The sequence below is a fragment of the Pseudomonas entomophila genome (assembly GCF_029193575.1).
Classification (GTDB): Bacteria; Pseudomonadota; Gammaproteobacteria; order Pseudomonadales; family Pseudomonadaceae; genus Aquipseudomonas; species Aquipseudomonas entomophila_G.
In genome coordinates this window covers 57,672-111,931 of sequence record NZ_JARGCS010000007.1, presented here as the reverse complement: position 1 = coordinate 111,931, position 54,260 = coordinate 57,672, and the positions used below count along the sequence as shown (strand labels likewise).

Below are 54,260 nucleotides of genomic sequence, written 5' to 3'. Positions count from 1 at the left end.
TGGTGCTGTGCACCGCGCGGGCGATGGGAGAGTTCGGCGCGGTGTCGGTGGTGTCCGGGCACATCCGTGGCGTCACCAACACCTTGCCGCTGCACGTGGAGATCCTCTACAACGAGTACAACCACGTCGCGGCCTTCAGCGTGGCCAGCCTGCTGCTGATCCTGGCGCTCTTCATCCTGCTGCTCAAGCAGTGGAGCGAGAACCGTATCAACCGTCTGCGCCATGGCGCGGCCGAGGAATAATTCATGTCGATCGAAGTTCGTAACGTCAGCAAGCGTTTCAACGCCTTCCAGGCACTGGACAACATCAACCTGGATATCCACAGCGGCGAACTGGTGGCCCTGCTCGGCCCGTCCGGCTGCGGCAAGACCACCCTGCTGCGCATCATCGCCGGCCTGGAAACCCCGGACGACGGCACTATCGTGTTCCACGGCGAAGACGTTTCCGGCCACGATGTGCGTGACCGCAACGTCGGTTTCGTGTTCCAGCACTACGCGCTGTTCCGCCACATGAGCGTGTTCGACAACGTCGCTTTCGGCCTGCGCATGAAGCCCAAGGGCGAGCGCCCGAGCGAAAGCAAGATCGCCGAGAAGGTCCATGAACTGCTGAACATGGTCCAGCTCGACTGGCTCTCCGACCGCTACCCCGAGCAGCTCTCCGGTGGCCAGCGCCAGCGTATCGCCCTGGCCCGCGCCCTGGCGGTGGAGCCCAAGGTGCTGCTGCTCGACGAGCCGTTCGGCGCCCTCGACGCCAAGGTGCGCAAGGAGCTGCGCCGCTGGCTGGCGCGCCTGCACGAGGATATCAACCTGACGTCGGTGTTCGTGACCCACGACCAGGAAGAAGCCATGGAAGTGGCCGACCGTATCGTGGTGATGAACAAGGGCGTGATCGAGCAGATCGGCTCACCGGGCGAGGTGTACGAGAAGCCGGCCAACGACTTCGTCTACCACTTCCTCGGCGACTCCAACCGCCTGAGCCTGAGCGAGGGCCACCACGTGCTGTTCCGCCCGCACGAGGTGTCGCTGTCGCGCCATGAAACCGAAGGCCACCATGCCGCCGAAGTCCGCGACATCCGCCCGCTGGGCGCGACCACGCGGGTGACACTGAAGGTGGAAGGGCAGAGCGAGCTGATCGAGGCCGAGGTGGTCAAGGACCACGACAGCCTGAGCGGGCTGGCGCGCGGGGAGACGTTGTTCTTCCGGCCGAAGGTGTGGCAGAAGGTGGCGGATATCTAAGCTGCCGTGTGCATGAAGAACCCGGGTTCGCCGCCCGGGTTTTTTATTGCCTGGGCGACGCTGTGCGGCTCGTCGCGGTCTGAGCGGGCTCGCTCCGCGATCGGGGGCGCAGCCCTCGCCGAATTTTGATGCCTTTCACGAATATTTTGCATGCCGGCCATGCATGACTTTCCGCCCCTACCGCTACAGCCCTTGCCCCACGGGGCTTTGCGGTAATCTCCAAAATCCGATATTCGATAAAGATATAGCTTTAATTTTAAACATTACTTTCAGAGATAAGCGTCTGGCACCGATGATTCAGCCACAGACCTGAATCAACACCCCAGGAGTTTCAATCAATGGGTAATGTCCAGACGGCCGTCAGGGCCTACGACCAGCCATGGCGCCCGGCCTCGGGCGACCTGGTCGAGCTTGGACGGACGCTTCGCCTGCCCCTGGCGCAACTGCGCCTGCAACGCACCCCGGTCAGCGGCCTGAAGCGCCGCGACAAACTGCTGCTGGGTTTGCTGGTGCTGGTGCTGCACGGTGCCGCCGCCTACTGGGTCAGCCAGAAGCCGACGCCTGAGCTGCCGGTGATCCCGCCGAAGATCCCACCCATGACCATCGAATTCGCCGCACCGGCCCCACCCGTAGTGGAGCCGCCGCCCCCGGTGCCCGTGGTCGAGCCACCGCCGCCACCGCCTCCGGTGGTCGACGAGCTGGCCGCCAAGCCCGCACCCAAGCCCGTGCCGAAACCCAAGCCAGTGCCCAAGCCCGTGGCCAAGCCGCAGCCCAAGCCCGTCGAAGCGCCGCCGCCCCAACCTGTGGCTGCCCCCGCGCCACCCGCGCCACCGCCACCTGCGCCGGCGCCAGTGACGCCGGCATCGGCCAACGCCGCCTACCTGAAGAACCCGGCGCCGGAGTACCCGCAACTGGCCCAACGCCGGGGTTGGGAAGGCACCGTGCTGTTGCGGGTCGAGGTGCTGCCCAGCGGCAAGCCGGGGCAGATCCAGATCCAGACGAGCAGTGGTCGCCAGGCCTTGGACGACGCCGCGCTGGCCGCAGTGAAGCGCTGGAGCTTCGTGCCGGCCAAGCAGGGCGACGTGGCCCAGACCGGCTGGGTCAGCGTACCCATCGATTTCAAGCTGCGTTGATGCGCGCCTTCGACTGAACAGAACCGAACAGAACATAGGAAGACTTCATCATGAGCCTGTTGGCATCCCCCCTCGAATCCGTTGAAAGCGCGGTCATCTGGCTGCTGGTTGGTTTCTCCGTGGTCACCTGGGCGCTGGCCCTGGCCAAGGTCGTGCAGTTCGTGCGCCTGAAGAACCAGGACAAACGCTTCCACGCCCAGTTCTGGGCCGCTTCGAGCCTCGACTCGGCCGCGCAGATCAGCCACGAGCAACCCGGCCCTGCCGCTCGCGTCGCCCAAGCCGGCTACGCCGCCATCGCCGTCGGCGAGCCGGGCCAGGCCAGCGACCTGAGCCACGCGATCAACCACCAGGACCGCCTCGAACGCGCCCTGCGCCAGCAGATCGTGCGTGAGCGCCGTTCGCTGGAGACCGGCCTGGCGGTGGTCGCCAGTATCGGCAGCACCTCACCGTTCATCGGCCTGTTCGGCACCGTGTGGGGCATCATGGAAGCGCTCAAGGGCATCAGCGCGGCGGGCTCGGCGAGCCTTGAAACCGTGGCCGGCCCGATCGGCGCGGCGCTGGTCGCCACCGGCGTGGGTATCGCCGTCGCGGTGCCAGCGGTGCTGGTCTACAACTACTTCCTGCGCCGCCTCAAGCTCACCGCCGCCGACCTCGACGACTTCGCCCACGACTTCTACAGCCTGGCGCAGAAGAGTGCCTTCCGCGTGCTGGTGCACCCCGCCGTGCACAAGCAGCAGGCCGGTTTCACCCAGCCGGTGAAGGAGGCGTCCTGAAATGGCTTTCTCGACCCAGGACAGCGACGAAGTCCTTAGCGAAATCAACGTCACGCCGTTGGTGGACGTCATGCTGGTGCTGCTGGTGGTGTTCATCGTCACCGCGCCGCTGCTGACCAACGCTATTCCGATCAACCTGCCCAAGACCGAGGCCGTGGCCCCGGTGGAGCAGAAGGACCCGCTGGTGGTGAGCATCGATGGCGGCGGCAAGCTGTTCATCAACAAGGACGAGATCCAGCCGGATTTGCTGGAGACCAACCTCAAGGCCGCGAAGGACAAGGACGCCGAGCTGCGCGTGCAGTTGCAGGCCGACGATGGCGTGAACTACGGCGAAGTGGCGCGGGCGATGGCCGCCATCGAACGCGCCGGCATCACCAAGCTGGCGGTGATCACCGCCCGCTGACTGGCTACATCCTCTTCAGGCAAGTGCTTCAGGGCCATTTTCCTTGGCAGGGGATGGCCCTTTTTTTATGGGCATCAGCCACGATACGCCCCCTTGCAGGAGCGAAGCGGGCTTGCCCCGCGATGGCGTCCGTCTGGACAACATGGTGGTCTGCGCGGACGCCATCGCGGGGCAAGCCGCTCCTATTAAGGGGGCGTGCAATCAGCTTAAATACGGTTATTAATAAATAGCTTCTTATTCCTTTACGAATATAACCGCCTCCCTATACTTGGACCCCAAGCACGCAAACTTCCAAGGAGGCGTCCCCATGCGCAATGAGTCGATTCGTTACCTGATTGTGCCGGGCTGGCAAGGATCGCCAGACAACCATTGGCAAAGCCACTGGCAGCGCAGCCTGCCCAACAGCGCCCGGGTCGAGCAGCACGACTGGCTCACCCCGCAGCGGCGCGACTGGGTGCAGGCGCTGGAGCAGGCGGTCGCCGCCGAGTCTTCGCCGGTGATCCTCATCGCCCACAGCCTGGGTTGCATCACCATCGCCCACTGGGCCGCGCAGGCCAGCCCGGCCTTGCTGCGCCGGGTGCGTGGCGCATTGCTGGTGGCGCCGGCCGACGTCGAGCGCCCCACCTGCGCGCCAGCCCTGCGCAACTTCGCGCCGATCCCGCAGCAGGTGTTGCCGTTCCCCAGCCAGGTGGTCAGCTCCGACAACGACCCCGCCGTGAGCGTGCCGCGCGCGCTGTCCCTGGCCAAGGCCTGGGGCGCGGAGGCCGGCTTGCTGGCCAATGCCGGGCACATCAACGTCAAGTCCGGGCACGAACGCTGGGAACAGGGTTTCGCCTACCTGTACCGCCTGCAAGGTCGGATCGAACAGCGCGCCCTGCGTCGCGCCTGATCCGGCGGCCTTTCATCGAGTTACCTGGATCCTCGGCCGGCAGCGGTCGGGGCGGGAGTTTTCCATGACCTTTCACACCCCCTTCGGCCAGCCGCTGCTGACCTTCCCTGAACTGGACAAGAGCCCGCTGAGCATCCGCGCCAAGGCGCTGGTGTTCGTCGACCCGCGTTCGCAGCAACTGCGCCAGGCCCTCGAGCGCCTCGCGCCGCAACCGCTGCCGGTGCTGATCCGTGGCGCGACCGGCACCGGCAAGGAGCTGCTGGCCCGGCAAATCCACCGCGCCAGTGACCGTGGCGGGCTGTTCGTCTCGGTCAACTGCGCGGCCATCAGCCCCACCTACGCCGACGCCGAGCTGTTCGGCTACAGCGCCGGCAGCCATGGCGGCACCGCGAGCAGCCGCGCTGGCTGGTTTGGCTCGGCCAACGGCGGCACGTTGTACCTGGACGAGATCGCCGACCTGCCGCTGGCGATCCAGGGCAAGTTGCTGGCGGCGCTGGAGAACCGCGAGGTCACCCGGGTTGGTGCCCAGCACCCGCAGGCGGTGGACGTGCGCCTGGTCGCTGCGTCCAGCATCGACCTGGCCCAGGCGGTGCGCGCCGGGCGGTTCAACGAGCGGCTTTATCACTACCTGCACGAGGGTGAGCTGGAGTTGCCGGCGCTGCGCGAGCGGGTCGGCGACATTCTGCCGCTGGCCGAATACTTCGTCGGCATCTACAGCGTGCGCCTGGACCGCCCTGTGCCGTTGATCAGCGAAGCGGCGCAGCAGGCTCTGGAGGCTCATGCCTGGCCGGGTAATACGCGCGAGCTGGAGAACGTCATCCACTTCGCCCTGCTGTTGGCCGAGGGCGAGCAGATCCTGCCTGAACACCTCGACCTGCCAGACCCCTCGCCCCTGGCCAGCATCGCCGCGCAACTGGCGCAGTTGGCCGGCAGCCGCGAGCCGGAAACCCTCACTGCGTTGCGCGAGGTGTTGCAGGCCACACTGGCGCAACTGGATGGAACGGGCGTACTAGAGCGCTCATAAGCAAATGCCCTGATGGCGATTTGTTTTTGGAATAAGAACTGAAGCAAAAGATATTGTTACGGAATAAAAAATCTCGGTATCGTCCGTTTCACGCCCACCGGCCTCTGCCGGTCGGCACCTGACTTTGCCATCGCCGATGGCCCCAGCTTGATAACAAGGATTGCCATGAAAAAAACGCTGCTGACCACTGCCCTGGCTGCCGCCCTGTCGCTGTCCGGCCTGGCCCACGCCGCCGAGAAACTGGTGGTGGCCGCCACCCCGGTGCCGCACGCCGAGATTCTCGAGTTGATCAAACCGACCCTGGCCAAGGAAGGTGTGGACCTGCAGATCAAGGTGTTCACCGACTACGTCCAGCCCAACGTGCAGGTTGACCAGAAGCGTCTGGATGCCAACTACTTCCAGACCCTGCCGTACCTGAAGAACTTCAACGAAGGCAAGGGCACCCACCTGGAAACCGTGATCGGCGTGCATGTCGAGCCGTTCGGTGGCTACTCGAAGAAGGTCAAGAGCCTGAGCGAGCTGAAGGAAGGCGCCACCGTTGCCATCCCTAACGAGGGCAGCAACAGCGGCCGCGCCCTGCTGCTGTTGCAGAAGGCTGGCCTGATCACCCTGAAGGACCCGAAGAACGCCTTGGCCACGCCGAAGGACATCGCCGAGAACCCGAAGAAGCTGAAGTTCAAGGAGCTTGAGTCGGCCATGCTGCCGCGTGTGCTGGACCAGGTCGACCTGGACCTGATCAACACCAACTACGCCCTGGAAGCCGGCCTGAACCCGGCCAAGGATGCGCTGGTGATCGAAGGCAGCGACTCGCCTTACGTGAACTTCCTGGTCGCCCGCCCGGACAACAAGGACAGCGACGCCATCCAGAAGCTGGCCAAGGCGCTGACCAGCCCCGAGGTGAAGGCCTTCATCGAGAAGAAGTACGAAGGCGCGGTGCTGCCGGCGTTCTGATTCGCGGCTGAGACGAAAAACGCCGACGCATTTGCGTCGGCGTTTTTGTTTGTGGGTGTCTGTGCCGGCCCTATCACAGGGCCTTCCGCCTTCAACGCTGCCCGGCCAGCGCCTTGCGCAAGGCGAGCAACCACTGAAGCTGTTCGTTCGAAGCCGGTGAGGGGCTGTACATCGTTGTTGTCCTTGTGGGGTGTGATGGAACGGCAGTCACTTTCTGCAGGGTTTGAGGCTTTTCATGTAGGAAAGATCCCGACGCAAGCAGGGAAATCTCCGCGTCAGCTGTCAGGTGATATCAATATGCAATAAAGGTATTTAGAGAAAATTTCTTATGCCTTTAGAGTCTACTCATCGTGCTTACCCGCACTGCCGCACATCTTCGAGACCGACGCCGAGCCACCCTCGCGCCGCCCTGAGAGCCTTGCCATGCCGTACCCCCGCATTTGCACGTCGTGGAGCCGTCCATGACCTTCGACAGCGCTTTCATGCTCAGCACCTTGCCCGCCTTCTTCAAGGCCGTGGGTGTGACCCTGCAGGTGGGCCTGCTCGCCATCGCCACCTCGCTGCTGGTCGCCGTGATCAACGCCACCGTGCTGGTGCTGCGTACCCCCTACCTGTGGCGCGCGGTGAAAGGCTACGTGGAACTGGCCCGCAACACCCCGCTGCTGATCCAGCTGTTCTTCGTCTACTTCGCCCTGCCGACCCTTGGCATCAAGGTCTCCGGCTTCGCCGCCGCGATCATCACCATGACCTTCATGGGCGGCGCCTACCTCACCGAGGTGCTGCGCGCTGGGGTCGAGGCGGTGCCGCGCGCGCAGCTCGAGTCCGGCCGCTCCATCGGCTTGTCCGAAGGCCAGTTGCTGCGCCATGTGATCCTGCCCCAGGCCGGCATCCTCAGCCTGCCGGCGCTGTTCGCCAACTTCATCTTCCTGCTCAAGGAGACCACTGTGGTCTCCGCCGTGGCGGTGCCGGAAATCCTCTACACCACCAAGAACTACATCGCCCTGTACTACAAGACCTACGAGATGCTGGCCGTGCTGACGCTGCTGTGCGTGCTGCTGTTCCTGCCACTCTCCTTGCTGCTGCGCTACCTGGAAAGGAGGCTGCAACATGGCCAGTTCGGCAATTGAGCTGCTGCTGATCTCGCTGCCGCAACTGGCCAAGGGCGCCGGGCAGACCCTGGCCATCTCGGCGCTGGGCATCGTCTTCGCCACCCTCGGCGGGGTGCTCTACGGGGTGCTGGCAAGCCTCGGCAAGCGCGCGTTGAACCTGGCGCTGCTGGTGTACCTGGAGCTGTTTCGCGCGATCCCGGTGTTGGTGTGGCTGTACCTGGTGTTCTTCGGCCTGCCGATCTTCTTCTCGCTGAGCATCCCCAGCTTCTGGTGCGCGGTGCTGGTGCTGAGCCTGTGGGGCGCCAGCGAAGTGGGCGAGGTGGTGCGCGGTGCGCTGCGTTCGCTGCCGCGCGGGCAGCGCGAGGCGGGGCTGTCGATCGGGCTGTCGGGCTGGCAACTGTATGTGCATGTGCTGCTGCCCCAGGCGCTCAAGCGCATGACCCCGCCGACCATCAACCTCTACACGCGAATCATCAAGACCAGCTCGCTGGCGGTGCTGATCGGCGTGGTCGAGGTGATCAAGGCCGGCCAGCAGATCATCGAGCGCACCTACGAATCGGTGCTGATCTACGGCGCGCTGTTCCTGTTCTTCTTCTTCGTCTGCTACCCGCTTTCCGCCGCCTCGCGCGCGCTGGAACGCCGCTGGGCCCACTCATGAGCGCACTGATCGAATTCCAGGGTTTCAACAAATGCTTCGGCGAGCACCCGGTGCTCAAGGACATCGACCTGCACGTGCAGGCCGGCGAGGTGGTGGTGATCCTCGGCCCCAGCGGCTGTGGCAAAAGCACCCTGCTGCGTTGCCTGAACGGCCTTGAGGAGGCGCACAGCGGCCATCTGCGTCTCGAGGGCCAGGAGCTGTTGAGCGCGGCCACCGACTGGCGCCAGGTGCGTCAGCGGGTGGGCATGGTGTTCCAGAGCTACCACCTGTTCGGCCACATGACCGTGCTCGACAACGTGCTGCTCGGCCCGCTCAAGGTGCAGAAGCGCCAGCGCGCCGAAGCCCAGGCGCAGGCCGAGGCGCTGCTGGCGCGGGTGGGCCTGGCGGACAAGCGCGACGCTTACCCGCGGCAGTTGTCCGGTGGCCAGCAGCAGCGCATCGCCATCGTCCGCTCGCTGTGCATGAACCCCCAGGTGATGCTGTTCGACGAAGTCACCGCGGCCCTGGACCCGGAGATGGTCAAGGAAGTGCTGCAGGTGATCCAGGGCCTGGCCCGCGACGGCATGACCCTGCTCATCGTCACCCACGAAATGGCCTTCGCCCGCGCGGTGGCCGACCGCATCGTGTTCATGGAGGCCGGCAGGATCCTTGAACAAAACGACCCCGAGAGTTTCTTCACCCAACCGCGGACCGCACGCGCGCAGCAGTTCCTGGAGAAATTCTCCTACGTCGAAAGCCTGCCGAAGACATTGATAAAGGAACTGTCATGAAAACTGCCCACTTCACCAAACTGCTGGCGCCGCTGCTCGGCCTGGCCTTGCTGGCTGGTTGCGACAAGCCCCAGGACGCGGCCAAGCCGTCCTCGACCAGCCCCGCCACCAGCTACCTGGAAACCATCAAGGCGCGCGACAAGCTGATCGTCGGCGTGTTCACCGACAAGCCGCCGTTTGGCTTCGTCGATGCCAGCGGCCGCTATGTCGGCTTCGACACCGACATCGGCCGACGCTTCGCCAAGGACCTGCTGGGCGATGAGAACAAGGTCGAGTTCGTCGCCGTGGAGCCGGCCAGCCGCATTCCGTTCCTGCAAAGCGACAAGGTCGACCTGATCCTCGCCAACATGACCGTGACCCCCGAGCGCAAGGAAGCGGTGGACTTCACCAACCCCAACCTGCGCGTGGCAGTGCAGGCGATCGTCGCCGAGGGCAGCGCGGTGCAGAAGCTCGACGACCTGGCCGACAAGACCATCATCGTCACCACCGGCACCACCGCCGACATCTGGCTGACCAAGAACCACCCGGACTGGAAGCTGCTGAAGTTCGAGAAGAACAGCGAATCGTTGCAGGCGCTGGCCAATGGCCGGGGCGATGCCTATGCCCAGGACAACCTGATCCTGTTCAGCTGGGCCAAGCAGAACCCGGGCTACCGCGTGCTGCCGGAGTTGCTGGGGGATGAAGCGCCGATCGCGCCGGCGGTGAAGAAGGGCAATACCGAGCTGCGTGACTGGGTGAATGCCGAGCTGGCCAAGCTGGGCGAGGAGAAGTTCCTGCTCAAGCTGTACGACCAGTACGTGCGCAAGGAGCTGAGCGACGAGACCAAGCCGGAGAGCGTGATCGTCGAAGGCGGCAAGTGGCAGGGTTGAGCTGAGGGCCCATCGCGCGGCGAGCCCGCTCCGGCAAGGGTCGCGCGATCCTTGCAGGAGCGGGCTTGCCCCGCGATAGGGCCATCAGCCGTTACGCGGCAACCAGTTCAACAGGAACTCGTTCACCACCTTGGGGTTCTCCAGGCTGGAGATATGCCCTGCGTAGGGAATCTGCGCCGCCAGGCAGCCGATGATCCGCGCCATCTCATTCGCCTCGCTCGGCGGTCGCGGAATGTCCTGGTCGCCACACACCACGATGGTCCGCTCCGCCGCCAGGTCGCCCAGGCGCGCCAGCAGGTCGGGCCGGCCGAAGATCACCCGGCCCATCGGGGCGAGGCTTTCGCGGATGGTTTCGGCGCTGCTGGCCTTGAGTTGTGCGCGGAAGCGCTCGCGTACCTGCGGCACGGTCTGGCCTTCGGCATGGAAGAAGATCGGCACCACGATGTCCAGCAACGGGTCGGGGAAGAACCCCGCCGCCTTGGCCGCGTCCAGCAGGCCGAAGTACTTCAGGCGGGTGGCGTCGGGCTCGGCGCCGAGGTAGGTGTCCATCAGCACCAGGCGATCGACCCGCTCCGGGTGCTCCACCGCCAGCTGCGCGCCCCACATGCCGCCGACCGACAGGCCGACCAGGTGGCAGCGCGGGATGTCCAGGGCATCGAGGAACGCCAGGTGTTGGCGCGCCAAAGCGCTCATGTCGGTGGTGCTCGCCGGTGGCGCGTCGGAGTCGCCGTGGCCCCAGAGCTCGGGCACCAGCACACGGAAGTGTCGCGACAGGGCATCGATCTGCGGTTGCCACATGGCCGCGTCCCACAGGTAGCTATGGCCCAGCAGCACAGGGAAACCCTGGCCTTGGTCGACATAGCTCATCCGTGCGCCGTCGATCTCGATGAAATGCTTTTGCATGAGAGGGCCTCATGGAAAAAAGAGGGGGCGTCAGGGTAACCGGATTGGCTGTGAAAGGTTGTGAAACCTATCGCGGGGCAAGCCTGCTCCTTGGTGCCTCGCCGTCCTCAGGGGCAGCGGGGTAACTGGAGCGGGCTTGCCCCGCGATAGGCCCTCATTGCGTCACGGCACCAAGCGCAGCGTGCTTTGCGCCGGAATCACTCCCATCTGCGCCTTTTGGTAGCGCCCTTCGATGTAGTCCCGCGCTTGGTCGGCATAGTGCTTGTCGAACGGCACGCCGCTCTGCCCGACCGGGTTGATGCTCAGCGCCTGCCCGGCATCGGCGAAGTCGATCAGGCGCCGGGTCGACGGCCCGTAGTTGACCGCCCACGGCGCCGGGCCGATCGGCGCGGACAGGTTGTTCGGCACCTCATGGGTGCCCGGCGCCGGGAACGGGCCGACGTTGAAGATCAGGTTCAGCGGCTTCTGCTGCCCCAGCGGGTGGTTGTGGGTCAGGGTGTGGGCCTTGCCCCACTGCCAGCTGGCCGGGTCGTCGCCGAAGGCCTCGCGCAGGTTCGCCAGGGTCCGCTGCCAGGCCAGGCGCACGACGCTGGTGCGGTCGGTGCGTTCGTGGCTGCCGCGCACGTTCCACCATGGCGAGTCGGGGTCGGCGGTCAGGCGCGGCAGGGCGGCGTCGATCACCCGCGTGCTGGTCAGCACCGGGAACCAGGTGTCGCCCAGCTCGTCGTGCAACGCGGCGAAGGTCAACTCGTCGACGAACTGGTTGAACAGCGTGGCGCTGGTCGAGTCCAGCGGGTAGTCGCCGCGCCAGGCCGCGAGTTGCTCGACCAGCTCCTTCTGTTGGTCGCCCTCGGCCACCTCGCGCAGCGTCGCCAGCAGCGGCGCCAGGGTGCGTGGGCCGTAGTCGGTGCTGGTGTCCAGTTGCAGCGCCTGGCTGTTGTGCACGTCCCACTTCACCTGCGGGTCGGCGAGCTGGCGGTCGAGCTGGCGGCCACGGTCGGGCAGGTTGTAGTAGCCGGGGATGGGCATCGCCGCTGGCGGCTGGTAGTTGGCCGAGACGATGTAGCCGCTGGGCGGGTTCTCCTGCTGCGGGTTGGCGCTGAACGGGTAGAAGCCGGTCTTTTCGGCCTGGCCGCTGCTGCCGTCGAGGATGAACGTCGGGTTGACCCCGGCCGGGCGGATCGGCAGCTGCGCCGCCGCCCACCAGCCGATGTCGCCACGGGCGTTGGCCCACACCAGGTTCAGGCCCGGCGCCTGGATCTTCGCCGCCGCCTCGCGCATCTTGCCCAGGGTGTCGGCGCGGTTGACCTGGTAGAAGGCATCGAGGATCGGGTTCTCGGTTTCCAGGAACGCCCACCACATGGCGATCGGCGTGGCGCCAGCGGTCTGGCCCAGCACCTCGTTGACGATCGGGCCGTGGGGCGAGCGGCGCAAGGTGATGGTCACCGGGTCTTCGCCCTTGACCGCGATTTGCTGCTCGGTCTTTTCCAGTGCCTGCCATTGGCCGTTGATCATCACCTGGTCGGGGTTGGCTGGGTTGGTCTTTTCTGCGACCAGGTCGACGTCATCGTTCTGGAACATGGTCAGGCTCCAGCCGAAATCGCGGTTATGACCGAGCAGGGCGAAGGGGTTCAGGGCCTGGAAGTAGCCATAGAGGTTGAAGCCCGGTGCCGACAGCTCGGCCTCGTACCACACCGCCGGCACGGCGAAGCCGATGTGCGGGTCGCCGGCCAGCAGCGGCTTGCCGCTGCGTGTGCGGCTGCCGGCCACGGCCCAGGCGTTGCTGCCCTCGAACTGCGGGATGCCGGCATCGCCCAGCGCCTGGTGGCTCAGTTGCGCCAGGCCTTCCAGGCTGCGCCAGTCGGCCTCGGCCAGGGCCGGGCGCAGGGCGCCGTCGGGCTGCCAGTCGAGGTCGAAGATCTTCAGGTACTCCGGGCCGAGCTGGTCGCGGATATAGGTCATCACCGGCTCGGTGCGGAACGCGGCGGCGAAGCTGTAGGCCAGGTAGCCGGCGATGCTCAGGGTGTCTTCGGCGGTGAACGGGCGTTCGGGGATGCCGAGGATGTCGAACTCCACCGGCTTGGGGTGGCTGGCCTGCCAGGCGTTCACCCCGTCAAGGTAGGCTTGCAGGGCCTGCCAGGCGGGCGATTGGTGATCCAGGCGCTGGGCCATCTGTGCGGCCTGCTCGCGGATGCGCAGGCTGCGGAACAGGGTGTCGGTGGGCACCAGCTTCTTGCCCAGCACCTCGGCCAGCTCGCCGCGCGCCAGGCGGCGCACCAGTTCCATCTGGAACAGGCGGTCCTGGGCGTGCACGTAGCCCAGGGCGCGGTACAGGTCCGGTTCGTTCTGCGCTTGCAGGTGCGGCACGCCGCGGGCGTCATAGCGCACGCTGACCGGCGCCGACAGGCCGGTGATCTTCACCTCGCCCTCGCGCTGCGGCAGCTTGCTGTGCACGTACCAGTATCCGGCGCCAGCGGCCACGGCGACGACGATGGCCAGCAGGGTCAGGCTGCGCTTCATAGGGCTCCTCTTGTGCATTCGCGGAAGAAATGTGGTCCGATCATCGGTGTAAAAACGAATTGAGAGTAGCCCTCATTAAGGAGTTTCCATGTCTTTGAGCGAAAAACAGAAAATGCTGGCGGGTCAGCTCTACCACGCCGCCTGCCCCGAGCTGCAAGCGGAGCAGATCGCCAACAAGCATTGGATGCAGCGCTACAACCACAGCGCCGAGCTGCTCAACGACGGTCGCCATGCACTGCTGGCCGAGCATTTCGCCAGCGTCGGCGAGGGCGTGGTGATCCGCCCGCCGTTCTTCTGCGACTACGGCTACAACATCAGCGTTGGCAAGAACACCTTCATGAACTTCAACGTGGTGATCCTCGACGTGCTGCCGGTGCACATCGGCGAGGACTGCCAGATCGCCCCGGCGGTGCAGATCTACACCGCCGACCACCCGATGGACCCTGAAGTGCGGCGCACGGGGCTGGAAAGCGGGCGGCCGGTGACGATTGGCAATAACGTGTGGATCGGCGGCGGGGCGATCATCCTGCCGGGGGTGACCATTGGCGACAACGCGGTGGTCGGCGCCGGCAGCGTGGTGACCCGCGATGTGCCGGCCGGGGCGGTGGTGGTGGGCAACCCGGCGCGGGTGAGGGGATAAGCAAAAGCCCTGCGGTGGAGGCCGCAGGGCTTTTCTTCAAGCAGGCTTGAAGCCGGGTTTGCCGTTGGCGGCGCGCCATTGCTTGACGCGCTCTAGCACGCCTGCTGGGCTGTCGTCGGCCCCTTCGCCTGGGTAGTAGATGAGGTCGGAACCGAGCGGGTTTTCCGTGATTTCTTCAAACCGAAACACCAAGTCGTCAAGATATCGCCCGAATGCGTCGCCTGTCAGAGTGGTTCGATTTTCGAAGAACTCTCTAATGAGCTCCAGAAATTCGACTTCGGTGAATTCCTCCAGTCTATGTTTATCGGTCATTCGGAAGTCCTCTTGCTGTGATGATCAATGTGCTTGCGGGGGGTCATAACGACAATATTGTCTAAGTCGTACACCGCTCCGCCATTGGCCACTGCGTTGATATGGTGCAACTCAAATGAGGTACGTTTTCCCACGCGCTCGGCGCCTGGTGACCGTGGAGCCAGGCCAGCCCCCATTCTCGCAAGATTACCTTGGGTGAAATGCATACTGAACGCTGAATCCGCCGCCACTTCCTTCCAAAACGCCTCCCTGAGCCTATCGAACTCCGCATACCACCGCCCGGTTAGCTTTTCCGCAATGCGTGAAGGAATCGGCGCCCCTTCCGGTGTGATTGCGCCCTCCAGGAATCGATCCGAGGTCAGTTGCCCTGCGCCACTGCTGTACCCGGGGATCTTCCGCGGATTGCGCAGCATCACGTAGATCGGCGCCAACCCCGAATCGGCCGGGAAGATGATGACGTAGTCGTCGATGTCCGCGTCAGGGGTGGCCGGGAAGGTGCGGATCTCCGGCTCGCGGGGCACTTGGATGCTGCCGGGGTAGTGTTTCTGCAGGTCTTCCACGATGGGCAGCGCCGGGATGGCGTTACCGGTTTCGGGGTCGTAGGTGTCCAGGCTGCTGGGCGGTGTTGCCGGGTGCCAGAGCAGGGTCGCGCCGCCAGGCCCTTCGGTGGTGAAGCGATACGCGCCTTGCCCTGGGTCCCACTGGGCTTGGCGCACACGGACATCGCGCAGCACGCCACTGCCGTCGGTCGCCGCGAGGTAGACCTCCGTCTCCTCGCCCGCAGGTACCGCATTCATGCGTAGCGGCAATTCGAGGGTTTGCCCGGCCCGGCGGTTGGCGTCGTGGGTGAGGTCGGCGCCCGGCGTCATCGACGCCAGAGGTACGCTCACACCCATGCGTTCGCCGTCACCCAGGCGGGCGGAGTAAAGCATCAGCGGGGCGTACCTCATGGCCCCCAGTGCGGCCTGGCTCAGCAGGGTCAGCGCGGCCTTGCCCAGGCTCTGGGCAAAGGCGGCCCAGATCGCTTCGAAGTGCGTCACCGCGCCCCGTGTGGTCGCCAGGATCAGGGGGTGGGTGGTGCTGGCGCTCCAGGCATTGAAGGTGACGGGGGTATTGCTGGGGGTGCGCCCGGAAAGCGTGGACAGGTACAGCTGCTCTTCGAACGCCGCACTGATGGCTTGCCTGGCCTGCGCTTCGAGGATGTCGCTGGAGGCTTTCTCCGAGGGCCAGGTGGTTCGATGCTGGTTGCTGTAGTCACTGATCCGATGCTTGAGCTGGATCAGCTCACCCTTGCGCTCGATCGGGGCGTAGGGCTTTTCGAAGCGCAGCGCGTGATCCAGGCTGGCCGGGGTCGACTGGAGAAGCTTGGCGTTGAGGTCCGTCAGGAAGGTCTGCTTACGCAGCGCTGCGCGTGCCCGAATCAGGTCGGACGTTTCCGTCTCGAGCGCCTGTGAGTGGGCAAGTGCGGCGGGTTCAGCGACATCGTCTTGGGCATGACGCTGGAAGGCAGTCAGGAGCTGACTCATCGCTTCCTTGCTGGCCTGGTAGTCGTGTCGGTTTTCAAGCGACTGGTTGAGTCTCGATTCGACTTGGTTGATCAGTCGGTTGATGCTGTCGCGCTGGCGGGATCGATACTTGGCGTTGGAATGCTCGGTTTGCAGCTTGGCGCGTCTGCCGGTCAGCTTGGCCACCGTCAGCTTCAGTCGCTTGGCCTCGAATGCCGCGCGATAGGAAGCCAGCCAGGCCTGGCGAGGGTCGGCGGCGGCGTTGGTTTGTCGAGTGATGGCCACGAAGTCTTCGAAGCTGCGATGCACGGGGTCGCCGCCGAAGAAGTGGTTGGCCTGCTGTGACACGCTCTGCTGGCGAACCTGATACTCGCTGCGCAATTGCTCGACCGCCGTGATCCGGCGCTCCAGGCCGGTGATCTCGCTGAGCCCCGCCAGGGAGCCCGCTCGGGCAGCGATCGCGTGCTCCAGCTGTGCATCCAGGCCAGCCAGGAGCTGCTCGTGCTCCTGCTGGACCTGTTGCTTGTCCCCCTCGATCCGGGGGACCAGGTCGATCACCAGGTGACCGGGGCGAAACGTCGAGGTCAGGTAGTGCGGGGGGATCCGGTTATGGCTCCAGAAGATATTGGGGCCGAAATGCAGGGTGGTGGGCGGTCTTGGGAACGTGTCCCTTACATGGGACTGGGGTAGATCCAATGGGGTTCTTTGCGACATACAGGGTCTCCTTTTCTGTATGTCGCCACCCTAGGGATCCTCGCCTGGGCGTCTGCTGTAGCTATCTATGGCAGGCTGGTTTGCCTCCAGGGGCAATAACACCCGATGGCCAACGTGTTGGAGACCTGCACCCGGCGGCCATCGAGCAGGGCCTTGAGGACTGGTTCGATGAAGCTGTTGCTGGAATTGCACACCGCGCCTTCGCTGTAGGGGCCGAAGTAGGCGAGATCGCCGTTGCGGTCCCAGATGGCCACGGCGGGGGTGGCGGGCAGGTGTTCGCTGCCGGGGAGCGCGGCCAGGGGCTGGAGCGCGGTGAGGTTGGCCGGGAGCTGGCCGTGGCTGCCGGGTTTTTGCAGCACGTGGAAGGTCACGCCGAGCGGGGCGAAATGTTCGAGCAGCTCGCCCAGGTGCTGCTGGTTGCCGACGTTGCACGGGCAGGCGGGGTCCCAGAAGTGCACCACGCGGATCGGGCCGGGGCCGGCGAGGTCGGCGGGCAGGCGCAGCTGGCTGCCGTCGAACAGCGTGGCCTGGTCGTCGAACGGGCGCAGGTAGCGGGCCTGGAAACTGTCGTAGGCCCACCACAGGGCGGCGGCGCAGAGCAGGGTGGCGAGCAGTGTGGTGACGATTCGCATGGTGATTCCACTGAAAACGACGCAACCCCTCAGGCGCGGGGTCAGCCCGCTCCTGCAAGGGACGCCAGCTTGCCATGGCTGGGCGCAGAGCTGAATATCGCAGATCAATGCTTGTGACACTCTGGATGTATCGATGCCTGCACCCTTTCACCCCGACCTGCTGCGCGCCAGCCTCGCACCGCTGGCGGCTCGCCAGCCGTTGTCGGCCCAGGCCCGCGACTACCAGCGCTTCTACGGCCTCGACCTGCCCGCCAGCAGCTGGCTGGGCGGCTTCCAGGCGGCGGGGTTCGCGCTGGTCGGGCAGGTGTGGCTGCCGCCTGCGCCGGTGGCCACCCTGTTCCTGCTGCACGGCTACTACGACCACATGGGGCTGTACCGGCACTTGGTCGAATGGGCCCTGGGCCAGCGCTTCGCAGTGGTCGCCTGCGACCTGCCGGGTCATGGCCTGTCCAGCGGCGAGCGCGCCAGCATCACCGACTTCGCCGCCTACCAGCACACCCTCGAGGCGCTGTTCGAACAGGCCCGCGCGCTAGACCTGCCACGCCGCTGGCATTTGTGTGGGCAGAGCACGGGCGGCGCGATCGCCGTCGACCACCTGCTGCACGCCGGCAGCCACAGCCCGGTGGATGGCCAGGTGATCCTGCTGGCACCACTGGTGCGGCCGCGAGATTGGCACTGGTCGAAACTCAGCTATTGGGTGCTGCGCCATTTCGTCGATGGCATCGAGCGGCGTTTCAGCGAGAACAGCAACGACCCGGCGTTCCTGCCGTTCCTGCAGGCCGACCCGCTGCAACCGCGGCGCCTGCCGACGGCCTGGGTGGGGGCGCTGGTGGAATGGATCAAGCGTATCGAGGCGGCGCCGCGCAGTTCGCGCCAGCCGCTGATCGTGCAAGGCGAGGCCGACGGCACGGTGGATTGGCGCTACAACCTCGAGGTGCTCAAGGCCAAGTTCGCCGAGCCGCAGATCCTGATGCTGCCCGAAGCCCGCCACCACCTGGCCAACGAGCTGCCGGGCATCCGCGAGCGTTACCTGGCGTTCATCGACCAGCGTCTGGCCTGATCACTGCTTGAGGTCGCTGCCGCTTTGGCCGACCGCCAGGCCCGCGCGCACGGCGGCCACGGCGGCCTTGTAGTAGGCCTGGCCTTCCGGCGACTCGGCGAAGGTGGCGAACTCCTCCAGCTCGGCGTCGGAGAGGTCGCGGTAGACGTACAGCAGGGTGTTGTTCAGGTCTTCGCCGATCTGCTCCATCAGGCGCTGGCGCTGGCCATCCACCAGGCCCTGGGCCTGGCCAGCGCCGAGCAGGCCGGGCAGCATCGAGCTGAGGCTGTCGGCGGCCACCCCGGCGATCGCCAGGCTGACCTCGGCGCCCGCCTCACGGGCGGGCAGGGCCTGGGCCAGGTGGCCGATGATCAACTGGCGGGTGTCGCTGGCCGGGACCTTCGGCAGGCCCTTGGCGTTCTTCGCCAACTGGTCCTTGCGCGTGGCCAGCAGCTCGGCGGCCACTACCTTGCGCCCCAGCGGCGACTGGAAGAACGCCAGCGCCGGTGCCGGGTTCTTCAGGTTGGCGCGCAGTTGCGCCTGGGCACGGCGGTCCATGGCCTGGGCTTCGAAGCGCTGGCTGCTGTTGTTGACCAAGGCCTGGTACACCGACGGCGGCAGGCTATTGCGGTAGCGCTGCTGCGCGGCACCGATGGCATCGTTGAAGTGGGCGCGCTGGTCGGGCCAGCCGGCGGCCTTGTAGAGCTGGTCGAGGCTGTCTGCCCAGACAGGCATGGTGCAGATCATCAGCAGAAGCAGGGAAAACAAACGGCGCATTCAGGACTCCTGTCGGCAGGCCGCTATTGTCTTGGCGTGGCGGGGCTTTGTCGAGCCGCCAGTGACGGTTGGCGGCCAGGCGGCGCTGTTGGTTTCATCAACGAGTGGCTACTATGCGCGCCATGCACACCTCACCTGAAGATTCGATGCACGCGCGCATCGTCGACGACCTCGCCGAGCGTGGCTGGACGCAGCAGTCGCTGTTTCTGCCCGTCGAGCTGCTGCGCACCCTCGCGGACGAATGCCGCCTGCGCGCCATCCGCCCCGCCAGCGTGGGGCGCGGTGATGGCCAGGAGGTGCGCGAGGCGATCCGCGGCGACCGCATCCAGTGGCTCGAACCCGGCCAGTCCGTAGCCTGCGACCAGTACCTGGCGGCGATGGACGGCTTGCGCCAGGCGCTCAACCAAGGCCTGTACCTGGGGTTGGAAGACTACGAGTGCCACTTCGCCTTGTACCCGCCGGGGGCCTTCTACCGCCGCCACCTGGACCGTTTTCGCGACGACGACCGGCGCGCGGTGTCGGTGATCCTCTACCTCAACGAAGACTGGCAGCCGGAAGACGGCGGCCAACTGCGCATGTTCCTCGACGGTGACGTGGCCCACGATGTGCAGCCGCTGGCCGGCTGCCTGGTCGCGTTCCTCTCGGCTGACATTCCCCACGAAGTGCTGGCGGCCGGGCGTGAACGCCTGTCGCTGACCGGCTGGTTCCGCCGTCGTGGCAACGACCCGTTCTGAATTGCCCAAGGTGCTGGTCAGCGCCTGCCTGCTGGGCCAGCCGGTGCGCTACGACGGGCGCGCCAGTGGCCACCCCGACCTGTTGCAACGCTGGCAGGCCGAAGGGCGGGTCGTGCCGTTGTGCCCGGAGGTGGCCGGTGGGCTGCCGACGCCGCGCCCGCCTGCGGAGATTCCGGGTGGGCAGGGCGGGGCGGTGCTCGATGGCCAGGCGCAGGTGCTGACGGTCGGCGGCGAGGATGTCAGCGCGGCGTTTCTCGCCGGCGCGCGGCAGGCACTGGCGCTGGTGCGTCGGCACGGCATCCGCGTCGCGGTGCTCAAGGCGGGCAGCCCGTCGTGCGGTAATCGGGTGACCTATGACGGCACGTTCGGTGGGGTGAAGGTGGCGGGGGAAGGGGTGACCACGGCGCTGCTGCGGCGCGAGGGGGTGCTGGTGTTCAGTGAGCTGGAGCTGGAAGAGGCGAGGGTGGCGCTGGACGGCGGGGTGTAGCGCGGGGGCCGCACAGCGGCCCCGGCATCACTGGCCCTCGGCGGCCTGCTGCTCGGCCTTGAGCCACTTGTCTTCCAGTGCGGCCATGCGCCCGTCGTCCTTGATCCGCTGCAGGGCGTTGTTGACCGCGCTCTCGAACGCCGGGTTGTCCTTCTGGAACGGAATCACCCGGGCATCGCGGCCATAGGCTTCGCTCATGTCCAGGGCCGCATCCAGCTGCTTGTCGCCTTCGAACGGGTCCAGGGCGATATCGTACTTGCCGCTTTCCACGCCAGGCAGCAGCTCGGCGGCGGGGGCTTCGATGAATTCGGCGCGCAGGTCCAGTTCCTTGGCCAGCGCCTGGCCCAGCTCGATGTCGAAGCCGGTCAGGTGCTCGTTTTCCTTGAAGGCGTAGGGCGCGGTGTCGGCCTGCACGGCAATGCGCAGTTCGCCGCGGTCGTTGATTTCGTCGATCAGCTCGGCCTGGGCCAATGGACTGAGCAGTACCCCCAGTAGTACGCCAATGGTCAAACGCATGAGTGCCCCTTTCTTCTTTGGCAGGTGAATGTCATTCGCCGTGGCTTTTTCCTCTGCCCGGTCGAACGCAGCCTATGACCCCAGGACCTTACTAAGGTTTGCGCCGTGGCAGAAATTTTTCTGCCCGCGCGGGTGAACCTCGGGCGCCGCATCTGGACTATGGTGAAGTACCCCCGGCGCGGTTTTGCGCGGGTGGGGCAACTGCCATGGAATACAGGAGAAGTGAATGAAAAGCCTCGTTTCGCGTGCCGCCGTCGCCGGCCTGCTGATGGGCGTGTCGCTGGTCGCCAGCGCCGCGGATGCACTGAAGAGCCAGCAGCCACCGGAGGGCGCCAAGGTCTTCATCGTTTCCCCCGCCGATGGCGCGACGGTCGACAAGACCTTCACGGTCAAGTTCGGCATCGAGGGCATGGCGCTCAAGCCTGCGGGTGACCAGACCCCGCATACCGGCCACCACCACCTGCTGGTGGACGTCGACAAGGCCCCGGCCGCTGACCAGCCGCTGCCCACCAGCCTGCTGCCCGAGGGCAACCAGCCGCTGCCGGCGGGGCCGCAGGTGCTGCACTTCGGCAAGGCGCAGACCGAAGTGAGCCTGACCCTGACCCCGGGCAAGCACACCCTGCAACTGGTGCTGGGTGACCAGTATCACGTGCCGTTCAAGCCGAGCGTCGAGTCGAAGACCATCACCGTGAATGTGCAGTGATGCCTAGGGCTGCAACGCAGCCCCCTCAACCCCCGCGTTGTGCCTGACGCAGCAGCTTCTTGAACTTCGGGCATTGCATATGGCTGGGTGCCGGGCACTCGGCCACATGCCGCAGCGTGTCGCGCAGCGCGGCCAGGCGGGCGATCTGCTGGTCCAGCGCGTCGGCCCGCGCCAGCAGCGTTGGGCGTGGCAGGTCCGGCGCGCCATGCTCGCCGAACATGCCCTTGATCTCCTCCAGCGAGAACCCCGCCGCCTTGCCCAGGGCGATCAGCGCCAGCTGGGTGGGTGTCTCTTCGCCGTATTGCCGACGCAGCCCGTGCCGACCGCGCGAGCGGATCAACCCCACGGCCTCGTAGTAGCGCAGCGCCGATGGCGGGACGCCACTGAGCCTGGACAGCTCGCCAATGTCGATGAGTGGCATGGCTTGACCTCAAGTTGACTTCAAGTTGCATAGTAGGTGCCACCCCGTATTTCCGGCAAGGGAGCACGCTATGGCCACCTCGTTGCAAGACACCTCCTCACCCGCCCTCGGCGCACTGGCAGCGGCGACGTTGCTGGCGTCGTTGGGCATCAGCATCGTCACTGTCACCCTGCCGACCTTGGCACAGGCGTTCAGCGCACCGGTCGACGCGGTGCAGTGGGTGGTGCTGGCGTACCTAGTGTCGATCACCGTCACCATCGTGCTCGCCGGTCGGCTCGGCGACATGCATGGCCACCGCCGGGTGCTGCTGGCTGGCCTGGCGCTGTTCGGCCTCGCCTCGCTGCTTTGCGCGGCGGCGCCGACGCTGGGCGTGTTGATCGCCGGCCGCGCGGTGCAGGGTGTTGGCGGCGCGATCCTGATGGCCCTGCCGCTGTCGATGGCGCGGGAGGTGGTGGGCCAGGCGCGGACCGGTTCGGCGATGGGGCTGTTCGCCACGATGTCGGCCCTGGGCACCGCGTTGGGCCCTTCGCTGGGCGGCCTGTTGATCGAGGGGGTGGGCTGGCGGGCGGCGTTCGTGCTGCTGGGCGGGTTGGGCGCCGGGGTCGGGTTGCTGGTGGCGTGGGCCGTGCCGGTCGCGACGCGCCAGGCAGCGCCCGGGCCGCTGTTGTCCCTGGCGCCTTTGCGCGATGGGCAGCTGCGCAGGTTGTTGATGATGAACCTGCTGTTGTCGACGGTGATGATGACCACCTTGGTGGTGGGGCCGTTCTTCCTGACCTTCGGGCTGGGTCTGAAGGTCGCCCTGACCGGGCTGGTGATGGCGGTGGGGCCGTTGGTCGCGGCGCTGTCGGGGGTGCCGGCGGGGCGCCTGGTGGACCGCCTCGGCGCCCGTCGTGCGCTGCTGTTGGGCCTGGTGCAGACGATCGTCGGCCTGGTGTGCCTGGCCAGCCTGCCGCGTGGGCTCGGGGTGGCGGGTTACGTGCTCGGGCTGGTGCTGTTGACGCCGGGGTTCCAGCTGTTCCTGACGGCGAACAACACGGCGGTGATGCTGGGGGCGGCGGATGCGCAGCGGGGCGTGCTGTCGGGGTTGCTGGGGTTGTCGCGCAACCTCGGGTTCATGGCCGGTGCGTCGTTGATGCCATGGTTGTTCTCGGTCGCATTGGGCTCGCGGGAGGTGGCGCACGCGGGGAGTGGGCAGGTGGCGGCGGCGTTCAGCCTGACTTTCCTGGTGGCGGCGGGGTTGGTGGTTGTGGCTGTCGGGCTGGCGGGGTGGGGTGGGTTTCGGCGCAAGACCGCCGGATCTTGGGGGTATTGACCGGCCCTACCGCAGGGCAAGCCCGTTCCTACAGGTTCACCGCCAACGTGCAGAACGGCGCCGTACCTGTAGGCGCGGGCTTGTCCCGCGATGAGGCCCGCCCAGACAAAAAAGGGAGGCCACCCGGGCCTCCCTCTTTCACACTGCAATCAAGCTCAGAACAGCACGCGCGAACGAATGGTGCCCTTCACGTGTTGCAGTTTCTCCTGGGCCAGGTCCGAGTACTCGGCGTCGACGTCGATCACCACGTAACCGACTTTCTCGTCGGTCTGCAGGAACTGACCGGAGATGTTGATACCGTTCTCGGCGAACACCTTGTTGATCTCGCTGAGCACGCCTGGGATGTTTTCGTGGATGTGCAGCAGGCGGTGCTTGCCCGGGTGCGCCGGCAGGGCCACTTCCGGGAAGTTGACCGACGACACGGAGGTGCCGTTGTCGCTGTACTTGACCAGCTTCTCGGCCACTTCCAGGCCGATGTTGGCCTGGGCCTCGGCGGTGGAGCCGCCGATGTGCGGGGTCAGGATCACGTTGTCCAGGCCGCGCAGCGGGCTTTCGAACTCTTCGTCGTTGGAGCGCGGCTCGACCGGGAACACGTCGATGGCGGCGCCGATCAGGTGCTTGTCCTTGATCGCGTTGGCCAGGTGGTCCAGCTCGACCACGGTGCCACGGGCGGCGTTGATCAGGATCGAGCCCTTCTTCATCGCGCGGATTTCCTTCTCGCCGATCATCCACTGGGTGGATGGCAGCTCAGGCACGTGCAGCGAGACGATGTCGGCCAGGCCCAGCAGTTCGTTCAGGCTGGTGACCTGGGTGGCGTTGCCCAGCGGCAGCTTGGTCAGCGGGTCGAAGAAGTAGACCTGCATGCCCACGCTTTCGGCCAGCACCGACAGCTGGGTGCCGATCGAGCCGTAGCCGACGATGCCCAGCTTCTTGCCACGGATCTCGAACGAGTTGGCCGCGCTCTTGATCCAGCCGCCACGGTGGCAGGAGGCGTTTTTCTCGGGGATGCCGCGCAGCAGCAGGATGGCTTCGGCCAGCACCAGCTCGGCCACCGAGCGGGTGTTGGAGTACGGTGCGTTGAACACCGCGATGCCGCGCTCGCGGGCCGCGTTCAGGTCGACCTGGTTGGTGCCGATGCAGAAACAGCCGACCGCGACCAGTTTCTTCGCGCAATCAAAGACCTCTTCGGTCAGTTGGGTGCGCGAGCGGATGCCGATGAAGTGGGCATCTGCGATCTTTTCCTTCAGTTCTGCGTCCGGCAGTGAGCCAGTGAGGTACTCGATGTTGGTGTACCCGGCAGCCTTGAGGGTATCCACCGCGTTCTGGTGGACGCCTTCGAGAAGAAGGAACCTGATCTTGCTCTTGTCGAGAGAAGTCTTGCTCATCTGCGTAAACCTGTATCCCGGAGAAAAAATGGCGAGGGGGGCAAAGCGGCGCGGCGTCGGGCCTTAGCACGAACGACGGGAGGGCTATGCTAGCATACGCGACACCGTCTGAGCTTATCCCGACAGGTGAAGAGTGCTCAGGGTGACTATGAATAGTTCGAGAGTTCTGCCGATGACCCACTCCGCGGTAATTGATGAGCTGATGACCTTGGTCGACCCTGGCAAGGTCCTCACCGACCCCGCCTCCCTGGAGGCCTACGGCAAGGACTGGACCAAGCACTACCCACCCGCCCCCAGCGCCATCGTGTTCCCCAAGACCGTCGAGCAGGTCCAGGCCATCGTCGCCTGGGCCAACCGCCACAAGGTCGCGCTGGTGCCGTCCGGCGGGCGCACCGGGCTGTCTGGCGCGGCGGTGGCCGCCCACGGCGAGGTGGTGGTGGCCTTCGACTACATGAACCAGATTCTCGGCTTCAACGCCTTCGACCGCACCGTGACCTGCCAGCCGGGGGTGGTCACCCGCCAGTTGCAACAGTTCGCCGAAGAGCAGGGCCTGTATTACCCGGTGGACTTCGCCTCGTCCGGCTCCAGCCAGGTTGGCGGCAATATCGGCACCAACGCCGGCGGGATCAAGGTGATTCGCTATGGCATGACGCGCAACTGGGTGGCCGGCCTGAAGGTGGTCACCGGCAAGGGCGAGCTGCTCGAACTGAACCGCGACCTGATCAAGAACGCCACCGGCTACGACCTGCGCCAGCTGTTCATCGGCGCCGAGGGCACCCTGGGCTTCGTGGTCGAGGCGACCATGCGCCTGGACCGCGCCCCGCGCAACCTCACCGCGATGGTGCTGGGCACGCCGGATTTCGACTCGATCATGCCGGTGCTGCACGCCTTCCAGGGCCAACTCGACCTGACGGCCTTCGAGTTCTTCTCCGACAAGGGCCTGGCCAAGATCATGGGCCGTGGCGACGTGCCGCCGCCGTTCGACACCCCGTGCCCGTTCTACGCCCTGCTGGAATTCGAGGCCAGCACTGAGGAAGTGGCCAACCAGGCGCTGGCGCTGTTCGAGCATTGCGTCGAGCAGGGCTGGGTGCTCGATGGCGTGATGAGCCAGAGCGAGACCCAGCTGAAGAACCTGTGGAAGCTGCGCGAGTACCTGTCCGAGACCATCTCGCACTGGACACCCTACAAGAACGACATCTCCGTCACCGTCTCCAAGGTGCCGGCGTTCCTGCGCGACATCGACGCCGTGGTCACCGCCCATTACCCGGACTACGAAGTGGTCTGGTACGGGCATATCGGCGACGGCAACCTGCACCTGAACATCCTCAAGCCCGAGCACATGGGCAAGGACGAGTTCTTCGCCTCGTGCGCCAAGGTCAACAAGTGGGTGTTCGAGATCGTCGAACGTTACAACGGCTCGATCTCCGCCGAGCACGGCGTGGGCATGACCAAGCGCGACTACCTGGGCTACAGCCGCTCGGCGGATGAAATCGCCTGCATGAAGGCGATAAAGGCGGTGTTCGACCCGAACGGCATCATGAATCCGGGTAAGATCTTCGCACCTGAATAAGCCAAGCAGTATCCAGAGGAGTCGGCCCCATGAGTTACCAGCACCAGTACGTAGACGGCACGCGCATCCACTTCCCGCTGGGCAAAGTGGTGTGCATCGGCCGCAACTATGCCGAGCATGCCAAGGAACTGAACAACCCCATCCCCAGCGAGCCTTTGCTGTTCATCAAGCCGGGTAGCTGCGTGGTGCCACTGGAAGGCGGCTTCAAGATCCCGAGCGAGCGTGGTTCGGTGCACTACGAGGCGGAAATCGCCGTGTTGCTGGGCAAACCGCTGTCGACCTCGCCCTCCGAGGAAGAAGTGCTCGACGCCATCTCCGGCTTCGCGCCGGCCCTGGACCTGACCCTGCGCGACCTTCAGGCCAAGCTCAAGGAGAAGGGCCTGCCGTGGGAACTGGCCAAGAGCTTCGACGGCGCCTGCGTGCTGCCGCCGTTCGTCTCCGCCGCCAGTTTCGAAGACCTGACCGATATCGGCATCCGCCTGACCATCAACGGCGAAGTGCGCCAGGACGGTAACAGCGCGCTGATGCTCAACCCGATCGTGCCGATCATCCAGCACATCGCCGCGCACTTCTCGCTGCAGGCGGGCGATGTGATCCTCACTGGCACCCCGGCCGGCGTCGGCCCGTTCAACGCGGGTGATGAACTGGTGCTGGAACTTCCGGGCGTCAGCCGGTTCGAAAGCCGCGTGCTCTGACCCCTGCGACGATGGCGACCGAGGTCGCCATCGTTTTGCCACCGTTTGGCGGATTTACCGTTTTTTTCACAAGCGATGCGGATAATGGGCGAAATAACATTTATTTTGCCGGTGTCATGGATAACTCGGCATGTTCCGAGGAACCTTCATGGCTGTCCCGTCCAGTGCTTCCCTCCCGCCTGAAACCAAGAAACGCCGTACTTTTCTGCGCAGGAGGACCTGGCTGGGCCTCGCCGCCGTGGCCGCCTATGGCCTGTCGGTGGCCATGCACTGGGACGACCGTGGGCTGCTGTGGATAAAGGAACGCTTCGAAAGCAGCGCCGAGCGCCAGGAGAGCATCTGGCTGCCGGACTACGTGGTGGATATCGACGCCAAGCGCCTGCCGGGCATGGAGGATGACGAAGCCTCCGACGTGACCTTCAACCCGCAGACCCGCACCCTGTTCGCGGTCATGGGCAAGAACCCCTTCCTGGTCGAGCTGACCCTCGATGGCGACGTGCTGCGCAAGATGCCCCTGGTCGGCTGGGATAACCCCGAGGGCGTCGCCGCGCTGGAGAACGGCCAGTTGGCGATCGTCGACGAGCGCAGGCATGACCTGACGCTGGTCAAGGTCGATGCCGCCACCACTTCGCTGAACCATGCCGACTTCAAGCACTATGACCTGGGCGCGTCGGTCAAGAGCAACAAGGGCTTCGAGGCGGTGGCCTGGGACCCGCTGCGCCAGCGGCTGATCATCGGCGAGGAGCGCCCGCCGAAGCTGTTCACCTGGAGCACCGATGGCCGTGGCCCGTTGACGGGCGACAAGCAACTGCTGCCCAACGATGAACTCGACCTGCGCAACCTGTCCGCACTGGGCGTTGACCCGCGCACCGGGCACCTGCTGGCGTTGTCGGCGGATTCCAACCTGCTGCTGGAGCTGGACGAGAATGGCGAGCAAGTGAGCTTCATGACCCTGCTGGGCGGCTTCAACGGCCTGGAGGACCGGGTTCCACGCGCCGAGGGCGTGGCCATCGACGACGAGGGCAACCTGTACATGGTCAGTGAGCCGGACCTGTTCTATCGGTTCAAGAAGCAGTGATGGGCTGGCGGGCCTCATCGCGGGGCGAGCCCCCGCGATGAACCCACCCCAATCCCAAACATGATGGCATTAAGCTTTACTTCAGCTGTCCATGCTTAGATTCGTCACCCCCACGTCGAGTCTCCCCCATGCGCCGCTACCTCCGCCTGCCTTTGCTGCTGCTGTTCCTCGGCCTCTCCACGGTGCTCGCGCTCGGCATCGCCGGCCACGAATTCCGCCTGTTCGAGCGCGGCTGGTTCAACCTCAAGACCTGGTGGCAGCCGGCCGAGCAAAGCATCGGCCTGGACCGCTACCAGGTGGTGATCGAAGCCCTGCCCATCGAAGGCCTGGACGACGACATCTCGGCGCTGACCTACGACCCTGACCGCAAGACCCTGTTCACCGTCACCAACGCCCGCTCCGAGCTGATCGAGCTGTCGCTGGACGGGCGCATCCTGCGCCGCGTGCCGCTGACCGGTTTCGGCGACCCCGAGGCGGTGGAATACGTCGGCCCCAACAGCTACGTGATCACCGACGAGCGCCAGCAGCGGTTGATTCGCGTGCGCCTGGACGACGACACGCTGTTCCTCGATGCCCACGATGCCGAACAGCTCACCCTGGGCATCGGCCTGAACGGCAACAAGGGTTTCGAGGGCCTGGCCTATGATTCGGCGGGCAAGCGCCTGTTCGTGGCCAAGGAGCGCGACCCGATGCTGATCTACGAGGTGCACGGCTTCCCCCACGACAACCCTGAGCAACCCTACGCGGTGCATGTGGTGCAGGACCAGAAGCGCGATTCGCGGCTGTTCGTGCGCGACCTGTCGAGCTTGCAGTTCGATGAGCGCACCGGGCACTTGCTGGCGCTGTCGGATGAATCGCGCCTGGTGCTGGAGCTGGATGTGAAGGGCAGGCCGCTGAGCACCCTGTCGCTGCGCAAGGGGTTTCAGGGCTTGAAGCAGACGGTGCCGCAGGCGGAAGGGATTGCGATGGACGATGCGGGGACCATCTACCTGGTGAGTGAGCCGAACCTGTTCTATGTGTTCAAGCAGCCGGTTGAGTAGCTGAATTGCAGGGCCCTGTCGCGGGGCAAGCCCGCTCCTGCAGATGCAGGAGCGGGCTTGCCCCGCGATTGCGTCAGGCCTGCTTATTCGACCTTCAGCGTCTTCACCCCTTCAGCCGTCCCCAGCAACAGCAAGTCCGCCGGCCGCGCCGCGAACAGGCCATTGGTGACCACGCCCACGATCGCATTGATCTGGCTTTCCAGCTCCACCGGGTTGGTGATCTGCAGGTTGTGCACGTCGAGAATCACGTTGCCGTTGTCGGTCACCACGCCTTCGCGGTACACCGGGTCGCCACCCAGCTTGACCAACTGGCGCGCCACGTGGCTGCGGGCCATGGGGATCACCTCGACCGGCAGTGGGAAGGCGCCGAGCACCGGCACCAGCTTGCTGGCGTCGGCGATGCAGATGAAGGTGCGGGCCACTGCCGCGACGATCTTCTCGCGGGTCAAGGCCGCGCCGCCGCCCTTGATCAGATTCAGGTGCGCATCGCTCTCGTCGGCGCCGTCCACGTAGAACTCCAGCTCGCTGACGCTGTTCAGCTCGTAGACCGGGATGCCATGCGCCTTCAGGCGCGCGGCGGTGGCCTCGGAGCTGGCGACCGCGCCGTCGAAGGCGGTCTTGTGCTGGGCCAGCGCGTCGATGAAGAAGTTGGCGGTCGAGCCGGTGCCGACGCCGACGACGCTTTTCTCACCCAGCTTGGGCAGAATGAAGTCGACGGCGGCCTGGGCGACGGCCTGTTTGAGTTGGTCCTGGGACATGCGGGCTCCGAGAGGGGCGGGGGAGGTTTCAAAGTTGCGTAGTATACCCAGTCGCGCGGCTTTGCTGTGGTCGCCCGACATAGCGCTGCGGTAGACTCCCAGGCCTTGTCCCCCGGCCCTGCGATGTTTCCCTGATGCTCGAACAGTACGTCAAGAAGATCCTCACCTCGCGCGTCTACGACGTCGCGGTCGAAACCCCGCTGCACAGCGCCGGGCAGTTGAGCAAGCGCCTGGGCAACCAGGTCCTGCTCAAGCGCGAGGACCTGCAGCCGGTGTTCTCCTTCAAGATCCGCGGCGCGTACAACAAGCTGGCGCAGCTCAGCCCCGAGGAGCTGGCCCGTGGCGTGGTCACCGCGTCGGCCGGCAACCACGCCCAGGGCGTGGCGCTGGCGGCGCGCGAACTGGGCATCAAGGCGACCATCGTGATGCCCAAGACCACCCCGGAGATCAAGGTCGAGGGCGTGCGCTCGCGTGGCGGCAAGGTGGTGCTGCACGGCGACTCGTTTCCCGAGGCGCTGGCCTATTCGCTGAAGCTGGTGGACGAGAAGGGCTACGTCTATATCCACCCCTACGACGACCCGCACACCATTGCCGGGCAGGGCACCGTGGCCATGGAGATCCTGCGCCAGCACCCGGGCCGGCTGGATGCGATCTTCGTGCCGGTCGGCGGCGGCGGGCTGATCGCCGGCATCGCCGCCTATGTGAAGTACCTGCGCCCGGAGATCAAGGTGATCGGCGTCGAGCCGGACGACTCCAACTGCCTGCAGGCCGCCATGGCCGCCGGTGAGCGCGTGGTGCTGCCGCAGGTGGGGCTGTTCGCCGATGGCGTGGCGGTGGCGCAGATCGGCCAGCACACCTTTGACATCTGCAAGCTGCACGTGGATGAGGTGGTGACCGTGAGTACCGACGAAATCTGTGCGGCAATCAAGGATATCTACGACGATACCCGCTCGATCACCGAGCCTGCCGGCGCCTTGGGCGTGGCGGGCATCAAGAAGTACGTCGAGCTGTACGGGGTTTCGGGGCAGACCCTGGTGGCCATCGACTCTGGCGCCAACGTCAACTTCGACCGCCTGCGCCACGTGGCCGAGCGCTCCGAGCTGGGCGAGAAGCGCGAGGCGATCATCGCCGTGACCATTCCCGAGCGCCCGGGCAGCTTCAAGGCCTTCTGCGAAGCCATCGGCAAGCGCCAGATCACCGAGTTCAACTACCGCTACCACGCCGACAAGGAAGCGCACATCTTCGTCGGCGTGCAGACCCACCCGGAAACCGACCCGCGCGCCGCGCTGGTGCAGCAATTGACCGAGCAGGGCTTCCCGGTCACCGACCTGACCGACAACGAACTGGCCAAAATGCATATCCGTCACATGGTCGGTGGCCATTCGGTAGGCGTCAGCGATGAACTGGTGCTGCGCTTCGAGTTCCCCGAGCGGCCGGGGGCGCTGTTCAATTTCCTCAACAAGCTGGGTGGGCGCTGGAACATCTCGATGTTCCACTACCGCAACCATGGCGCGGCCGATGGCCGGGTGGTCGCGGGGTTGCAGGTGCCGGACGACGAGCGTCACCTGGTGCCGGAGGCGCTGGCCAAGATTGGCTACCCGTATTGGGACGAGACCGAAAACCCGGCGTACAAGCTGTTCCTGGGTTGAGCGGCTACGCTTGCTTCAGTGCCGGCCTCATCGCGGGGCGAGCCCGCTCCCACAGGTACAGTGGCGTCCTCAGGGGCGGCGCTGAACTTGTGGGGCGTGCCCCGCGATAGGGCCGGTAATGTCACCACCGCTGCGCGAGGAACCCAATGGACCACCTCACCACCCTGAAAACCCTGCACATCCTCGCCACCGCCCTGCTGCTGCTGGGCGCTCTGGGCCTGGCCATCTGGACCTGGCGCACACGCCGCCAGGGCGACGCCAAGGCCTACGCCAAGCTGCTGCGTCGGCCGCGGGTGTTCGTCTGGCTGTTGATGGGGCTGTGCCTGGTGAGCATGCCGTTCACCGGCTGGTGGCTGGTGCACCTGGTGGGTTGGCCGCTGGGTCAGGCCTGGGTGCTGGCCTCCAGCATCCTGTATACCTTCGGCGCGCTGGCCGTCTGGTGGTTGCTGGTGCGCCTGAACCGGCTGCGCAAGGCCGAGGTGGTCGGCTTGCGGTTTACCCTGGCGCTGGCGGTGTTCAGCGGCGTGTGTTTCCTGTCCATCGCCGGGTTGATGGGCGCCAAACCGGTTTGAGGGTGTCGCCACTGACGCCATCGCGGGGCAAGCCTGCCTTCACGCGTACCGCGCAATCCCGGCAGGCGCGGGCTTGCCCCGCGCCAGGGCCTTGAAAGGCGCCTCAATCCCGTAGCGAAATGACCTTCCACCCCCGGCGCCCCGCCTCTTCACGCAGCTTCGGGTCCGGGTCCACCGCCACCGGGTGCGCCACCTGCTCCAGCAGCGGCACATCGTTCAGCGAATCGCTATAGAAGTAGCTGCCTTCCAGGCCGTACCCATTCTCCAGCATCCAACGCTGCAGCCGCGTCACCTTGCCTTCACGGAAGCAGGGTATATCGGTGCTACGGCCCGTGTAGCGCTCGCCATCACGCTCGCACTCGGTCGCCAGCAACGTGCGCACCCCTAGACGGCGGGCGATCGGCGCGGTGACGAAGCGGTTGGTGGCGGTGATGATCACCAGCTTGTCGCCGGCCTCGCGGTGTTGACGCAGCAAGGCCTCGGCCTTGGGCAGGATGATCGGCTCGATGCAGTCGCGCATGAAGTCGCGGTGCCACTGGTCGAGCTGGGCGGGTTCGGTGGCCGCGAGGATTTCCATCGAGAAGGCCAGGTAGGCCTGCAGATCCAGGGTGCCGTTGAGGTAGTCCTGGTAGAAGGCGTCGTTGCGGTTCTTGTAGGCGACCGGGTCGAGGATGCCCCGCTCGCACAGGTAGTCACCCCAGGCATGGTCGCTGTCGCCGCCGAGGAGGGTATTGTCCAGGTCGAATAAAGCCAGGCGCATCGCAGTCACTCGAATCAGCAATCGGAAGCCCCGCAGAATACGGAGTTTTCACCTCGCTGCACATAAGCTTGGCGGGGCGCGTTGCTGCGCTCGCAGGCTTTGTGGAACAATGCGGTGACATGCGTTTTCGAGGTTGCTGCCGTGATCGACCCGGATGGTTTTCGCCCCAATGTCGGGATCATTCTCACGAATGATGCCGGGCAGGTGCTATGGGCTCGGCGGATCAACCAGGATGCCTGGCAGTTTCCCCAGGGTGGCATCAACCCTGACGAAACGCCGGAAGATGCCCTGTACCGCGAGCTGAACGAAGAAGTTGGCCTGGAGCGCGAGGACGTGGAAATTCTTGCCTGTACCCGCGGCTGGTTGCGTTATCGTTTACCCCAGCGCCTGGTCCGTACCCACAGCCAACCGCTGTGCATCGGCCAGAAGCAGAAGTGGTTCCTGTTGCGCCTGGTGAGTAATGAGCAGCGGGTGCGCATGGACCTCACCGGCAAACCGGAATTCGATGGCTGGCGCTGGGTCAGCTACTGGTATCCGCTGGGCCAGGTGGTGACATTCAAGCGCGAGGTGTACCGCCGCGCCCTGAAAGAGCTAGCCCCGCGCCTGCTGACGCGCGACTGACGACGGAGTCCGACCCCGAGCCATGCTCAATACGCTGCGCAAGATCGTCCAGGAAGTGAACTCCGCCAAAGATCTCAAGACGGCGTTGGGGATCATTGTCTTGCGCGTCAAGGAAGCCATGGGCAGCCAGGTCTGCTCGGTCTACCTGCTCGACCCGGAGACCAACCGCTTCGTGCTGATGGCCTCCGAAGGCCTGAACAAGCGCTCCATCGGCAAGGTCAGCATGGCGCCCAACGAGGGCCTGGTCGGCCTGGTCGGCACCCGCGAAGAACCGCTGAACCTGGAGAACGCCGCCGACCACCCGCGCTACCGCTACTTCGCCGAAACCGGCGAGGAGCGCTTCGCGTCTTTCCTCGGCGCGCCGATCATCCACCACCGCCGCGTGGTCGGGGTGTTGGTCATCCAGCAGAAGGAACGCCGCCAGTTCGACGAAGGCGAGGAAGCCTTCCTGGTGACCATGAGCGCGCAGCTCGCCGGGGTCATCGCCCACGCCGAGGCCACCGGCTCCATTCGTGGCCTGGGCCGCCAGGGCAAGGGCATCCAGGAGGCACGCTTCGTCGGCGTGCCGGGCTCGCCGGGCGCCGCCGTCGGCCGTGCCGTGGTGATGCTGCCGCCCGCCGACCTCGAGGTGGTGCCGGAGAAGACCGTCGATGACATCGACGCCGAACTGAAACTCTTCAACAACGCCCTCGAAGGCGTGCGCGCCGACATGCGCAAGCTCTCGGCCAAGCTCGCCACGCAGCTGCGCCCGGAAGAGCGCGCGCTGTTCGATGTGTACCTGATGATGCTCGAAGACGCCGCCTTGGGTGGCGAGGTGGTCGAGGTCATCAAGACCGGCCAGTGGGCCCAGGGTGCCCTGCGCCAGGTGGTTGGCGAACACGTCAGCCGCTTCGAGCTGATGGACGACGACTACCTGCGCGAGCGCGCTTCCGACGTCAAGGACCTCGGCCGCCGCCTGCTCGCCTACCTGCAGGAAGCCCGCTCGCAATCGCTGGTGTATGCCGACAACACCATCCTGGTCAGCGAAGAACTGACCCCGGCCATGCTCGGCGAAGTGCCGGAAGGCAAGCTGGTGGGCCTGGTCTCGGTGCTCGGTTCGGGCAACTCCCACGTGGCGATCCTGGCCCGGGCCATGGGCATCCCGACGGTGATGGGCCTGGTCGACCTGCCGTACTCGAAGGTCGACGGCATCGAGATGATCGTCGACGGCTACAAGGGCGAGGTGTTCACCAACCCCAGCGACGTGCTGCGCAAGCAGTACAGCGACGTGGTCGAGGAGGAGCGCCAGCTGGCCCAGGGCCTGGACGCCCTGCGCGAGCTGCCCTGCGTGACCCCGGACGGCCACCGCATGCCGCTGTGGGTCAACACCGGCCTGCTCGCCGACGTCGCCCGCGCCCAGCAGCGCGGCGCCGAGGGCGTGGGCCTGTACCGCACCGAAGTGCCGTTCATGATCAACCAGCGCTTCCCCAGCGAGAAGGAACAGCTGGCGATCTACCGCGAGCAACTGGCGGCCTTCCACCCGCTGCCGGTGACCATGCGCACCCTCGACATCGGCGGCGACAAGGCGCTGTCGTACTTCCCGATCAAGGAAGAGAACCCGTTCCTCGGCTGGCGCGGCATCCGCGTCACCCTCGACCACCCGGAAATCTTCCTGGTGCAGACCCGCGCCATGCTCAAGGCCAGCGAGGGGCTGAACAACCTGCGCATCCTGTTGCCGATGATCTCCGGCATCCACGAGCTGGAGGAGGCGCTGCACCTGATCCACCGCGCCTGGGGCGAGGTGCGCGACGAAGGCACCGACGTGCCGATGCCGCCGGTCGGTGTGATGGTGGAGATTCCCGCCGCCGTGTACCAGACCAAGGAGCTGGCGCGCCAGGTGGACTTCCTCTCGGTCGGCTCCAACGACCTGACCCAGTACCTGCTGGCGGTCGACCGCAACAACCCGCGCGTCGCCGACCTCTACGACTACCTCCACCCGGCAGTGCTGCAGGCCTTGCAGACCGTGGTGCGCGATGCCCATGCCGAAGGCAAGCCGGTGAGCATCTGCGGCGAGATGGCCGGTGACCCGGCGGCGGCGATCCTGCTCATGGCCATGGGCTTCGACAGCCTGTCGATGAACGCCACCAACCTTCCGAAGGTCAAGTGGATGCTGCGCCAGATCAACATGAGCAAGGCCCGCGAGCTGCTGACCGAGGCCATGGGGCATGACAACCCGCAGGTGATCCACAGCGCGTTGCAACTGGCGCTGAAGAACCTCGGGCTGGCGCGGATGATCGGGCCGAATAAAACGCTCTGACACACGCACGCCCTTTGTAGGAGCGGGCTTGCAAGGGTGTCAGAGTCGTAGTTCGACTTCGCCGAGGTGACCGCCAAACGGCCCGAAACTGCGCTCGATCATGCGCCTCTGGCCGCGATCGTCGACGATCAACACGGTACTCGCCCGCGTCCCATAGCTCTGGCTGGCAATGAACACGCTCGACAGCAAGCGCTCGGTGGCCAGCCCCACGCCCGTGTCCGGCAACTCCCCATCCGCCGCCGTCGCGCCATCGGCGAGCAGTGCCAGCAAACGCTGCGGGTCGGCTAACGGCAGTTCCGCCTCCAGTGCCCGCCGCGCCTTGACCAGCTTTGGCCACGGCGTGTCCAGCCCGGCGTTCGATACCCCGTACACCCCAGGCGCCAACAGCCGCGGCGCCGGCTCGTGGGCATGCAGGTAGCCGAGCTGGCGCCCATCCCCCACCAGCAGGTTGAACCCCGAATACTGCGCACTGTGGCTGGCGACCTGGTCCAGGTAGGCCTCCACCCCGAGATCGCCACGCAGGTACGCGGCCACCAGCTCGCCGCGCGAGCGTGGGCCCTGTGGCTGCTGCGGGTCGCGGATATTGGTCAGCGCGGCGAAACGCCCGCCGGGGCCGACCCCAAGCCAACTGCCGCCGGCTTCCAGGTCACGCCCGGCGTGCACCCCGGGGGCATCGTCCCAGGCCGCCAAGGCCTGGGTGGGCCGGGCATAGAATTCGTCGCGGTTGGCCGCGACCACCAGCGGCAGGGCGTGCCCAGGCCGCCAGGCGAATACGATCAGGCACATAGGTTGGCCTCTGTGTTTTCCGCCACTCTACCCACTGCGCCTGTGGCTAGCCATCACCTGACACAGAGTTCACTAGAGCGCCGGGGCTGGCATCCGTTACCATGCCGGATTGATTTCCACTGGGGCGGCGAATGGAATTCGTTCTCTATCTGCTGTTGGGCGCGTGCGCCGGCGTGCTCGCTGGCCTGTTCGGCGTGGGCGGCGGCATCATCATCGTGCCGGTGCTGGTGTTCAGCTTCACCCTGCAAGGCTTCGACCCTTCGGTATTGACCCACCTGGCGGTCGGCACCTCCCTGGCGACCATCGTCTTCACCTCGGTCAACGCCGTGCTCGAGCACCAGCGCAAGGGCGCGGTGCGCTGGCCGATCTTCCTGTGGATGACCGTCGGCATCCTCATCGGTGCCGGCATCGGCGCCAAGACCGCCTCGTTGATCCAAGGCCCGATGCTGCAGAAGATCATCGGCACCTTCGCCTTGCTGGTCTCGCTGCAGATGGCCCTGGACCTCAAACCCAAGGCCAGCCGCGGCATCCCCGGCCAGCCGGGGCTGATCGGCGCCGGTGGCTTCATTGGCTGGGCCTCGGCGATCTTCGGCATCGGTGGCGGCTCGCTGACCGTGCCGTTCCTGACCTGGCGCAGCTTGCCCATGCAGCAGGCGGTGGCCACCTCTTCGGCCTGCGGCCTGCCCATCGCCGCGGCCAGTGCCCTGAGTTTCATCGTCCTGGGTTGGCACGAGGCGCATCTGCCCGAGCACAGCCTGGGCTACGTGTACCTGCCGGCGCTGGTCGGCATTGCCCTGACCAGCATGTTCTTCGCCCGCTTCGGCGCGCGGCTGGCGCACACGCTGTCGCCGCGCCTGCTCAAGCGCCTGTTCGCCGCGCTGCTGTTCTGCGTCGGCCTTAGTTTTTTGATCTAGAGGACCCACCATGCTGCCTTACCCGCAGATCGACCCCGTGGCCCTGGCCATCGGGCCGCTGAAAATCCACTGGTACGGCCTGATGTACCTGATTGGCATCGGCGGCGCCTGGCTGCTCGCCTCGCGCCGGTTGCACCGCTTCGACCCCACCTGGACGCGCGAGAAACTCTCCGACCTGGTGTTCTGGCTGTCGATGGGGGTGATCGTCGGTGGGCGCCTGGGCTACGTGCTGTTCTACGACCTGCACCAGTACCTGAGCAACCCGACGCTGATCTTCGAGGTGTGGAAGGGCGGCATGTCGTTCCACGGCGGCTTCATCGGCGTGATGCTGGCGGCGGTATGGTTCGGCAAGCGCAACAACAAGTCGTTCTTCGAGCTGATGGACTTCGTCGCGCCGATGGTGCCGATCGGCCTGGGCGCCGGGCGTATCGGCAACTTCATCAACGCCGAGCTGTGGGGCAAGGCCACCGACGTGCCGTGGGCCATGGTGTTCCCACCGTTCAGCGACCCGGCCCAGCTGCCGCGCCACCCGTCGCAGCTGTACCAGTTCGCCCTGGAAGGCGTGGCGCTGTTCGTCATCCTCTGGCTGTATTCGCGCAAGCCGCGGCCGACCATGGCGGTGTCGGGCATGTTCGCGCTGTTCTACGGCATCTTCCGCTTCATCGTCGAGTTCGTCCGCGTGCCGGACGCCCAGCTCGGCTACCTGGCCTGGGGTTGGCTGACCATGGGTCAGATTCTCTGCGTGCCGATGATCGTCGGTGGGCTCGCCTTGATCTGGTGGGCTTATAATCGCAAGCCCACGGCGACACCCGCCCACTGAATCCCACGGCAGGGGTGATCCCCCTGCCGTTCTCGTTACAGGTAAGCCATGAAACAGTACCTAGACCTGGTCCGTGAGGTCATCGACAACGGCACGCTGCAGCAGAATCGCACCGGCGTGCGCACCATCAGCCTGCCGGGCGCCATGCTGCGCTTCGACCTGCAGAAGGGCTTCCCCGCGGTGACCACGCGCAAGCTGGCGTTCAAGTCGGCGATCGGCGAGATGGTCGGCTTCCTGCGTGGCGTGAAGAACGCCGGCGAGTTCCGCGAGCTGGGCTGCAAGGTCTGGGACCAGAACGCCAACGAGAACGCCCAGTGGCTGGCCAACCCGTTCCGCCAGGGCCACGACGACCTTGGTGAGATCTACGGCGTGCAGTGGCGCCAATGGCCGGGCTACAAGCGCGTCGCGCTGAGCAACCCGGCGGCCATCGCGATGGCCGAGCAGGCCGGTTTCCGCCAGATCGCCCGCGACGAGGAAGATGGCCAGGCGTTCGTCATCCTGTACAAGGCCATCGACCAGGTGCGCCAGTGCCTGGACACCATCGCCCACGACCCGGGCAGCCGGCGCATCCTGTTCCACGGCTGGAACTGCGCCCAGCTCGATGAAATGGCCCTGCCGCCGTGCCACCTGCTGTACCAGTTCCACCCGAATGTCGAGACCAGGGAAATCTCCCTGACCCTCTACATCCGCTCCAACGACCTGGGCTTGGGCACGCCGTTCAACCTCACCGAGGGCGCGGCGCTGCTGTCGTTGTTCGGCCGCCTGACCGGCTACACCCCGCGCTGGTTCACCTACTTCATCGGCGATGCGCACGTGTACGAGAACCACCTCGACATGCTGGGCGAGCAGATGAAGCGCGAGCCGCTGGCGGCACCGAAGCTGGTGATCAGTGACCGGGTGCCGGCGTTCGCCGAGACGGGCAAGTACGAGCCAGAGTGGCTGGAGAAGATCGAGCCGAGCGATTTCTGGCTGGAAGGCTACGAGCACCATGCGCCGCTGACGGCGCCGATGGCGGTCTGAGCCAGGATCGCGTCTCCTTTCGCGGGCACCTTCGCTAACGATCAGTGCCCGTGGCTGCGCCCCACATGGGAATGCTCGGTGTCCGGCACCGATACCGCCCCATTGACCTCCAACTGTTGCAGGATCGCGCACTCCGCCCCCTGCGCGCTGCACTGTCGGCGCAGGTCCACCAACTGCGCCTGCAACGCCACCAGCCCATCGATCCGCGCCTGCACATGGGCGATATGTTCATCGATCAACGCATTGACGCTACCGCATTGCCCCTCCGGGCTGTCGCGCAGGCTTAGCAGGCTGCGGATTTCGTCCAGGGTCATGTCCAGCGTGCGGCAGTTGCGGATGAACGTCAGGCGCTCGACGTGTGCCTGGGTGTACAGCCGGTAGTTGCCATCGCTGCGGGCCGGTTCCGGCAGCAGCTGTTCGCGTTCGTAGTAGCGGATGGTTTCCACGGCGCAATCGGTGGCCTTGGCCAGTTCTCCGATCTTCATGACGAAATCTCCGAAAGGATGCTTGACCCTATAGTGGCTACAGGGTGTTCACTTGGCAACATCCACCTGACCCGCCCCCTGTGCGGGGCGACAGGCGTGCTCTTGATTAAGGATGAGCCCATGAACCAGCCCGTCAGCCATGACCACGAACACAAGCATGACCACGACCACAGCGGCAAAAGCCCTTGCCACGACACCCATGCCCACAGCTGCTGCGGCTCCAGCGCCGTTGCGCCGGCCTTCGTGCAGCTGACCGAGAAGGCCAGTGCCGGCGCGCGGCTGAGCCGCTTCCGCATCCAGGCCATGGACTGCCCGACCGAGCAGAACCTGATCCAGGACAAGCTGGGCAAGCTCGCCGGCATCGAGCAGTTGGAGTTCAACCTGATCAACCGCGTGCTCGGCGTGCGTCACACCCACGATGGCACCACGCAGATCGAACGGGCCATCGACAGCCTCGGCATGAAGGCCGAGCCCTTGGCCGACGAGGACGACGGCACGGCCAGCGCGCCCGCCGCCAGCCCCACCCGCTGGTGGCCACTGGCGTTGTCCGGCGTGGCGGCCATCGCCGCCGAGGTCGTGCACTTCGCCACCCTGGCGCCGGAGTGGCTGGTGGCGCTGCTGGCGCTGGCGGCCATCCTGGGTTGTGGCCTGGGCACCTACAAGAAGGGCTGGATCGCCCTGAAGAACCGCAACCTCAACATCAACGCACTGATGAGCATCGCCGTGACCGGCGCCGTATTGATCGGCCAGTGGCCGGAAGCGGCGATGGTCATGGTGCTGTTCACGATCGCCGAGTTGATCGAGGCCCGCTCCCTGGACCGCGCGCGCAATGCCATCAGCGGCCTGATGCAACTGACCCCGGACATGGCCACGGTGCAGCAGGCCGACGGCCAATGGCGCGAGGTGGAAGTGCGCGAGGTGGCCATCGGCGCCCTGGCGCGGGTACGGCCCGGTGAGCGCATCGGCCTGGACGGCGAAGTGGTCAATGGGCAATCCAGCGTCGATCAGGCGCCGATCACCGGCGAAAGCCTGCCCGTCGAAAAGGCCCCGGGCGACAAGCTGTTCGCCGGCACCATCAACCAGGCCGGCGCCCTGGAGTACCGGGTGAGCGCCGCCGCCGGCCAGTCGACCCTGGCGCGGATCATCAAGGCCGTGGAGGAAGCCCAGGGCGCACGGGCGCCGACCCAGCGCTTCGTCGATCAGTTCTCGCGCATCTACACCCCCGCGGTGTTCGCCGTGGCCCTGCTGGTGGCGGTGATTCCGCCGCTGTTCATGGCCGGCGCCTGGTTCGACTGGGTCTACCGCGCCTTGGTGCTGCTGGTGGTGGCCTGCCCGTGCGCACTGGTGATCTCCACCCCGGTGACCATCGTCAGCGGCCTGGCTGCGGCGGCGCGCAAGGGCATTCTGATCAAGGGCGGGGTGTACCTCGAAGGCGGTCGCAAGCTGGACTTCCTGGCCCTGGACAAGACCGGCACCATCACCCACGGCAAGCCTGTGCAAACCGACTTCAAGGTGCTCGACCCGCTGTTCGAAGGCCGCGCCCAAGCCTTGGCCGCCAGCCTTGGCGAGCGCTCCGACCACCCGGTGTCGCGCGCCATCGCCCAGCAGGCTGGCGAGCAAGGCGTCGCCCTGGCCGAGGTCAAGGAATTCGTGGCGTTGGCCGGTCGTGGCGTGCGTGGCGAGATCGACGGTGAGGCCTACCATTTGGGCAACCACCGCCTGGTCGAGGAATTGGGCCTTTGCTCGCCGCAATTGGAAGCCGAACTGGACCAGTTGGAGCGCCAGGGCAAGACCGTGGTGTTGTTGCTCGACCGCTCAGGCCCGCTGGCATTGTTCGCCGTGGCCGACACGGTCAAGGACAGCAGCCGCCAAGCCATCGCCGAGCTTCACGAACTGGGCATCAAGACCGTGATGCTCACCGGCGACAACCCGCATACCGCCCAGGCCATCGCCGCCCAGGTGGGCATCGACCGCGCCGAGGGCAACCTGCTGCCAGCCGACAAGCTCAAGAGCATCGAGGCCCTGTATGCCCAGGGTCACCGAGTGGGCATGGTCGGCGACGGCATCAACGACGCGCCGGCCCTGGCCCGCGCCGAGATTGGCTTCGCCATGGCCGCCGCCGGCACCGACACCGCCATCGAGACAGCCGACGTGGCGTTGATGGACGACGATTTGCGCAAGATCCCGGCGTTCGTCAGGCTGTCGCGCCAAAGCGCCGCAGTCCTGATCCAGAACATCGTCCTGGCGTTGGGGGTCAAGGCGATATTCCTGGCGATCACCTTCGCCGGCATGGCCACCCTGTGGATGGCGGTGTTCGCCGACATGGGCGTGAGCCTGCTGGTGGTGTTCAATGGCTTGCGCCTGTTGCGCAAATAGCCATGGCGAGCTTCAAGCTTCGAGCTAATCGAGGGAGACAGTAGGGCCCGTGATTACACGTAACCCCGCTGTTCTCTTGCAGCTCGCAGCTTGAGGCTCGTGCCTGCCGCGACCGGCAGGCGGCGAAAACCTACAACCCCACCAGCAACGCCCGATAATCCTCGACTGCCGCGAACTCCTGGGTATCGCGCAGCCCGGCCCGGCTATCCGGCTGACGCACCGCCAGCAAATGCCCTACGCCAAACCTGCGCGCACTGCGCAAGATCGCCAGCGTATCGTCGATGAACAGGCTCCGGCTCGGCTCGAAGCCGATATCCGCCTGCAACGCCTCCCAGAACTGCGCGCTTTCCTTTGGGTAGCCATAGTCGTGCGAGCTGATCAGCCGCTCGAAATAGCGCGCCAGCTCCACCCGCTCCAGCTTCAGCGACAGCGAATCGCGGTGGGCGTTGGTGATCATCACCACACGTTTGCCGGCACGGCGGAGCGCGGCGAGGAAGGTGTCGGCGTCGGGCTTGAGGGCGATCAGCTCGGCGATCTCGCGCTTGAGCTCGCGGATCGGCAGGCGCAGCTCGCGGCTCCAGAAGTCCAGGCAGTACCAGTTGAGGGTGCCGGCGTGCTGCTCGAACAGCGGCCGTAGTTCCAGTTCGGCCATGGCCCGGCTCACACCATGCAGCTCGGCGTAGCGCTGGGGCAGGTGCTCCAGCCAGAAGCGGTTGTCGTAGTGCAGGTCGAGCAGGGTGCCGTCCATGTCCAGCAGGACGGTATCGATGGCGGACCAGGGAAGCGCAGGCATTGGAAATTCTCGATCGGCGGCAAGCCACGGTATAGTAACCCGTTCACGCCCAGGAGCCGCCCCCATGCGCCAGAAACCCACCGTCCTCAGCCGCGAGATTGTCGCCAGCAGCCGCTTGTTCCGGGTCGAGGCCGTGCAGTTGCGCTTCGCCAACGGCAACGAGCGCACCTACGAGCGCCTGGTCGGGCGCGGCAACGGCTACGGCGCGGTGATGATCGTGGCGATGCTCGACGCCGAGCACGCGGTGCTGGTCGAGGAATACTGCGGCGGCACCGACGAGTACGAGCTGTCGCTGCCCAAGGGGCTGATCGAGCCGGGCGAGGACGTGCTGGCGGCGGCGGACCGCGAGCTCAAGGAAGAGGCCGGCTTCGGCGCGCGCCAGTTGGAGCACCTGACCGAGTTGTCGCTGTCGCCGGGCTACATGAGCCAGAAGATCCAGGTGGTGCTGGCCTCGGACCTCTATGAAGAGCGCCTGGAGGGCGACGAGCCCGAGCCCATGCGTGTCGACAAGGTCAACCTGCGCGAGCTGTCGGCCCTGGCCATGCACCCGCAGTTCAGCGAGGGCCGGGCGCTGGCGGCGCTGTACCTGGCGCGCGACCTGCTGATCCAGCGCGGGCTGCTGAGCGTATGAGCGACCTGGGGCTGATGCACGAGGTGGTGAAGCTGGCGCGCCTGGCGGGCGAGGCCACGCTGCCGTTCTGGCGCGCCGACGTGGTGGTGACCAACAAGGCCGACGACTCGCCAGTGACCGCCGCCGACCTCGCCGCTCACCGCATCATCGCCGATGGCTTGCAGGCGCTGGCGCCGCAGATTCCGGTGCTGTCGGAGGAAGACTGCGATATCGCCCTGGCCGAGCGTGAAACCTGGACGCGCTGGTGGCTGGTCGACCCGCTGGACGGCACCAAGGAGTTCATCGCCGGCAGCGAGGAGTTCACCGTCAACATCGCGCTGATCGAAGCGGGCGAGGTGGTGTTCGGCGTGGTGGCGATGCCGACCAATGGCCGCTGCTACTTCGGCGGCCGCGCCCTGGGCGCGTGGCGTGCCGAGGCGGGTGGGCAGGCCGAGCCGATTCGCGTGCGTAACGCGCCGCCAGCGCAAGGGCGCTTTACCGTGGTTGCCAGCCGTCGACACACCAGCCCGGAGCAGGAAGCCTTGCTGGCGGGGCTGGGGGCGACGGTGGGGGAGCTGGAGCTGGCGAATATCGGCAGCTCGCTGAAGTTCTGCCTGTTGGCCGAGGGGGCCGCTGATTGCTACCCGCGGCTGGCGCCGACCTCGCAGTGGGATACCGCGGCGGCCCAGGGCGTGCTCGAAGGGGCAGGGGGCGAGGTGATCGAGGTGGATGGCCAGCCGTTCCGTTATCCGGCGCGGGCGTCGTTGCTCAATCCGTTTTTCCTGGCCCTGCCGGCGGCGGCTGTTTGGCGGCAGGCGTTCCTGGCGCAAACCATCGGTCAGTGACGGCAGGGCCGCCCCTATCGCGGGGCAAGCCCGCGCCTACAGGGGGCGGCGGCGTCAGCGGTGCAGCACGTACTGCCCGGTGAACTGCACAGCGGCTGCCTCGCTCCCGGCATTGCTCACCACCGTCTCCAGCGCCAACCGCGCCCGCCCGCGGCGCTGGTACATCGTCACGAAGCGCGCCCACGCCTTCTCGTCTGGCGCCGCGCAGCGGGCCACCGCCGTGCCGGTGACCGGCAGCGGATAACTGATCTGCCCTTCCTGAATGACGATATGCCCGTCATCGATACCCAGCTCGCGCAGGCGCAAATGCAGCCAGCCCCAGCCCACCAGCACCGCCGCGCAATACAGGCTGCCGCCGAACATGGTGCTCTTGTGGTTGACGTTGGCCGCCAGCGGCAGTTGCAGGCGCAGGCATTGACGGTGCCAGTCGATCACCTCCAGGCCCATCTCGCGGGTCAGGGGAATGTCGCTGTGCAGCACCCCTTGCAAGTAGTGGCTGGCATCATCGCTCATGGCCGTTGCTCCTCATGTTCGTCGTGGCCGCCGGCGAAGCTCAGGCCATGCTTGCGCAGCTTGTCGTGCAGCGTCTTGCGCGGAATGCCCAGTGCCTCGGCGAGGCTGCGCATGGAACTGTGCGGCTGGGCCAGCTCGGCGGCGATCAGCGAGCGCTCGAAGTGCTCGACCTGTTCGCTGAGGTTGCCGCCGTGCGCGGGTTCGGCGCTGTCAGGGTTGGCTGGCACCTGGCCATCGAGGGCCAGCTCCAGGCCCAGGGCGAAGCGTTCGGCGGCATTCTGCAGTTCACGCACGTTGCCCGGCCAGTCGTGACGCAGCAGCAGCGCCCGCTGCGCCGGTTGCAGGGCGTGCGGCGACAGGCCATGGCGCTGGCTGGCGGCATCGGCGAAGTGCTGGAACAGCACCAGAATATCGTCGCCGCGCTCGCGCAGCGCCGGGATGCGCAGCGGGGCGACGTTCAGGCGGTAGTAGAGGTCGGCACGGAAACGCCCTTGGTCGGCCGCCTGGCGCAGGTCTTCCTTGGTCGCGGCGATCACCCGGATGTCCAGGGGGATCAGCTGGTTGCCGCCCAGGCGCTCGACCACCCGCTCCTGCAACAGGCGCAGCAGCTTCACCTGAACGTCCAGGCTCATGCTCTCGATCTCATCGAGGAACAGCGTGCCGCCGTTGGCGAACTCGAACTTGCCGATGCGGCGTTTCTGCGCGCCGGTGAAGGCGCCGGGCTCATGGCCGAACAGCTCGCTCTCGACCACCGATTCGGCCAGGGCGCCGGCGTTGATCGCCACGAACGGCCCTTCACGGCGGCTGGAAAGGTCGTGCAGCGCGCGTGCCACCACTTCCTTGCCGGCGCCGGTCTCGCCGAGGATCAGCACATCGGCGCGGGTGCCGGCCAGGGCGCCGATCTGTTCGCGCAGGCGCTGCATCGACGGCGAGTGGCCGACCAGGCGGGTGGACAGCTCCTGGCGGTCGCTCAGGGCCAGGCGCAGGCTGCGGTTGTCCAGCACCAGGCGGCGCAGGGCCAGGGCGCGGCGCACGCTGTCGAGCAGGGCATCGCTGGCGAACGGTTTCTCCAGGAAGTCATAGGCGCCAGCGCGCATGGCCTGCACCGCCAGCGGCACGTCGCCGTGGCCGGTGATCAGCAGCACCGGCAGCTCGTTGTCGCGCCCGTGCAGTTGCTCCAGCAGTTGCAGGCCGTCGATCCCGGGCATGCGGATATCGCTGACCACCACCCCCGGCCAGTCCGGCTCGATGCGCTCGGCCAGGCCCTGGGCATCGGCCAGGGTGGTGACCTTCAGGCCCGCCAGGTCGAGGGTCTGGCTCAGGGCCTGGCGCAGGTGTGGGTCGTCGTCGACCAGGATCACCTGGGTGTGGCTGTCGATCAGTGTCTCGGTCATGCCGAGGGGTCCTCCGAAGGTTGCAGGTTGGCACCGGGCGTGGCCACGCGCAGCTGCAGGGTGAGCAGGGCGCCGCCTTCCGGGTGGTTGCCCAGCAGCAGCTCGCCGCCCAGCGCACGCATCAGGCTTTCGCAGATCGCCAGGCCCAGCCCCAGGCCCTGGGTCCGGGTCTTGGTGGTGAAGAACGGCTCCTTGGCGTGCGCCAGCGCTTGCCGGGTGAAGCCTGGGCCGTTGTCACGGATGTACAGGTAGACGCAGTCCTCGCGCTTTTCGGCACTCAGCCACAGCTTGCGCGGGTTGGCCTTTTCGGTGAGGGCGTCGAGGGCGTTGGCCAGCAGGTTGCCCAGCACCTGGCGCAGGCGCGTTTCACCGGCCTGCACCCACAGGGTGGCGTCGGGAATGTCGCGCACCAGTTCCACCGCCATGGCCCGGCGACGCTTGGCCAGCAGTGCCAGGGCATCGTCCAGCGCCGGTTGCAGGGCCACGCTTTCCGGGGCGTGGCGGTCGCGCCGGGCGAAGGCGCGCAGGTGGGCGATGATCGAGGCCATGCGCCCGGTCAGTTCGCCGATCAGCTTGAGGTTGCCACGGGCATCGTCGGTGCGTTGGTGGTCGAGGAGGATCTCGGCGTTCTCGGCGTAGCTGCGGATCGCCGCCAGCGGCTGGTTGAGCTCGTGGCTGATGCTCGCGGACATGGTGCCGAGCACCGACAGCTTGCCGGCCTGCACCAGTTCGTCCTGGGCGCGCACCAGCTCCTGCTGGGCCTGCTCGCGCTCCAGCACCTCGTTCTTCAGGCGGTTGTTCAGCCATTCGAGGTCGGAGGTGCGTTCGACCACGCGCTTTTCCAGGTCATGGCGGGCATGGGCCTCGAACTCGATGCGGTCGATGTAGTGGCGTCTGCGCTGCATCACCAGGCCCGCCAGCAGCATGGCCACCAGCAGCGCACCCGCGCCGATGGCCATCACCGTCTGCACCGAGCGGTCGACCAGGATGCGCGGGGCGAGGATGTTCACCTGCCAGCCGGTCTCAGGGATATCGCGGGTTTGCGTCAGCCAGGCTTCCGGTTCCAGGTTCAGCGGCTGTGGCGCCTGGGTCGGGTAGGGCTGGATGGCGATCATCGCCTTGCGCTCCTGCTCGGTCAGCGGACGCGTGGCGCGGAAGCGCCACTCGGCGCGCGAGGTCAGCACCACCACGCCGTTCTGGTCGGTCAGCAGCAACTGCTCCGGGGTGCGGCCCCAGAGGGTTTCGGTGTGGTCGAGGTCGACCTTGACCACCAGCACACCCACCACCCGGTCGCGGTCACGCACGGCGGCGGCGAAGAAGTAGCCGCGCTTGGCCGAGGTGGTGCCCTGGCCGAAGAAGCGCCCCAGGCGGCCCTCCATGGCTTCGATGAAGTACGGGCGGAAGGCGAAGTTGCGGCCCACGAAGCTGTCGCGCTTGTCCCAGTTGGAGGCGGCCAGGGTGTTGCCGCTGACGTCCATCAGGTACATCACCTCGGCCCCGGTCTGCTGGACGATCGTCTTGAGCAGGCGGTTGGCGTTGGTCACCGACTCCAGGCGGAAGGGGTCGGCCAGCACGCCGCGCAGGGCGGGCAAGTCGCCGAGTATCTGCGGCAGGGTCTCGTAGCGGTGCAGGGTGCCGAGCAGGTTGGCCACGTACAGGTCGAGGGTCTGGCGGTTCTGCGAGGCCAACTGGTCCTGGTAGTAGCGCTCGGCCAGGTGGTGCAGCGGCCACAGCAGCGGTGCCAGGCAGACGGCCAACAGGGCCAGGCTGCGCCAGCGGGGGCGTCGTGAAACGAGGGGAGTCGAGGTCATCACCGGTTGCGCCAGAAAAGTCTGGCGCAATTATGCGCTACTTCAGGCAGTCGATCAGCGCCTGGCGCCATTGCGGCAGGCTGAGGTGCCACTCGCTGGCCAGGCGTGTGCAGTCCAGGCGCGAGTTTAGCGGGCGGCGGGCCGGGGTCGGGTACTCGCTGGACGTGATCGGCAGCAGCTCGGCGCAGGGCAGGCCCTGGGCCTTCAGGTGGGCGCCGATGGCCTCGGCGAAACCGAACCACGAGGTCTCGCCTTGGGCCGTGAAATGGTAGGTGCCCCAGGCCCCGGCCTCGCCCGCGCACCAGCGCTCGACCAGGGCGCGGGTGCCGGCGGCGATGCTGCCGGCCCAGGTGGGCGCGCCGAACTGGTCGGCCACCACGCGCACCTGCGGGCGCTCCTGCAGCAGGCGCTGCAGGGTCAGCAGGAAGTTGCGGCCATGGCGCGAATAGACCCAGCTGGTACGCAGAATCAGGTGCTGGCCGCCAACCGCGGTGATCGCCTGCTCGCCGGCCAGCTTGCTGGCGCCGTAGACACCCAGTGGGCCGGTGGCGTCGTCTTCGGTGTAGGGCGTGGATTTGCTGCCATCGAACACGTAGTCGGTGGAGTAGTGGATCAGCGGCACGCCCCGCCGCGCGGCTTCCTCGGCCAGCACGCGCGGGCTTTCGGCGTTGATCGCGAAGGCCAGCGCCGGCTCGCTTTCGGCCTGGTCCACCGCCGTGTGCGCGGCGGCGTTGATGATCAGGTCGGGCGCCAGCTGGCGCAGCGGCGCGCGCAGCTGCTCGGGGTGCGCCAGGTCGAGCTGTTCGCGGCCTAGCGCATGCACCTCGCCCAGGCCGGCTAGGTGCGCTTGCAGGGCGTGCGCCACCTGGCCGTTGCGGCCACACACGAGGATCTTCATGGGAACAGCTCGGCATCGCGCAGGCACACGCCGGCCTGGTCCTTGGCCGACAGTTGCGGCGGTTCGCGCAGGCCCCAGTCGATGGCCAGGTCCGGGTCGTCCCAGCGGATGCAGCGCTCGGCGGCGGGGTTGTAGTAGTCGGTGGTCTTGTAGAGGAAATCGGCGCTCTCGCTGAGCACCAGGAAACCGTGGGCAAAGCCTGGCGGAATCCATAGCTGGCGGTGGTCGTCGGCGTTCAGGCGCACCACCACCGACTGGCCGAAGCTCGGCGAGCTGCGGCGGATGTCCACGGCCACGTCCAGCACCTCGCCCTGGGTGACGCGCACCAGCTTGCCCTGGGGGTTGTCGACCTGGTAGTGCAGGCCACGCAGCACGCCGCGCTGGGAGCGCGAGTGGTTGTCCTGGACGAAGCTTGCACCGAGGCCGGTCTGCGCCGCGAAGTCGCGGGCATTGAAGCTTTCGAGGAAGAAGCCGCGGCTGTCGCCGAACACCTTGGGTTCGACGATCAGCACGTCAGGGATCGTGGTGGGGATGATCTTCATGGCGTCTCTTCGGCCAGTTTGCCCAGGTATTGGCCATAGCCGGTCTTTTTCAACTCAGCGGCCTTGGCCAGCAGTTGGTCACGGCTGATCCAGCCTTTCTGGAAAGCGATTTCCTCCAGGCAGGCGACCTTCAGGCCCTGCCGGTGCTCGATGGTCTGCACGTATTGCGAGGCTTCCAGCAGGCTGTCGTGGGTGCCGGTGTCGAGCCAGGCGAAGCCACGGCCGAAGCGCTCCACGCGCAGGTCGCCGCGCTGCAGGTAGGCGTTGGTGACGTCGGTGATCTCCAGCTCGCCGCGCGGCGAGGGGCGAATGGTCTTGGCGATCTCGACCACGTCGTTGTCGTAGAAGTACAGGCCGGTGACGGCGTAGCTGGACTTCGGCTGCGCGGGCTTTTCCTCGATCGACAGGGCACGGCCATGGACGTCGAACTCGACCACGCCGAAGCGCTCCGGGTCCTTGACCCAGTAACCGAACACCGTGGCGCCCGAGGGGTGGGCGACTGCCCGCTGCAACTGCTCGCTGAAGCCCTGGCCGTGGAAGATGTTGTCGCCGAGGATCAGGCACACCGCGTCGTCGCCGATGAAGTCCTCACCGATCAGGAACGCCTGGGCCAGGCCATCGGGTGAAGGCTGCTCGGCATAGCTGACGTTGATGCCGAACGCGCTGCCGTCGCCGAACAGCTGGCGGTACTGCGGCAGGTCCTGGGGCGTGGAGATCAGCAGGATGTCACGGATGCCAGCAAGCATCAGCACCGAGATCGGGTAGTAGATCATCGGCTTGTCGTAGATCGGCAGCAACTGCTTGGAGACCCCGAGGGTGATGGGGTGCAGGCGGGTGCCGGAGCCCCCGGCGAGGACGATGCCCTTGGTCATGCGATCAGGTCCTTGAAGTCGGAGTGGCCCAGGCGCTCGCCCTGGTAGGTGCCATCTTGCACGTGACGGCACCACGGGAGGTTGTCCAGGTACCACTGCACGGTCTTGCGCAGTCCGGATTCGAAGGTTTCGGCGGGTACCCAGCCCAGTTCGCGTTCGATCTTGCCGGCGTCGATGGCGTAGCGCAGGTCGTGGCCAGGGCGGTCCTGGACGAAGGTGATCAGGTCGGCGTAATGGGCGACGCCGGCCGGGCGCTGGGGCGCCAGCTCTTCGAGCAGGGCGCAGAGGGTGCGTACAACATCGATGTTCTTCTGCTCGTTATGGCCGCCGATGTTGTAGGTTTCGCCGACCTTGCCCTCGGTCACCACCGTCAGCAGGGCGCGGGCGTGGTCTTCGACGAACAGCCAGTCGCGCACCTGCTGGCCATCGCCGTACACCGGCAGTGGCTTGCCGGCCAGGGCATTGAGGATCATCAACGGGATCAGCTTTTCCGGGAAGTGGAACGGGCCGTAGTTGTTAGAGCAGTTGGTCAGCAGTACCGGCAAGCCATAGGTGCGGTGCCACGCACGCACCAGGTGGTCGGAGGCTGCCTTGCTCGCGGAGTAGGGCGAACTCGGGGCGTAGGGCGTGGTTTCGGTGAACAGCGCGTCGGCGCCGTGCAGGTCGCCGTACACCTCGTCGGTAGAGATGTGGTGGAAGCGAAACGCGGCGCGCTCGGTGGCGGGCAGTTCCAGCCAGTAGGCGCGGGTGGCTTCCAGCAGCGTGTAAGTGCCAACCACATTGGTCTCGATGAACGCGGCGGGGCCATCGATGGAGCGGTCCACATGGGACTCTGCCGCCAGGTGCATGATCGCCTGCGGGGCGAAGCGTTGCAGCACGGCATCCAGCGCAGCGCGGTCACAGATGTCGGCCTGGACGAATTCATAGCGGGCGTCGCTGGCGATGCCTTGCAGCGATTCCAGGTTGCCGGCGTAGGTCAGTTTGTCGAGGTTCAGGACCTCGTGCTCGGTGCTGCCGATCAGGTGGCGGATCAGCGCCGAGCCGATGAAGCCGGCGCCGCCAGTGACAAGAATGCGCATGTTGGAATGGCCTTGCAGCTAGTCAGTGAATTATTCAGGGCTCGGACAGGTACCGCTCGACAGGTCATCCTTGCACCTGCGGCACATGATACATGTTGTGTCTTACCACTGGTGGCTGCTGTGATCGAGTGCCCGCTGCACAGGCTACGAGCACCCTCGTTCCTGCTTCGGCGAGTTGGTCGCGCCCCTCTTGCTTCCGAGCAGAGGTAATGGCGAGATATAGGCAAAAAGAGGCCGAGGTTTCGCACCATGCCGTTGCACACCCTGATCCACCGTTCCAGCCTTCCCCGTCCCGAGGTTTCCGAGCAGCAGGCCAGCCAGGCCGCCCAGGCCTACTACGGCCTGCACGGCGCCCTGGTGCCCCTCGGCAGCCAACAGGACGTGAACTTCCGGCTGGACAGCGACCAGGGCCGCTTCGTGCTCAAGCTGTGCCATGGCAGTTATGCCCAGGTCGAGCTGGAGGCCCAGCACGCGGCCTTGGCCTACCTGCGTGCCCAGGGGCTGCCGGTGCCGGCCGTGCGCCCGGCGCTCGATGGCGAGCACCTGCTGGCGCTGGACATCGCCGGCCAGCCGTTGCGCGCACGCCTGCTCGAATACATCGATGGCCAGCCACTGACCCGCCTGAAGCACTTGCCGGCGTGCGTGATGGCCGAGCTCGGCGCGCTCTGCGCGCGGCTCGACAAGGCCCTGGCCGGCTTCGACCACCCGGGCCTGGAGCGCACCTTGCAATGGGACCCGCGCCACGCCGAGGCGCTGATCGAGCACCTGCTGCCGGTGCTCAAAGACCCGGCGCGGCGCGCGCGCCTGCAAAAGACTGCGCGCCAAGCCCGCGAACGCCTGCAACCGCTGGTCGAGAAACTGCCGAGCCAGGCGGTGCACCTGGACATCACCGACGACAACGTGGTCTGGGCCCGCGATGCCCAGCGCGAATGGCAACTGCAAGGGGTCATCGATTTCGGCGACCTCTCGCGCACCTGGCGCATCGCCGACCTGTCGGTCACCTGCGCGGCCTTGCTGCACCACGCCGAGGGCGACCCGCTGCGCATCCTCCCGGCGGTCAGTGCCTACCAGGCCGTCAACCCGCTGACCGAAGCCGAGCTGCGCGCCCTGTGGCCGCTGGTGCTGAACCGCGCCGCCGTGCTGGTGCTGAGCAGTGAGCAGCAATTGAGTGTCGACCCGCACAACCAGTACACCCGCGACAACATCGCCCATGAATGGGAAATCTTCGACACCGCCACCGCGGTGCCCGCCGCGTTGATGGAGGCGGCGATCCTGCAGGCGGCGCGCCTTGTGCCGCAGGCGCCCGACCTGAGCGGCTGCGCGCCGCTGCTGCCGGGCCTGGACGGCGCCTCGGTACGCCGTGTCGACCTCGGCGTGCTCAGCCCGCATTGCGAGGCCGGCAACTGGGAGCAGCCCGGCTTCGACCAGCAACTGCTGGCCGCGCAGCCGGCGCCGGCCAGCAGCCTCTATGGGCAGTACCGCCTGTCGCAGACGCACATCGATCGCCCTGAAGAACCGGCGACCTGCGCCTTGGGCGTGGAATTGAGCCTGCTGCCCGGCACGGCGTTGCAGGCCCCGCAAGCCGGTGTCTGGGAGCGCACCGGCGACGCGCGCGGCTGCCTGCGCACCGCGCACTGGAGCCTGTGGCTCGATGGCCTGGAGGTCGCGCCGCAGGATGGCCAACTGGTCGCCAAGGGCCAGACGCTGGGCGCCGCCTGCGGTTTGCTGCGCGTGCAGCTGTGCCTGGAGGCGGCCAGCCAGCCGCCGTTCTTCGCCACGCCGTCCCACGCCAAGGCCTGGCTGGCGCTGTGCCCGTCGCCCGCGGCGCTGCTGGGCTTCGACTGCGACGCCGCACCGCTGGTGGACGCCGAGGCGTTGTTGGCGCGCCGCGACGCCAGCTTCGCCCGTTCGCAGAAGCACTACTATGCGCAGCCGCCGCACATCGAGCGCGGCTGGCGCAACTACCTGATCGACATGCAGGGCCGCGCGTACCTGGACATGCTCAACAACGTCGCGGTGCTCGGCCACGGCCACCCGCGCATGGCCGCCGAGTCGGCGCGCCAGTGGTCGCTGGTGAACACCAACTCGCGCTTCCACTACGCGGCCATCGCCGAGTTCTCCGAGCGCCTGCTGGAAGTCGCGCCCGAGGGCTTCGACCGGGTGTTCCTGGTCAACAGCGGCACCGAGGCCAACGACCTGGCGATCCGCCTGGCCTGGGCCTACAGCGGTGGGCGCGACCTGCTCAGCGTGCTGGAGGCCTACCACGGCTGGTCGGTGGCCACCGACGCCATCTCCACCTCGATCGCCGACAACCCCCAGGCCCTGGAAACCCGCCCGGACTGGGTGCATCCGGTGGAGGCGCCGAACACCTTCCGCGGCCGCTACCGTGGGGCCGACAGCGCCGCCGACTACCTGCGCGATGTCGAGGCCAAGCTCGCTGATCTCGACACCCGTGGCCGCCAGCTGGCCGGCATGATCTGCGAGCCGGTGTACGGCAACGCCGGGGGCATCTCGTTGCCGCCGGGCTACCTGCGCGAGGCCTACGCCAAGGTGCGTGCCCGTGGCGGGGTGTGCATCGCCGACGAGGTGCAGGTCGGCTATGGCCGCCTGGGCGAGTATTTCTGGGGCTTCGAAGAGCAGGGCGTGGTGCCGGACATCATCACCATGGCCAAGGGCATGGGCAACGGCCAGCCGTTGGGTGCGGTCATCACCCGCCGCGAAATCGCCGAGGCGCTGGAGGCCGAGGGCTACTTCTTTTCCTCGGCCGGCGGCAGCCCGGTGAGCTGCCGCATCGGCATGGCGGTGCTGGACGTGATGCGCGACGAGGGGCTGTGGGACAACGCCCGTGACGTGGGGCGCTATTTCAAGGCGCGCTTGCAGGCGTTGGTCGATAAACATCCGCTTGCGGGTGCGGCGCATGGATCAGGCTTCTACCTGGGGCTGGAACTGGTGCGCGATCGACAAACCCTGGAGCCGGCCAGCGAGGAGACCATGGCCCTGTGCAACCGTTTGAGGGAGCTGGGGATCTTCATGCAGCCGACCGGTGACT

At 66.4% G+C, this 54,260-nt stretch carries 54 protein-coding genes (2 of these 54 cut by a window edge); 33 read left to right on the top strand and 21 right to left on the bottom strand.

Features of this window, described 5'->3' with window-relative positions; translation table 11 throughout:
• The 12 genes from cysW to P0Y43_RS01530 form a co-directional block, all read left to right on the top strand.
• Positions 1-242: the final stretch of a sulfate ABC transporter permease subunit CysW gene (cysW, locus tag P0Y43_RS01585; RefSeq protein ID WP_275635542.1), read on the top strand. Its footprint begins 631 nt before the window's first position; 242 of the gene's 873 nt are visible here — the last part of the coding sequence; its start codon lies beyond the left edge, outside the window; its stop codon occupies positions 240-242.
• 3 nt (positions 243-245) lie between these two features.
• Positions 246-1,235: a sulfate/molybdate ABC transporter ATP-binding protein gene (locus tag P0Y43_RS01580; RefSeq protein ID WP_275635541.1), complete on the top strand. Its 990-nt coding sequence runs from the start codon at positions 246-248 to the stop codon at positions 1,233-1,235.
• Positions 1,236-1,573: 338 nt separating this feature from the next.
• Positions 1,574-2,368: an energy transducer TonB gene (locus P0Y43_RS01575; RefSeq protein WP_275635540.1), complete on the top strand. Its 795-nt coding sequence runs from the start codon at positions 1,574-1,576 to the stop codon at positions 2,366-2,368.
• A 50-nt stretch (positions 2,369-2,418) separates the two neighbouring features.
• The gene (locus tag P0Y43_RS01570; RefSeq protein WP_275635539.1) at positions 2,419-3,141 is read left to right on the top strand and encodes a MotA/TolQ/ExbB proton channel family protein; all 723 of its coding nucleotides are present in this window, start codon (positions 2,419-2,421) and stop codon (positions 3,139-3,141) included.
• A 1-nt stretch (position 3,142) separates the two neighbouring features.
• Positions 3,143-3,544 (top strand): ExbD/TolR family protein, encoded by a 402-nt coding sequence (locus tag P0Y43_RS01565; protein ID WP_275635538.1) that lies wholly within the window; start codon positions 3,143-3,145, stop codon positions 3,542-3,544.
• A gap of 307 nt (positions 3,545-3,851) precedes the next feature.
• Positions 3,852-4,433, top strand: coding sequence for an alpha/beta hydrolase (locus tag P0Y43_RS01560; RefSeq protein WP_275635537.1), 582 nt, complete (start codon positions 3,852-3,854; stop codon positions 4,431-4,433).
• A gap of 64 nt (positions 4,434-4,497) precedes the next feature.
• Positions 4,498-5,457, top strand: coding sequence for a sigma 54-interacting transcriptional regulator (locus P0Y43_RS01555; RefSeq protein ID WP_275635536.1), 960 nt, complete (start codon positions 4,498-4,500; stop codon positions 5,455-5,457).
• A 165-nt stretch (positions 5,458-5,622) separates the two neighbouring features.
• Positions 5,623-6,408: a MetQ/NlpA family ABC transporter substrate-binding protein gene (locus tag P0Y43_RS01550; protein WP_275635535.1), complete on the top strand. Its 786-nt coding sequence runs from the start codon at positions 5,623-5,625 to the stop codon at positions 6,406-6,408.
• A gap of 461 nt (positions 6,409-6,869) precedes the next feature.
• The gene (locus tag P0Y43_RS01545) at positions 6,870-7,535 is read left to right on the top strand and encodes an amino acid ABC transporter permease (protein ID WP_275635534.1); all 666 of its coding nucleotides are present in this window, start codon (positions 6,870-6,872) and stop codon (positions 7,533-7,535) included.
• Positions 7,516-8,175, top strand: a complete 660-nt coding sequence (locus tag P0Y43_RS01540) for an amino acid ABC transporter permease (RefSeq protein ID WP_275635533.1) — start codon at positions 7,516-7,518, stop codon at positions 8,173-8,175. Before P0Y43_RS01545 ends, P0Y43_RS01540 begins: the two co-directional genes overlap by 20 nt.
• Entirely contained in the window at positions 8,172-8,945 is a 774-nt protein-coding gene (locus tag P0Y43_RS01535; protein ID WP_275635532.1) for an amino acid ABC transporter ATP-binding protein, read from the top strand. The genes P0Y43_RS01540 and P0Y43_RS01535 overlap by 4 nt, the downstream gene beginning before the upstream one ends.
• The gene (locus P0Y43_RS01530) at positions 8,942-9,814 is read left to right on the top strand and encodes a transporter substrate-binding domain-containing protein (RefSeq protein ID WP_275635531.1); all 873 of its coding nucleotides are present in this window, start codon (positions 8,942-8,944) and stop codon (positions 9,812-9,814) included. Before P0Y43_RS01535 ends, P0Y43_RS01530 begins: the two co-directional genes overlap by 4 nt.
• Before the next feature lie 84 nt (positions 9,815-9,898).
• Here P0Y43_RS01530 and P0Y43_RS01525 read toward each other — a convergent pair whose 3' ends face one another.
• Together P0Y43_RS01525 and P0Y43_RS01520 are read right to left on the bottom strand one after the other, a co-directional pair.
• Positions 9,899-10,717 (bottom strand): alpha/beta fold hydrolase, encoded by an 819-nt coding sequence (locus P0Y43_RS01525; RefSeq protein WP_275635530.1) that lies wholly within the window; start codon positions 10,715-10,717, stop codon positions 9,899-9,901.
• A 162-nt stretch (positions 10,718-10,879) separates the two neighbouring features.
• Positions 10,880-13,237 (bottom strand): penicillin acylase family protein, encoded by a 2,358-nt coding sequence (locus P0Y43_RS01520; RefSeq protein WP_275635529.1) that lies wholly within the window; start codon positions 13,235-13,237, stop codon positions 10,880-10,882.
• An 88-nt stretch (positions 13,238-13,325) separates the two neighbouring features.
• Between P0Y43_RS01520 and P0Y43_RS01515 the strand changes: the two genes are divergently transcribed.
• Positions 13,326-13,877 (top strand): sugar O-acetyltransferase, encoded by a 552-nt coding sequence (locus tag P0Y43_RS01515; RefSeq protein ID WP_275635528.1) that lies wholly within the window; start codon positions 13,326-13,328, stop codon positions 13,875-13,877.
• 36 nt (positions 13,878-13,913) lie between these two features.
• Here P0Y43_RS01515 and P0Y43_RS01510 read toward each other — a convergent pair whose 3' ends face one another.
• The 3 genes from P0Y43_RS01510 to P0Y43_RS01500 form a co-directional block, all read right to left on the bottom strand.
• Entirely contained in the window at positions 13,914-14,189 is a 276-nt protein-coding gene (locus P0Y43_RS01510) for a bacteriocin immunity protein (RefSeq protein ID WP_275635527.1), read from the bottom strand.
• Positions 14,186-16,408: an S-type pyocin domain-containing protein gene (locus tag P0Y43_RS01505; RefSeq protein ID WP_275635526.1), complete on the bottom strand. Its 2,223-nt coding sequence runs from the start codon at positions 16,406-16,408 to the stop codon at positions 14,186-14,188. Before P0Y43_RS01505 ends, P0Y43_RS01510 begins: the two co-directional genes overlap by 4 nt.
• Before the next feature lie 65 nt (positions 16,409-16,473).
• Positions 16,474-17,040 (bottom strand): DUF6436 domain-containing protein, encoded by a 567-nt coding sequence (locus P0Y43_RS01500; RefSeq protein WP_275635525.1) that lies wholly within the window; start codon positions 17,038-17,040, stop codon positions 16,474-16,476.
• Positions 17,041-17,173: 133 nt separating this feature from the next.
• Between P0Y43_RS01500 and P0Y43_RS01495 the strand changes: the two genes are divergently transcribed.
• Positions 17,174-18,100: an alpha/beta hydrolase gene (locus P0Y43_RS01495; RefSeq protein ID WP_275635524.1), complete on the top strand. Its 927-nt coding sequence runs from the start codon at positions 17,174-17,176 to the stop codon at positions 18,098-18,100.
• Here the strand turns inward: P0Y43_RS01495 and P0Y43_RS01490 are convergent, their stop codons facing one another.
• Positions 18,101-18,856, bottom strand: coding sequence for a DUF2059 domain-containing protein (locus tag P0Y43_RS01490; protein ID WP_275635523.1), 756 nt, complete (start codon positions 18,854-18,856; stop codon positions 18,101-18,103).
• Positions 18,857-18,969: 113 nt separating this feature from the next.
• Between P0Y43_RS01490 and P0Y43_RS01485 the strand changes: the two genes are divergently transcribed.
• Together P0Y43_RS01485 and P0Y43_RS01480 are read left to right on the top strand one after the other, a co-directional pair.
• Positions 18,970-19,590, top strand: a complete 621-nt coding sequence (locus P0Y43_RS01485; protein WP_275635522.1) for a 2OG-Fe(II) oxygenase — start codon at positions 18,970-18,972, stop codon at positions 19,588-19,590.
• Positions 19,571-20,077 (top strand): DUF523 domain-containing protein, encoded by a 507-nt coding sequence (locus P0Y43_RS01480; RefSeq protein WP_275635521.1) that lies wholly within the window; start codon positions 19,571-19,573, stop codon positions 20,075-20,077. The genes P0Y43_RS01485 and P0Y43_RS01480 overlap by 20 nt, the downstream gene beginning before the upstream one ends.
• 27 nt (positions 20,078-20,104) lie before the next feature.
• Here the strand turns inward: P0Y43_RS01480 and P0Y43_RS01475 are convergent, their stop codons facing one another.
• Positions 20,105-20,593: a substrate-binding periplasmic protein gene (locus tag P0Y43_RS01475; protein ID WP_275635520.1), complete on the bottom strand. Its 489-nt coding sequence runs from the start codon at positions 20,591-20,593 to the stop codon at positions 20,105-20,107.
• A gap of 226 nt (positions 20,594-20,819) precedes the next feature.
• Here P0Y43_RS01475 and P0Y43_RS01470 point away from each other — a divergent pair, with 226 nt between their 5' ends.
• The gene (locus tag P0Y43_RS01470) at positions 20,820-21,296 is read left to right on the top strand and encodes a DUF4399 domain-containing protein (protein WP_275635519.1); all 477 of its coding nucleotides are present in this window, start codon (positions 20,820-20,822) and stop codon (positions 21,294-21,296) included.
• Positions 21,297-21,321: 25 nt separating this feature from the next.
• Here P0Y43_RS01470 and P0Y43_RS01465 read toward each other — a convergent pair whose 3' ends face one another.
• Positions 21,322-21,717, bottom strand: coding sequence for a helix-turn-helix domain-containing protein (locus P0Y43_RS01465; protein ID WP_275635518.1), 396 nt, complete (start codon positions 21,715-21,717; stop codon positions 21,322-21,324).
• A gap of 70 nt (positions 21,718-21,787) precedes the next feature.
• Here P0Y43_RS01465 and P0Y43_RS01460 point away from each other — a divergent pair, with 70 nt between their 5' ends.
• Entirely contained in the window at positions 21,788-23,029 is a 1,242-nt protein-coding gene (locus P0Y43_RS01460; RefSeq protein WP_275635517.1) for an MFS transporter, read from the top strand.
• A 155-nt stretch (positions 23,030-23,184) separates the two neighbouring features.
• On the opposite strand, the gene serA is transcribed toward P0Y43_RS01460, so the two are convergent.
• Complete coding sequence (gene serA / locus P0Y43_RS01455) at positions 23,185-24,414, bottom strand: phosphoglycerate dehydrogenase (protein ID WP_275635516.1); 1,230 nt, start codon at positions 24,412-24,414, stop codon at positions 23,185-23,187.
• Positions 24,415-24,586: 172 nt separating this feature from the next.
• Here serA and P0Y43_RS01450 point away from each other — a divergent pair, with 172 nt between their 5' ends.
• The 4 genes from P0Y43_RS01450 to P0Y43_RS01435 all read left to right on the top strand — a co-directional run bounded on the left by P0Y43_RS01450 (position 24,587) and on the right by P0Y43_RS01435 (position 28,797).
• The gene (locus P0Y43_RS01450; RefSeq protein ID WP_275635515.1) at positions 24,587-25,984 is read left to right on the top strand and encodes an FAD-binding oxidoreductase; all 1,398 of its coding nucleotides are present in this window, start codon (positions 24,587-24,589) and stop codon (positions 25,982-25,984) included.
• A 29-nt stretch (positions 25,985-26,013) separates the two neighbouring features.
• The gene (locus tag P0Y43_RS01445) at positions 26,014-26,679 is read left to right on the top strand and encodes a fumarylacetoacetate hydrolase family protein (protein ID WP_275635514.1); all 666 of its coding nucleotides are present in this window, start codon (positions 26,014-26,016) and stop codon (positions 26,677-26,679) included.
• A 148-nt stretch (positions 26,680-26,827) separates the two neighbouring features.
• Positions 26,828-27,757: an SdiA-regulated domain-containing protein gene (locus tag P0Y43_RS01440; RefSeq protein WP_275635513.1), complete on the top strand. Its 930-nt coding sequence runs from the start codon at positions 26,828-26,830 to the stop codon at positions 27,755-27,757.
• Positions 27,758-27,885: 128 nt separating this feature from the next.
• Complete coding sequence (locus P0Y43_RS01435; protein ID WP_275635512.1) at positions 27,886-28,797, top strand: SdiA-regulated domain-containing protein; 912 nt, start codon at positions 27,886-27,888, stop codon at positions 28,795-28,797.
• An 83-nt stretch (positions 28,798-28,880) separates the two neighbouring features.
• Here P0Y43_RS01435 and rpiA read toward each other — a convergent pair whose 3' ends face one another.
• On the bottom strand, positions 28,881-29,555 hold the full coding sequence (gene rpiA / locus P0Y43_RS01430; protein ID WP_275635511.1) for a ribose-5-phosphate isomerase RpiA: 675 nt from the start codon (positions 29,553-29,555) through the stop codon (positions 28,881-28,883).
• A gap of 134 nt (positions 29,556-29,689) precedes the next feature.
• Between rpiA and ilvA the strand changes: the two genes are divergently transcribed.
• On the top strand, positions 29,690-31,204 hold the full coding sequence (gene ilvA, locus P0Y43_RS01425) for a threonine ammonia-lyase, biosynthetic (RefSeq protein WP_275635510.1): 1,515 nt from the start codon (positions 29,690-29,692) through the stop codon (positions 31,202-31,204).
• A gap of 146 nt (positions 31,205-31,350) precedes the next feature.
• Complete coding sequence (locus tag P0Y43_RS01420) at positions 31,351-31,776, top strand: DUF2269 domain-containing protein (protein ID WP_275635509.1); 426 nt, start codon at positions 31,351-31,353, stop codon at positions 31,774-31,776.
• Between the two features lie 103 nt (positions 31,777-31,879).
• Here the strand turns inward: P0Y43_RS01420 and P0Y43_RS01415 are convergent, their stop codons facing one another.
• Positions 31,880-32,536: an HAD family hydrolase gene (locus P0Y43_RS01415; protein ID WP_275635508.1), complete on the bottom strand. Its 657-nt coding sequence runs from the start codon at positions 32,534-32,536 to the stop codon at positions 31,880-31,882.
• 141 nt (positions 32,537-32,677) lie between these two features.
• Here P0Y43_RS01415 and P0Y43_RS01410 point away from each other — a divergent pair, with 141 nt between their 5' ends.
• Both P0Y43_RS01410 and ptsP read left to right on the top strand, forming a co-directional pair.
• A complete protein-coding gene (locus P0Y43_RS01410; RefSeq protein WP_029614755.1) occupies positions 32,678-33,157 on the top strand; it encodes an RNA pyrophosphohydrolase in 480 nt (159 codons plus the stop codon).
• A 22-nt stretch (positions 33,158-33,179) separates the two neighbouring features.
• Positions 33,180-35,453: a phosphoenolpyruvate--protein phosphotransferase gene (gene ptsP, locus P0Y43_RS01405; protein ID WP_275635507.1), complete on the top strand. Its 2,274-nt coding sequence runs from the start codon at positions 33,180-33,182 to the stop codon at positions 35,451-35,453.
• A gap of 39 nt (positions 35,454-35,492) precedes the next feature.
• On the opposite strand, the gene P0Y43_RS01400 is transcribed toward ptsP, so the two are convergent.
• Positions 35,493-36,239, bottom strand: coding sequence for an NRDE family protein (locus P0Y43_RS01400; RefSeq protein WP_275635506.1), 747 nt, complete (start codon positions 36,237-36,239; stop codon positions 35,493-35,495).
• Between the two features lie 131 nt (positions 36,240-36,370).
• Here P0Y43_RS01400 and P0Y43_RS01395 point away from each other — a divergent pair, with 131 nt between their 5' ends.
• The 3 genes from P0Y43_RS01395 to P0Y43_RS01385 are packed head-to-tail and all read left to right on the top strand — an operon-like array spanning position 36,371 to position 38,993.
• Complete coding sequence (locus P0Y43_RS01395; protein WP_275635505.1) at positions 36,371-37,153, top strand: sulfite exporter TauE/SafE family protein; 783 nt, start codon at positions 36,371-36,373, stop codon at positions 37,151-37,153.
• Between the two features lie 10 nt (positions 37,154-37,163).
• Positions 37,164-37,973 (top strand): prolipoprotein diacylglyceryl transferase, encoded by an 810-nt coding sequence (gene lgt / locus P0Y43_RS01390; RefSeq protein ID WP_275635504.1) that lies wholly within the window; start codon positions 37,164-37,166, stop codon positions 37,971-37,973.
• 48 nt (positions 37,974-38,021) lie between these two features.
• Complete coding sequence (locus P0Y43_RS01385; RefSeq protein ID WP_275635503.1) at positions 38,022-38,993, top strand: thymidylate synthase; 972 nt, start codon at positions 38,022-38,024, stop codon at positions 38,991-38,993.
• Between the two features lie 41 nt (positions 38,994-39,034).
• Here the strand turns inward: P0Y43_RS01385 and cadR are convergent, their stop codons facing one another.
• Positions 39,035-39,478 (bottom strand): cadmium resistance transcriptional regulator CadR, encoded by a 444-nt coding sequence (cadR, locus tag P0Y43_RS01380; protein WP_275635502.1) that lies wholly within the window; start codon positions 39,476-39,478, stop codon positions 39,035-39,037.
• Positions 39,479-39,598: 120 nt separating this feature from the next.
• On the opposite strand from cadR, the gene P0Y43_RS01375 reads away from it, so the two are divergent.
• Entirely contained in the window at positions 39,599-41,854 is a 2,256-nt protein-coding gene (locus tag P0Y43_RS01375) for a heavy metal translocating P-type ATPase (protein ID WP_275635501.1), read from the top strand.
• Positions 41,855-41,984: 130 nt separating this feature from the next.
• Here the strand turns inward: P0Y43_RS01375 and yrfG are convergent, their stop codons facing one another.
• A complete protein-coding gene (gene yrfG, locus P0Y43_RS01370; RefSeq protein WP_275635500.1) occupies positions 41,985-42,647 on the bottom strand; it encodes a GMP/IMP nucleotidase in 663 nt (220 codons plus the stop codon).
• Positions 42,648-42,711: 64 nt separating this feature from the next.
• Here yrfG and nudE point away from each other — a divergent pair, with 64 nt between their 5' ends.
• The gene (gene nudE / locus P0Y43_RS01365) at positions 42,712-43,278 is read left to right on the top strand and encodes an ADP compounds hydrolase NudE (protein ID WP_275635499.1); all 567 of its coding nucleotides are present in this window, start codon (positions 42,712-42,714) and stop codon (positions 43,276-43,278) included.
• A complete protein-coding gene (gene cysQ, locus P0Y43_RS01360) occupies positions 43,275-44,102 on the top strand; it encodes a 3'(2'),5'-bisphosphate nucleotidase CysQ (protein ID WP_275635498.1) in 828 nt (275 codons plus the stop codon). The genes nudE and cysQ overlap by 4 nt, the downstream gene beginning before the upstream one ends.
• A gap of 54 nt (positions 44,103-44,156) precedes the next feature.
• On the opposite strand, the gene P0Y43_RS01355 is transcribed toward cysQ, so the two are convergent.
• Genes P0Y43_RS01355 through rfbB form a run of 7 tightly spaced genes read right to left on the bottom strand, consistent with a single transcriptional unit; the run spans position 44,157 to position 51,211 of the window.
• A complete protein-coding gene (locus P0Y43_RS01355; protein WP_275635497.1) occupies positions 44,157-44,615 on the bottom strand; it encodes a YiiD C-terminal domain-containing protein in 459 nt (152 codons plus the stop codon).
• On the bottom strand, positions 44,612-46,009 hold the full coding sequence (locus P0Y43_RS01350; RefSeq protein WP_275635496.1) for a sigma-54-dependent transcriptional regulator: 1,398 nt from the start codon (positions 46,007-46,009) through the stop codon (positions 44,612-44,614). The genes P0Y43_RS01355 and P0Y43_RS01350 overlap by 4 nt, the downstream gene beginning before the upstream one ends.
• Positions 46,006-47,820 carry a sensor histidine kinase gene (locus P0Y43_RS01345; RefSeq protein WP_275635554.1) on the bottom strand — a complete coding sequence of 605 codons (1,815 nt, stop codon included), beginning with the start codon at positions 47,818-47,820 and terminating at the stop codon, positions 46,006-46,008. The genes P0Y43_RS01350 and P0Y43_RS01345 overlap by 4 nt, the downstream gene beginning before the upstream one ends.
• A 37-nt stretch (positions 47,821-47,857) precedes the next feature.
• Positions 47,858-48,718 carry a dTDP-4-dehydrorhamnose reductase gene (gene rfbD, locus P0Y43_RS01340; RefSeq protein ID WP_275635495.1) on the bottom strand — a complete coding sequence of 287 codons (861 nt, stop codon included), beginning with the start codon at positions 48,716-48,718 and terminating at the stop codon, positions 47,858-47,860.
• The gene (rfbC, locus tag P0Y43_RS01335) at positions 48,715-49,260 is read right to left on the bottom strand and encodes a dTDP-4-dehydrorhamnose 3,5-epimerase (RefSeq protein WP_275635494.1); all 546 of its coding nucleotides are present in this window, start codon (positions 49,258-49,260) and stop codon (positions 48,715-48,717) included. Before rfbC ends, rfbD begins: the two co-directional genes overlap by 4 nt.
• Positions 49,257-50,132 carry a glucose-1-phosphate thymidylyltransferase RfbA gene (rfbA, locus tag P0Y43_RS01330; RefSeq protein ID WP_275635493.1) on the bottom strand — a complete coding sequence of 292 codons (876 nt, stop codon included), beginning with the start codon at positions 50,130-50,132 and terminating at the stop codon, positions 49,257-49,259. The genes rfbC and rfbA overlap by 4 nt, the downstream gene beginning before the upstream one ends.
• Positions 50,129-51,211, bottom strand: a complete 1,083-nt coding sequence (rfbB, locus tag P0Y43_RS01325; RefSeq protein ID WP_275635492.1) for a dTDP-glucose 4,6-dehydratase — start codon at positions 51,209-51,211, stop codon at positions 50,129-50,131. The genes rfbA and rfbB overlap by 4 nt, the downstream gene beginning before the upstream one ends.
• A 249-nt stretch (positions 51,212-51,460) precedes the next feature.
• Between rfbB and P0Y43_RS01320 the strand changes: the two genes are divergently transcribed.
• A protein-coding gene (locus P0Y43_RS01320) for an aminotransferase (protein ID WP_275635491.1) crosses the window boundary here: on the top strand, positions 51,461-54,260 show its 5' portion. The gene runs 101 nt beyond the window's last position; only the first 2,800 of its 2,901 coding nucleotides appear in the window; its start codon is at positions 51,461-51,463; the stop codon falls past the right edge of the window.

What these genes read in the sequence shown, in the direction of transcription:
- rfbB (WP_275635492.1), bottom strand. Translation starts at nt 51,211, where the DNA reads ATGCGCATTCTTGTCACTGGCGGCGCCGGCTTCATCGGCTCGGCGCTG.
- ptsP (WP_275635507.1), top strand. Translation starts at nt 33,180, where the DNA reads ATGCTCAATACGCTGCGCAAGATCGTCCAGGAAGTGAACTCCGCCAAA.
- P0Y43_RS01450 (WP_275635515.1), top strand. Translation starts at nt 24,587, where the DNA reads ATGACCCACTCCGCGGTAATTGATGAGCTGATGACCTTGGTCGACCCT.
- P0Y43_RS01385 (WP_275635503.1), top strand. Translation starts at nt 38,022, where the DNA reads ATGAAACAGTACCTAGACCTGGTCCGTGAGGTCATCGACAACGGCACG.
- P0Y43_RS01510 (WP_275635527.1), bottom strand. Translation starts at nt 14,189, where the DNA reads ATGACCGATAAACATAGACTGGAGGAATTCACCGAAGTCGAATTTCTG.
- rfbC (WP_275635494.1), bottom strand. Translation starts at nt 49,260, where the DNA reads ATGAAGATCATCCCCACCACGATCCCTGACGTGCTGATCGTCGAACCC.
- yrfG (WP_275635500.1), bottom strand. Translation starts at nt 42,647, where the DNA reads ATGCCTGCGCTTCCCTGGTCCGCCATCGATACCGTCCTGCTGGACATG.
- P0Y43_RS01530 (WP_275635531.1), top strand. Translation starts at nt 8,942, where the DNA reads ATGAAAACTGCCCACTTCACCAAACTGCTGGCGCCGCTGCTCGGCCTG.
- rfbA (WP_275635493.1), bottom strand. Translation starts at nt 50,132, where the DNA reads ATGACCAAGGGCATCGTCCTCGCCGGGGGCTCCGGCACCCGCCTGCAC.
- P0Y43_RS01445 (WP_275635514.1), top strand. Translation starts at nt 26,014, where the DNA reads ATGAGTTACCAGCACCAGTACGTAGACGGCACGCGCATCCACTTCCCG.
- P0Y43_RS01570 (WP_275635539.1), top strand. Translation starts at nt 2,419, where the DNA reads ATGAGCCTGTTGGCATCCCCCCTCGAATCCGTTGAAAGCGCGGTCATC.
- P0Y43_RS01550 (WP_275635535.1), top strand. Translation starts at nt 5,623, where the DNA reads ATGAAAAAAACGCTGCTGACCACTGCCCTGGCTGCCGCCCTGTCGCTG.
- P0Y43_RS01470 (WP_275635519.1), top strand. Translation starts at nt 20,820, where the DNA reads ATGAAAAGCCTCGTTTCGCGTGCCGCCGTCGCCGGCCTGCTGATGGGC.
- cadR (WP_275635502.1), bottom strand. Translation starts at nt 39,478, where the DNA reads ATGAAGATCGGAGAACTGGCCAAGGCCACCGATTGCGCCGTGGAAACC.
- P0Y43_RS01345 (WP_275635554.1), bottom strand. Translation starts at nt 47,820, where the DNA reads ATGACCTCGACTCCCCTCGTTTCACGACGCCCCCGCTGGCGCAGCCTG.
- P0Y43_RS01545 (WP_275635534.1), top strand. Translation starts at nt 6,870, where the DNA reads ATGACCTTCGACAGCGCTTTCATGCTCAGCACCTTGCCCGCCTTCTTC.
- P0Y43_RS01500 (WP_275635525.1), bottom strand. Translation starts at nt 17,040, where the DNA reads ATGCGAATCGTCACCACACTGCTCGCCACCCTGCTCTGCGCCGCCGCC.
- P0Y43_RS01515 (WP_275635528.1), top strand. Translation starts at nt 13,326, where the DNA reads ATGTCTTTGAGCGAAAAACAGAAAATGCTGGCGGGTCAGCTCTACCAC.
- P0Y43_RS01565 (WP_275635538.1), top strand. Translation starts at nt 3,143, where the DNA reads ATGGCTTTCTCGACCCAGGACAGCGACGAAGTCCTTAGCGAAATCAAC.
- P0Y43_RS01560 (WP_275635537.1), top strand. Translation starts at nt 3,852, where the DNA reads ATGCGCAATGAGTCGATTCGTTACCTGATTGTGCCGGGCTGGCAAGGA.
- rfbD (WP_275635495.1), bottom strand. Translation starts at nt 48,718, where the DNA reads ATGAAGATCCTCGTGTGTGGCCGCAACGGCCAGGTGGCGCACGCCCTG.
- nudE (WP_275635499.1), top strand. Translation starts at nt 42,712, where the DNA reads ATGCGCCAGAAACCCACCGTCCTCAGCCGCGAGATTGTCGCCAGCAGC.
- P0Y43_RS01375 (WP_275635501.1), top strand. Translation starts at nt 39,599, where the DNA reads ATGAACCAGCCCGTCAGCCATGACCACGAACACAAGCATGACCACGAC.
- P0Y43_RS01420 (WP_275635509.1), top strand. Translation starts at nt 31,351, where the DNA reads ATGGACCACCTCACCACCCTGAAAACCCTGCACATCCTCGCCACCGCC.
- P0Y43_RS01575 (WP_275635540.1), top strand. Translation starts at nt 1,574, where the DNA reads ATGGGTAATGTCCAGACGGCCGTCAGGGCCTACGACCAGCCATGGCGC.
- P0Y43_RS01350 (WP_275635496.1), bottom strand. Translation starts at nt 46,009, where the DNA reads ATGACCGAGACACTGATCGACAGCCACACCCAGGTGATCCTGGTCGAC.
- P0Y43_RS01505 (WP_275635526.1), bottom strand. Translation starts at nt 16,408, where the DNA reads ATGTCGCAAAGAACCCCATTGGATCTACCCCAGTCCCATGTAAGGGAC.
- P0Y43_RS01535 (WP_275635532.1), top strand. Translation starts at nt 8,172, where the DNA reads ATGAGCGCACTGATCGAATTCCAGGGTTTCAACAAATGCTTCGGCGAG.
- P0Y43_RS01490 (WP_275635523.1), bottom strand. Translation starts at nt 18,856, where the DNA reads ATGCGCCGTTTGTTTTCCCTGCTTCTGCTGATGATCTGCACCATGCCT.
- ilvA (WP_275635510.1), top strand. Translation starts at nt 29,690, where the DNA reads ATGCTCGAACAGTACGTCAAGAAGATCCTCACCTCGCGCGTCTACGAC.
- serA (WP_275635516.1), bottom strand. Translation starts at nt 24,414, where the DNA reads ATGAGCAAGACTTCTCTCGACAAGAGCAAGATCAGGTTCCTTCTTCTC.
- P0Y43_RS01525 (WP_275635530.1), bottom strand. Translation starts at nt 10,717, where the DNA reads ATGCAAAAGCATTTCATCGAGATCGACGGCGCACGGATGAGCTATGTC.
- P0Y43_RS01440 (WP_275635513.1), top strand. Translation starts at nt 26,828, where the DNA reads ATGGCTGTCCCGTCCAGTGCTTCCCTCCCGCCTGAAACCAAGAAACGC.
- P0Y43_RS01580 (WP_275635541.1), top strand. Translation starts at nt 246, where the DNA reads ATGTCGATCGAAGTTCGTAACGTCAGCAAGCGTTTCAACGCCTTCCAG.
- P0Y43_RS01415 (WP_275635508.1), bottom strand. Translation starts at nt 32,536, where the DNA reads ATGCGCCTGGCTTTATTCGACCTGGACAATACCCTCCTCGGCGGCGAC.
- cysQ (WP_275635498.1), top strand. Translation starts at nt 43,275, where the DNA reads ATGAGCGACCTGGGGCTGATGCACGAGGTGGTGAAGCTGGCGCGCCTG.
- P0Y43_RS01460 (WP_275635517.1), top strand. Translation starts at nt 21,788, where the DNA reads ATGGCCACCTCGTTGCAAGACACCTCCTCACCCGCCCTCGGCGCACTG.
- P0Y43_RS01465 (WP_275635518.1), bottom strand. Translation starts at nt 21,717, where the DNA reads ATGCCACTCATCGACATTGGCGAGCTGTCCAGGCTCAGTGGCGTCCCG.
- P0Y43_RS01355 (WP_275635497.1), bottom strand. Translation starts at nt 44,615, where the DNA reads ATGAGCGATGATGCCAGCCACTACTTGCAAGGGGTGCTGCACAGCGAC.
- P0Y43_RS01400 (WP_275635506.1), bottom strand. Translation starts at nt 36,239, where the DNA reads ATGTGCCTGATCGTATTCGCCTGGCGGCCTGGGCACGCCCTGCCGCTG.
- P0Y43_RS01495 (WP_275635524.1), top strand. Translation starts at nt 17,174, where the DNA reads ATGCCTGCACCCTTTCACCCCGACCTGCTGCGCGCCAGCCTCGCACCG.
- P0Y43_RS01395 (WP_275635505.1), top strand. Translation starts at nt 36,371, where the DNA reads ATGGAATTCGTTCTCTATCTGCTGTTGGGCGCGTGCGCCGGCGTGCTC.
- P0Y43_RS01555 (WP_275635536.1), top strand. Translation starts at nt 4,498, where the DNA reads ATGACCTTTCACACCCCCTTCGGCCAGCCGCTGCTGACCTTCCCTGAA.
- P0Y43_RS01475 (WP_275635520.1), bottom strand. Translation starts at nt 20,593, where the DNA reads ATGCGTTTGACCATTGGCGTACTACTGGGGGTACTGCTCAGTCCATTG.
- lgt (WP_275635504.1), top strand. Translation starts at nt 37,164, where the DNA reads ATGCTGCCTTACCCGCAGATCGACCCCGTGGCCCTGGCCATCGGGCCG.
- P0Y43_RS01540 (WP_275635533.1), top strand. Translation starts at nt 7,516, where the DNA reads ATGGCCAGTTCGGCAATTGAGCTGCTGCTGATCTCGCTGCCGCAACTG.
- P0Y43_RS01435 (WP_275635512.1), top strand. Translation starts at nt 27,886, where the DNA reads ATGCGCCGCTACCTCCGCCTGCCTTTGCTGCTGCTGTTCCTCGGCCTC.
- P0Y43_RS01485 (WP_275635522.1), top strand. Translation starts at nt 18,970, where the DNA reads ATGCGCGCCATGCACACCTCACCTGAAGATTCGATGCACGCGCGCATC.
- rpiA (WP_275635511.1), bottom strand. Translation starts at nt 29,555, where the DNA reads ATGTCCCAGGACCAACTCAAACAGGCCGTCGCCCAGGCCGCCGTCGAC.
- P0Y43_RS01520 (WP_275635529.1), bottom strand. Translation starts at nt 13,237, where the DNA reads ATGAAGCGCAGCCTGACCCTGCTGGCCATCGTCGTCGCCGTGGCCGCT.